At 72.0% G+C, this 56,417-nt stretch carries 50 protein-coding genes (1 of these 50 running past the window's edge); 24 read left to right on the plus strand and 26 right to left on the minus strand.

The window, feature by feature from the left end:
* The first annotated feature begins 107 nt into the window (after positions 1-107).
* From AC5L38_RS40320 to yjfF, 3 genes are read left to right on the plus strand one after another with little or no spacing between them, the layout of a single operon-like run.
* Positions 108-1,619 (plus strand): sugar ABC transporter ATP-binding protein, encoded by a 1,512-nt coding sequence (locus AC5L38_RS40320; RefSeq protein ID WP_495248081.1) that lies wholly within the window; start codon positions 108-110, stop codon positions 1,617-1,619.
* A complete protein-coding gene (locus tag AC5L38_RS40325; RefSeq protein ID WP_495248082.1) occupies positions 1,616-2,716 on the plus strand; it encodes an ABC transporter permease in 1,101 nt (366 codons plus the stop codon). Before AC5L38_RS40320 ends, AC5L38_RS40325 begins: the two co-directional genes overlap by 4 nt.
* Positions 2,713-3,702: a galactofuranose ABC transporter, permease protein YjfF gene (yjfF, locus tag AC5L38_RS40330; RefSeq protein ID WP_495248083.1), complete on the plus strand. Its 990-nt coding sequence runs from the start codon at positions 2,713-2,715 to the stop codon at positions 3,700-3,702. The genes AC5L38_RS40325 and yjfF overlap by 4 nt, the downstream gene beginning before the upstream one ends.
* Before the next feature lie 196 nt (positions 3,703-3,898).
* On the opposite strand, the gene AC5L38_RS40335 is transcribed toward yjfF, so the two are convergent.
* A complete protein-coding gene (locus AC5L38_RS40335; RefSeq protein ID WP_495248084.1) occupies positions 3,899-4,525 on the minus strand; it encodes a TetR/AcrR family transcriptional regulator in 627 nt (208 codons plus the stop codon).
* 40 nt (positions 4,526-4,565) lie between these two features.
* Here AC5L38_RS40335 and AC5L38_RS40340 point away from each other — a divergent pair, with 40 nt between their 5' ends.
* Positions 4,566-5,336 carry a hypothetical protein gene (locus AC5L38_RS40340; protein WP_495248085.1) on the plus strand — a complete coding sequence of 257 codons (771 nt, stop codon included), beginning with the start codon at positions 4,566-4,568 and terminating at the stop codon, positions 5,334-5,336.
* A 198-nt stretch (positions 5,337-5,534) separates the two neighbouring features.
* On the opposite strand, the gene AC5L38_RS40345 is transcribed toward AC5L38_RS40340, so the two are convergent.
* Positions 5,535-6,134, minus strand: a complete 600-nt coding sequence (locus AC5L38_RS40345) for a TetR/AcrR family transcriptional regulator (RefSeq protein ID WP_495248086.1) — start codon at positions 6,132-6,134, stop codon at positions 5,535-5,537.
* A 70-nt stretch (positions 6,135-6,204) separates the two neighbouring features.
* On the opposite strand from AC5L38_RS40345, the gene AC5L38_RS40350 reads away from it, so the two are divergent.
* The 6 genes from AC5L38_RS40350 to pcaG all read left to right on the plus strand — a co-directional run bounded on the left by AC5L38_RS40350 (position 6,205) and on the right by pcaG (position 10,294).
* Entirely contained in the window at positions 6,205-7,044 is an 840-nt protein-coding gene (locus tag AC5L38_RS40350; RefSeq protein WP_495248087.1) for a class I SAM-dependent methyltransferase, read from the plus strand.
* Between the two features lie 233 nt (positions 7,045-7,277).
* Complete coding sequence (locus AC5L38_RS40355) at positions 7,278-8,057, plus strand: CoA transferase subunit A (RefSeq protein ID WP_495248088.1); 780 nt, start codon at positions 7,278-7,280, stop codon at positions 8,055-8,057.
* 34 nt (positions 8,058-8,091) lie between these two features.
* A complete protein-coding gene (locus AC5L38_RS40360; RefSeq protein ID WP_495248089.1) occupies positions 8,092-8,721 on the plus strand; it encodes a CoA transferase subunit B in 630 nt (209 codons plus the stop codon).
* Entirely contained in the window at positions 8,718-9,005 is a 288-nt protein-coding gene (locus tag AC5L38_RS40365) for a hypothetical protein (protein ID WP_495248090.1), read from the plus strand. Before AC5L38_RS40360 ends, AC5L38_RS40365 begins: the two co-directional genes overlap by 4 nt.
* A gap of 6 nt (positions 9,006-9,011) precedes the next feature.
* A complete protein-coding gene (pcaH, locus tag AC5L38_RS40370) occupies positions 9,012-9,773 on the plus strand; it encodes a protocatechuate 3,4-dioxygenase subunit beta (RefSeq protein ID WP_495248091.1) in 762 nt (253 codons plus the stop codon).
* Positions 9,770-10,294, plus strand: coding sequence for a protocatechuate 3,4-dioxygenase subunit alpha (pcaG, locus tag AC5L38_RS40375; RefSeq protein WP_495248092.1), 525 nt, complete (start codon positions 9,770-9,772; stop codon positions 10,292-10,294). Before pcaH ends, pcaG begins: the two co-directional genes overlap by 4 nt.
* A 76-nt stretch (positions 10,295-10,370) precedes the next feature.
* Here pcaG and AC5L38_RS40380 read toward each other — a convergent pair whose 3' ends face one another.
* Entirely contained in the window at positions 10,371-11,204 is an 834-nt protein-coding gene (locus AC5L38_RS40380; RefSeq protein WP_495248093.1) for an NAD(P)H-binding protein, read from the minus strand.
* A gap of 372 nt (positions 11,205-11,576) precedes the next feature.
* Between AC5L38_RS40380 and aroQ the strand changes: the two genes are divergently transcribed.
* From aroQ to AC5L38_RS40410, 6 genes are all read left to right on the plus strand, one after another.
* The gene (gene aroQ / locus AC5L38_RS40385) at positions 11,577-12,014 is read left to right on the plus strand and encodes a type II 3-dehydroquinate dehydratase (RefSeq protein ID WP_495248094.1); all 438 of its coding nucleotides are present in this window, start codon (positions 11,577-11,579) and stop codon (positions 12,012-12,014) included.
* Positions 12,014-12,859 carry a shikimate dehydrogenase gene (locus AC5L38_RS40390; protein ID WP_495248095.1) on the plus strand — a complete coding sequence of 282 codons (846 nt, stop codon included), beginning with the start codon at positions 12,014-12,016 and terminating at the stop codon, positions 12,857-12,859. Before aroQ ends, AC5L38_RS40390 begins: the two co-directional genes overlap by 1 nt.
* A 170-nt stretch (positions 12,860-13,029) precedes the next feature.
* Positions 13,030-14,862 (plus strand): sugar phosphate isomerase/epimerase and 4-hydroxyphenylpyruvate domain-containing protein, encoded by a 1,833-nt coding sequence (locus tag AC5L38_RS40395; protein ID WP_495248096.1) that lies wholly within the window; start codon positions 13,030-13,032, stop codon positions 14,860-14,862.
* The gene (locus AC5L38_RS40400; protein ID WP_495248097.1) at positions 14,859-15,539 is read left to right on the plus strand and encodes a TetR family transcriptional regulator; all 681 of its coding nucleotides are present in this window, start codon (positions 14,859-14,861) and stop codon (positions 15,537-15,539) included. Before AC5L38_RS40395 ends, AC5L38_RS40400 begins: the two co-directional genes overlap by 4 nt.
* A 305-nt stretch (positions 15,540-15,844) precedes the next feature.
* Positions 15,845-17,152: an MFS transporter gene (locus tag AC5L38_RS40405; RefSeq protein ID WP_495248098.1), complete on the plus strand. Its 1,308-nt coding sequence runs from the start codon at positions 15,845-15,847 to the stop codon at positions 17,150-17,152.
* On the plus strand, positions 17,149-17,925 hold the full coding sequence (locus AC5L38_RS40410) for an N-acyl homoserine lactonase family protein (protein ID WP_495248099.1): 777 nt from the start codon (positions 17,149-17,151) through the stop codon (positions 17,923-17,925). Before AC5L38_RS40405 ends, AC5L38_RS40410 begins: the two co-directional genes overlap by 4 nt.
* 49 nt (positions 17,926-17,974) lie before the next feature.
* On the opposite strand, the gene AC5L38_RS40415 is transcribed toward AC5L38_RS40410, so the two are convergent.
* From AC5L38_RS40415 to AC5L38_RS40450, 8 genes are all read right to left on the minus strand, one after another.
* Positions 17,975-20,053: an outer membrane protein assembly factor BamB family protein gene (locus AC5L38_RS40415; RefSeq protein ID WP_495248100.1), complete on the minus strand. Its 2,079-nt coding sequence runs from the start codon at positions 20,051-20,053 to the stop codon at positions 17,975-17,977.
* A gap of 79 nt (positions 20,054-20,132) precedes the next feature.
* Positions 20,133-21,044 carry a DMT family transporter gene (locus AC5L38_RS40420; protein ID WP_495248101.1) on the minus strand — a complete coding sequence of 304 codons (912 nt, stop codon included), beginning with the start codon at positions 21,042-21,044 and terminating at the stop codon, positions 20,133-20,135.
* The gene (locus tag AC5L38_RS40425; RefSeq protein WP_495248102.1) at positions 21,041-21,742 is read right to left on the minus strand and encodes an ABC transporter ATP-binding protein; all 702 of its coding nucleotides are present in this window, start codon (positions 21,740-21,742) and stop codon (positions 21,041-21,043) included. Before AC5L38_RS40425 ends, AC5L38_RS40420 begins: the two co-directional genes overlap by 4 nt.
* Positions 21,739-23,535 carry a branched-chain amino acid ABC transporter ATP-binding protein/permease gene (locus tag AC5L38_RS40430; RefSeq protein WP_495248103.1) on the minus strand — a complete coding sequence of 599 codons (1,797 nt, stop codon included), beginning with the start codon at positions 23,533-23,535 and terminating at the stop codon, positions 21,739-21,741. Before AC5L38_RS40430 ends, AC5L38_RS40425 begins: the two co-directional genes overlap by 4 nt.
* Positions 23,532-24,401, minus strand: coding sequence for a branched-chain amino acid ABC transporter permease (locus AC5L38_RS40435; protein ID WP_495248104.1), 870 nt, complete (start codon positions 24,399-24,401; stop codon positions 23,532-23,534). The genes AC5L38_RS40430 and AC5L38_RS40435 overlap by 4 nt, the downstream gene beginning before the upstream one ends.
* Position 24,402: 1 nt before the next feature.
* Positions 24,403-25,563, minus strand: coding sequence for an ABC transporter substrate-binding protein (locus AC5L38_RS40440; RefSeq protein WP_495248105.1), 1,161 nt, complete (start codon positions 25,561-25,563; stop codon positions 24,403-24,405).
* A 123-nt stretch (positions 25,564-25,686) separates the two neighbouring features.
* Complete coding sequence (locus AC5L38_RS40445) at positions 25,687-27,447, minus strand: thiamine pyrophosphate-binding protein (RefSeq protein ID WP_495248106.1); 1,761 nt, start codon at positions 27,445-27,447, stop codon at positions 25,687-25,689.
* Positions 27,444-28,892: an aldehyde dehydrogenase family protein gene (locus AC5L38_RS40450; RefSeq protein ID WP_495248107.1), complete on the minus strand. Its 1,449-nt coding sequence runs from the start codon at positions 28,890-28,892 to the stop codon at positions 27,444-27,446. Before AC5L38_RS40450 ends, AC5L38_RS40445 begins: the two co-directional genes overlap by 4 nt.
* Positions 28,893-29,105: 213 nt before the next feature.
* Here AC5L38_RS40450 and AC5L38_RS40455 point away from each other — a divergent pair, with 213 nt between their 5' ends.
* The 4 genes from AC5L38_RS40455 (at position 29,106) to AC5L38_RS40470 (ending at position 32,942) form a co-directional block, all read left to right on the plus strand.
* Positions 29,106-29,876, plus strand: a complete 771-nt coding sequence (locus AC5L38_RS40455; protein ID WP_495248108.1) for an IclR family transcriptional regulator — start codon at positions 29,106-29,108, stop codon at positions 29,874-29,876.
* A 15-nt stretch (positions 29,877-29,891) separates the two neighbouring features.
* Positions 29,892-31,049, plus strand: coding sequence for a CaiB/BaiF CoA transferase family protein (locus AC5L38_RS40460; protein ID WP_495248109.1), 1,158 nt, complete (start codon positions 29,892-29,894; stop codon positions 31,047-31,049).
* Positions 31,046-31,810, plus strand: coding sequence for a citryl-CoA lyase (locus tag AC5L38_RS40465; protein WP_495248110.1), 765 nt, complete (start codon positions 31,046-31,048; stop codon positions 31,808-31,810). The genes AC5L38_RS40460 and AC5L38_RS40465 overlap by 4 nt, the downstream gene beginning before the upstream one ends.
* A gap of 175 nt (positions 31,811-31,985) precedes the next feature.
* The gene (locus AC5L38_RS40470) at positions 31,986-32,942 is read left to right on the plus strand and encodes a ThuA domain-containing protein (RefSeq protein WP_495248111.1); all 957 of its coding nucleotides are present in this window, start codon (positions 31,986-31,988) and stop codon (positions 32,940-32,942) included.
* Between the two features lie 133 nt (positions 32,943-33,075).
* Here the strand turns inward: AC5L38_RS40470 and AC5L38_RS40475 are convergent, their stop codons facing one another.
* Positions 33,076-33,711, minus strand: coding sequence for a TetR/AcrR family transcriptional regulator (locus AC5L38_RS40475; protein ID WP_495248112.1), 636 nt, complete (start codon positions 33,709-33,711; stop codon positions 33,076-33,078).
* A 193-nt stretch (positions 33,712-33,904) separates the two neighbouring features.
* Here AC5L38_RS40475 and AC5L38_RS40480 point away from each other — a divergent pair, with 193 nt between their 5' ends.
* The gene (locus tag AC5L38_RS40480; RefSeq protein WP_495248113.1) at positions 33,905-35,116 is read left to right on the plus strand and encodes a cytochrome P450; all 1,212 of its coding nucleotides are present in this window, start codon (positions 33,905-33,907) and stop codon (positions 35,114-35,116) included.
* Between the two features lie 40 nt (positions 35,117-35,156).
* Positions 35,157-35,351 carry a ferredoxin gene (locus AC5L38_RS40485; RefSeq protein ID WP_495248114.1) on the plus strand — a complete coding sequence of 65 codons (195 nt, stop codon included), beginning with the start codon at positions 35,157-35,159 and terminating at the stop codon, positions 35,349-35,351.
* A gap of 38 nt (positions 35,352-35,389) precedes the next feature.
* Here the strand turns inward: AC5L38_RS40485 and AC5L38_RS40490 are convergent, their stop codons facing one another.
* The 12 genes from AC5L38_RS40490 to AC5L38_RS40545 form a co-directional block, all read right to left on the minus strand.
* Positions 35,390-35,956, minus strand: a complete 567-nt coding sequence (locus tag AC5L38_RS40490; RefSeq protein ID WP_495248115.1) for an amidohydrolase family protein — start codon at positions 35,954-35,956, stop codon at positions 35,390-35,392.
* 451 nt (positions 35,957-36,407) lie between these two features.
* Entirely contained in the window at positions 36,408-36,890 is a 483-nt protein-coding gene (locus tag AC5L38_RS40495) for a (2Fe-2S)-binding protein (RefSeq protein WP_495248116.1), read from the minus strand.
* The gene (locus AC5L38_RS40500) at positions 36,887-37,813 is read right to left on the minus strand and encodes an FAD binding domain-containing protein (RefSeq protein WP_495248117.1); all 927 of its coding nucleotides are present in this window, start codon (positions 37,811-37,813) and stop codon (positions 36,887-36,889) included. Before AC5L38_RS40500 ends, AC5L38_RS40495 begins: the two co-directional genes overlap by 4 nt.
* Positions 37,810-40,152, minus strand: a complete 2,343-nt coding sequence (locus tag AC5L38_RS40505; RefSeq protein ID WP_495248118.1) for a xanthine dehydrogenase family protein molybdopterin-binding subunit — start codon at positions 40,150-40,152, stop codon at positions 37,810-37,812. The genes AC5L38_RS40500 and AC5L38_RS40505 overlap by 4 nt, the downstream gene beginning before the upstream one ends.
* Before the next feature lie 336 nt (positions 40,153-40,488).
* Positions 40,489-41,757, minus strand: coding sequence for a hypothetical protein (locus tag AC5L38_RS40510; protein ID WP_495248119.1), 1,269 nt, complete (start codon positions 41,755-41,757; stop codon positions 40,489-40,491).
* Positions 41,758-41,897: 140 nt separating this feature from the next.
* Positions 41,898-43,313, minus strand: a complete 1,416-nt coding sequence (locus AC5L38_RS40515; protein WP_495248120.1) for a glycoside hydrolase family 43 protein — start codon at positions 43,311-43,313, stop codon at positions 41,898-41,900.
* Between the two features lie 310 nt (positions 43,314-43,623).
* Positions 43,624-44,658, minus strand: coding sequence for a LacI family DNA-binding transcriptional regulator (locus tag AC5L38_RS40520; RefSeq protein WP_495248121.1), 1,035 nt, complete (start codon positions 44,656-44,658; stop codon positions 43,624-43,626).
* A 184-nt stretch (positions 44,659-44,842) separates the two neighbouring features.
* Positions 44,843-48,088 (minus strand): discoidin domain-containing protein, encoded by a 3,246-nt coding sequence (locus tag AC5L38_RS40525; RefSeq protein ID WP_495248122.1) that lies wholly within the window; start codon positions 48,086-48,088, stop codon positions 44,843-44,845.
* Between the two features lie 60 nt (positions 48,089-48,148).
* A complete protein-coding gene (locus tag AC5L38_RS40530; RefSeq protein ID WP_495248123.1) occupies positions 48,149-50,002 on the minus strand; it encodes a glycoside hydrolase family 127 protein in 1,854 nt (617 codons plus the stop codon).
* On the minus strand, positions 49,995-50,783 hold the full coding sequence (locus tag AC5L38_RS40535) for a carbohydrate ABC transporter permease (RefSeq protein ID WP_495248124.1): 789 nt from the start codon (positions 50,781-50,783) through the stop codon (positions 49,995-49,997). Before AC5L38_RS40535 ends, AC5L38_RS40530 begins: the two co-directional genes overlap by 8 nt.
* A complete protein-coding gene (locus tag AC5L38_RS40540; RefSeq protein WP_495248125.1) occupies positions 50,780-51,736 on the minus strand; it encodes a carbohydrate ABC transporter permease in 957 nt (318 codons plus the stop codon). The genes AC5L38_RS40535 and AC5L38_RS40540 overlap by 4 nt, the downstream gene beginning before the upstream one ends.
* Positions 51,737-51,960: 224 nt before the next feature.
* Positions 51,961-53,244: an ABC transporter substrate-binding protein gene (locus tag AC5L38_RS40545; RefSeq protein ID WP_495248126.1), complete on the minus strand. Its 1,284-nt coding sequence runs from the start codon at positions 53,242-53,244 to the stop codon at positions 51,961-51,963.
* A 204-nt stretch (positions 53,245-53,448) separates the two neighbouring features.
* Here AC5L38_RS40545 and AC5L38_RS40550 point away from each other — a divergent pair, with 204 nt between their 5' ends.
* On the plus strand, positions 53,449-54,471 hold the full coding sequence (locus AC5L38_RS40550) for a LacI family DNA-binding transcriptional regulator (protein ID WP_495248127.1): 1,023 nt from the start codon (positions 53,449-53,451) through the stop codon (positions 54,469-54,471).
* A 125-nt stretch (positions 54,472-54,596) separates the two neighbouring features.
* On the opposite strand, the gene AC5L38_RS40555 is transcribed toward AC5L38_RS40550, so the two are convergent.
* Positions 54,597-55,355 (minus strand): SDR family NAD(P)-dependent oxidoreductase, encoded by a 759-nt coding sequence (locus AC5L38_RS40555; RefSeq protein WP_495248128.1) that lies wholly within the window; start codon positions 55,353-55,355, stop codon positions 54,597-54,599.
* 74 nt (positions 55,356-55,429) lie between these two features.
* On the opposite strand from AC5L38_RS40555, the gene AC5L38_RS40560 reads away from it, so the two are divergent.
* Positions 55,430-55,987 carry a TetR family transcriptional regulator gene (locus AC5L38_RS40560; RefSeq protein WP_495248129.1) on the plus strand — a complete coding sequence of 186 codons (558 nt, stop codon included), beginning with the start codon at positions 55,430-55,432 and terminating at the stop codon, positions 55,985-55,987.
* Here AC5L38_RS40560 and AC5L38_RS40565 read toward each other — a convergent pair.
* Positions 55,969-56,417: the 3' portion of an FAD-binding protein gene (locus AC5L38_RS40565; RefSeq protein WP_495248130.1), read on the minus strand. It continues 370 nt past the right edge of the window; 449 of the gene's 819 nt are visible here — the last part of the coding sequence; its start codon lies off the right edge, out of view; the stop codon is at positions 55,969-55,971. The two genes, AC5L38_RS40560 and AC5L38_RS40565, sit on opposite strands and share 19 nt — an antisense overlap.

Raw genomic sequence — 56,417 nt, forward strand, 5'->3', positions numbered from 1 at the left:
CGAGCGTGTGGTGACCGAGGAGACCACCTTCACCCAGGAGCAGGCGAAGGAAGCCCTGCCCACCCGCCAGTACTGAGCCGCCCATTCCGAAAAGAGAGGAGCGCGGCATGGACGCACCGGCACCGATCGTACGGATGAGCGGGATCGGCAAACGATTCCCCGGCGTCAAGGCCCTGGACGACGTCGGCTTCCGGCTGCTGCCGGGCGAGGTGCACGCGCTGATGGGAGAGAACGGCGCGGGGAAGTCGACGCTGATCAAGGTTCTCACCGGCGTGTACGGCGTCGACGAGGGCGAGATCGAGCTGGCCGGAACGCCGGTCGCCTTCTCCAGCCCGTCCGCCGCCCAGCAGGCCGGTATCAGCACGGTCTACCAGGAGGTCAACCTCTGTCCCAACCTCTCGGTGGCGGAGAACATCTTCGTGGGCCGCGAACCGCGCCGGTTCGGCCGCATCCGGTGGAAGGAGATGCGCCAGCGGGCCACGGAGCTGATGGGCCGCCTGGACCTGCGCGTCGACGTGTCGGCGCCGCTGGCGTCGTGCTCGCTCGCCGTGCAGCAGATGGTCGCGATCGCCAGGGCGGTCGACATCGAGGCCAAGGTATTGATCCTCGACGAGCCGACCTCCAGCCTCGACGCCGGCGAGGTGGCCCAGCTGTTCCGGGTGATGCGCCGGCTGAAGGAGCAGGGCATCGCCATCCTGTTCGTCTCCCACTTCCTCGACCAGATCTACGAGGTGTCGGACCGCGTGACGGTCCTGCGCGACGGGAAGCTCGTGGGGGAGTACCTCACCCGCGAGCTCTCCCAGGTCGACCTGGTCGCCAAGATGATCGGGCGGGAGCTGGCAGCCCTGGAGAAACTCGACGAGAAACCCCCCGCCCGGGTCGCGGAGCCGCTGGTCGAGGCTCACGACCTCGGGCGGTCGGGCGCCATCGACCCCTTCACCCTGACCATCAGGGAGGGGGAGGTCGTCGGGCTGGCCGGGCTGCTCGGCTCCGGCCGTACCGAGCTGGCCCGGCTGCTGTTCGGCGCCGATCACGCCGACGGCGGCTCGCTGCGGATCGGCGGAAAGCAGGTCGCGCTGCGCACGCCGCGGGCGGCGATGAACCGGAAGATCGCCTTCTGCTCGGAGAACCGGCGGGCGGAGGGACTCGTCGACGAGCTCACGGTGCGCGAGAACATCGTCCTCGCGCTGCAGGCCGCGCGCGGCTGGAGCAGGCCGCTGTCCCGGCGCAGGCAGGACGAGCTGGTCGCCAAGTACATCACCGCGCTGAACATCCGGCCGGGCGATCCCGAGCAGCCGGTCCGCACGCTCAGCGGCGGCAACCAGCAGAAGGTGCTGCTGGCCCGCTGGCTGATCATGGAACCCCGGCTGCTCATCCTCGACGAGCCCACCCGGGGGATCGACGTCGGCGCCAAGGCGGAGATCCAGCGCCTGGTCGCCGAGCTGTCCGACGGGGGCATGGCCGTGCTGTTCATCTCCGCCGAGCTGGAGGAGGTCCTGCGGCTCAGCCACCGGGTCGGGGTGCTGCGCGACCGCACGCTGGTCGCCCAGCTCGACAACGACGACGCGCTCACCAGCGACGTCCTGATGCAGAAGATCGCGAGTGGAGCCGCGTCATGACAGCGTTCCTCAAACACCGGCTGCTGTGGCCCGCGGTGATCCTGGTCGCGCTGCTGGCGCTCAACGTGGTGTTCACCGACAACTTCCTGCACGTGCAGATGCGGGACGGGCACCTCTACGGCAGCCTCATCGACATCCTCCGCTTCGGGGCGCCGCTGATCCTGGTCGCGCTGGGCATGACGCTGGTCATCGCCACCGGCGGCATCGACCTGTCGGTCGGCTCGGTGGTGGCGATCGGCGGGGCGCTGGCCTGCATGCAGATCAGCGGCCTGGCCGACCAGAACTCCGTGAGCGGCGTGCTGGCGGCGATCGGCGTCACGCTGGCGGTGGCGCTCGCGCTCGGAGCCTGGAACGGGTTCCTGGTGGCCGCCGTCGGCATCCAGCCGATCATCGCGACGCTGATCCTCATGGTCGCGGGACGGGGCCTGGCCCAGCTGATCACCGACGGGCAGATCATCACGATCAACAGCGCCCCGTACAAGCTGGTCGGCGGCGGCTACTGGCTCACGCTGCCGTTCGGCATCCTCATCGTGATCGCGCTGACGGCGCTGACCGCCTTCCTCACCCGGAGGCTGGCGCTGGGCATGTTCATCGAGTCGGTCGGCGGCAACGCCGAGGCCAGCAGGCTGTCGGGGATCCGCTCCCGGGGCGTGCTGATCGTGGCCTACACCTTCTGCGGGCTGTGCGCGGGCATCGCGGGGCTGATGATCAGCTCCAACGTGTCCAGCGCGGACGGCAACAACGCCGGCCTGTGGATCGAGCTGGACGCCATCCTGGCCGTCGTCATCGGCGGCACCTCGCTGTCGGGCGGCCGCTTCTCCCTCGGCGGCACCGTGCTGGGGGCATTGATCATTCAGACCCTGACCACCACGATCTACTCGATCGGCGTGCCGCCGGAGACGACGCTGCTGTTCAAGGCACTCGTGGTGACGATCGTGTGCCTGCTGCAGTCACCGGCCTTCCGGCGGAGGATCTTCCAGTGGGAACGGGACGACCCCGCCCCGCCGCCGCCCGCTCCCGGGGGCGGTCCCGGCCGCCCCTTCACGGGCGCGGCCACCGGCGAGCAGGTACGGGAAGAGACGGTGAGGAACGGATGACGACCATCACGACCGGCCCGGCCGGGCGGCTCGCGCTCCCCCGCAGATACGTCCCGGTCGCGGTGACCGCGGGCCTGCTCATGGCGATGTTCGTGGCCGGCGGCATCCGGTACGAGGGGTTCGCCAGCGGCCAGGTGATCCTCAACGTCTTCGTCGACAACGCGTTCCTGCTCGTCGTCGGCGTCGGCATGACGTTCGTGATCCTCGCCGGCGGCATCGACCTGTCGGTGGGCGCGGTGGTGGCGCTGTCCACGATGGTCACGGCCAGCCTCGTCACGAACCAGGGCTGGCCGGCGCCGGTGGTGATCGTGCTGGTGCTGGCCATCGGCGCGGCGCTGGGGTTCGGGATGGGGGCGATCATCCACTACTTCGAGGTCCAGCCCTTCATCGCGACGCTCGCCGGGATGTTCCTGGCCCGGGGGCTGTGCTACACGATCGGTACCGACTCGATCCCGATCACCGACGGCATCTTCACCGCCTTCGCGCAGACAAGGATCGACCTGGGCCCCGAGCTGTGGATCTCGCCCAGCGTGGTGATCGCCGCGGTCGTGGTGCTGGTGGCGGCGTACGTGCTGCACCACACGCGGCTGGGCCGCACGGTCTACGCCGTCGGCGGCAGCGAGCAGTCCGCGCTGCTGATGGGTCTCCCGGTGGGACGGACGAAGATCGCCGTCTACACGATCAGCGGGCTGTGCTCCGCGCTCGGCGGGATCCTGCTGTCCTTCTACATGCTGTCGGGGTACGGCCTGCACGCCGTCGGCATGGAACTGGACGCCATCGCGGCCGTGGTCATCGGCGGCACGCTGCTCACCGGCGGCTCGGGCTATCTCTTCGGCACCGTGCTGGGCATCCTCGTGCTCGGCCTGACCCAGACGATCATCAGTTTCGAGGGGACCCTCAGCTCCTGGTGGACCAAGATCTTCATCGGCCTGCTGCTGTTCGCCTTCATCCTGCTGCAGCGGCTCATCGGCGTCCGCAGGAGATGAGGCGGGGACCGGACGCCCGGCGTCCGGTCCCTTCCAGCGGACGGTCGTGACGACGAGCCGGAGCTGCGCGTCGGTCCGCCGGACGGTCGCGGTGACGACGGGCCGGGAGCGTCGGTCCGGTGGACGGTCGCGGCGACAGGCCGGAGTGGCGCGTCGGTCCGGTGGACGGTCGCGGTGGCGGGCCGGGGGCGGGGCGTCAGTCCAGGAGTTCGCGGGCCAGCGCCTCGCCCCACCACCGCTCGACGCGCTCGGGTGACCAGCCGCGTTCGGCGGTGAGCGTGGTGTAGACGTCGATGTTGCACAGGGCCGCGTAGACGTCCACGGCGGAACGCACGTCCAGGCCGCGTCGCAGGACGCCCTCCGGCCAGGACGAGAACACCAGCTCGCGGGTCCTGTCGCCCTGCCCGCGGCCTTCGCGGTAGGCCGCCGCCAGCTCGGGCTCGGTCCTGGCCGCCTCGCGCACCAGCGTGATGATGTCGCCGGCGCGCTCGAACAGCCGCCGGTCGTAGGCGGCCATCGCGGCGAGCTGCCGCCCGGGATCGGCCGCCGAGGCCTCCAGCTCCTCCAGCATCCGCGGCACGTCGGCCGACAGGTCCGCCGCGTCCGCCAGAGCCCGGGTCAGCCCCGTCTTGTTCCCGTACGCCGCGTAGACCGTCGGCACGGAGACCCCCGCCTCACGGGCGACCTCCCGCACGGTCGTCGCCGCCCACCCCTGGGAGAGGAACAGCTCGCGGGCGGCGCGGGCGATCTCCACCCGGGTCTCCCGCGCCTGCGTCGCCCGGCGCAACGAGTCGTAGCGACGCCGGTCCGGTTCCGTGCTCACCGATCCCCCTCAATGGCTTTACGCTGTTTATAATGAATATATGTTACGTCAATCATCTGGAGGGGCCGTCCCGGGCTTCTCGCGGATCACCGGGCTGGCCGCCCTCGGTTTCGCCGCCACGATCGTCCTCGCCAACGCGATCATGGTGCCCGCCGGACTGCCGCTCACCGGTGCCGGGCTCGGCGAGGTCGGCGCGTTCTTCGGCACCGAGGGCGAGGTCGTCGCCGTCGCGTCCGCGCTCACTCCCGCCGCCTGGCTGCTGGCCACGCTGTTCGGCGCGGGCGCGGTCTCCGCGCTGCGGCGCTCCGAACGCGGCCGGGGCGAGGCGTGGTCGCTGATCGGGTTCACCGGCCTGGCCCTGCAGAACGCCACCTTCGCCGCGGTCATCGCGACCCGCCTCGCGCTCACGTCGACGGCCGCGGGCGGTGCCACGACCGGCGCCACGACCGGGGGCGTGGCAGGAGGCGCGACCGGGGGCGTGACAGGGGGCGTGACAGGGGGCGTGACAGGGGGCGTGACAGGGGGACTGTGGGCACTGCACGACGCGCTGTTCACCCTCAACGGCACCTTCCTGGCCCTCGCGCTGCTCGGCCTGTCCGTCGCCGGCCTGCGCGCCGGTCTCATCCGGCCCTGGCACGGCACCCTGGGGCTGGCGTCGGCCGCGCTGCTGTTCGGCTCGGCCACCCTCACCCCGCTGGTCATCGACCACGCCGGCCCGCTCGGTCTCCTGGGGCTCGCCGGCTGGCTGATGTGGGTCGTCTGGATCGTCGCGTACGGCGTCACCCTGATCCGCCTGAACCCGGCCCCGTGACATCGCGGCGAGCCGTGACGTCCTGGCTCCTTGCGTCGTGCGGTTCGTCGCCTCACGTGCCCCGGGCCGGTCCCGGAGGGTGGTCCGGGGTCGTGCCGCCGGGCCGGTGCGCGCACGGGCGGGGGCGGGCCGGAACCGGAGCGGTCCCGGCCGGGCGGATCCCGGGGCGGACGGCCGGATCCGGCGCGGACGGGCGGCTCACAGCAGCCGTCTCTGCACGACGTCGGCGACGACCGTGGTCACGATCCGGTGGACGGCTCCGGCCTCGGGCGGTGTGCCCCCGGTGCCCGCGTACAGCAGGTGCCCGGCCCCGACCAGCGTGAACGCGAGCGTGTCGACGTCGGCGTCCGCCGCGATGCGGCCCATCTCGCACTCGGCGGTGAGGTAGGAGGCGAGCATGGCCCCGGCCTCCGCCAGGACCGGGAGGCCGGGCGACCCGGCCCGGCGCAGCCGGACGCGCAGGTCGTCGCGGGAGATGACGAGGCCGACGATCGCCACGGCGACCGTCTCGAACAGCTCCGTCAGCGCGCCGGTGAGGTTGTCGGCGACGGTGCCGGTCCCGGCGGACGCGTGCAGGGTGGCGGCCTGGCCGCCGATCCGGGTGACGCGGTCCAGCACGAGCTCGGCGAGGAAGGCGTCGAAGTCGGCGAAGTGCCGGTGCAGGACCCCCTTGGCGCAGTCGGCCTCCGTGGTGACCGCCCGGCTGGTCAGCGCGTTCGGCCCGTCCCTGAGCAGGACGCGCTCGGCGGCGTCGAACAGCTGCTCGCGCGCGTCGCGCATGGCCACTCCCGTCGGCACCGTGCATCCCCGCCTTCGCTCGTGAGACCCGTCCGTTGACGAGTGGGCATGTGCCCACTACGGTGGGCGCATGCCCACTATACCGTCGGCCGAAGCGCCTCTCCCTGAAAACGATCTTCATCGACACCGGCAGGTGGCGGAGTCGTTCGGTACGGACGCCGAACGCTACGACCGCGCCCGCCCCCGCTATCCCGACGCCATGGTGGAGCGGATCGTCGCCGCCAGCCCCGGGCCCGGCTTCCTCGACGTCGGCTGCGGCACCGGCATAGAGGCCCGGCAGTTCCAGGCGGCCGGCTGCGAGGTGCTCGGCGTCGAGCCCGACGCGCGGATGGCCGGTTTCGCGCGGCGCACCGGGGTCGAGGTCGAGGTGGCGAGGTTCGAGGACTGGGACGCCGCCGGCCGGATGTTCGACGCGGTCGTCGCCGGGACGGCCTGGCACTGGGTGGACCCGGTGGCGGGGGCGGCCAAGGCGGCGCGGGTGCTGCGGCCCGGCGGCCGGCTGGCGGTGTTCTGGCACGTGTTCCAGCTCCCGTTCGACGTGGCGGAGGCCTTCGCCGAGGTCTACCGGCGGGTGGCGCCCGACTCGCCGTTCGTGTTCCAGGGGGCGGGGAACGCCCTGGAGGGGTACCAGGCGCTGTTCGCCAAGGCCGCCGACGGGGTCCGGGAGGCGGGCGGGTTCGGCGACCCCGAGCAGTGGCGGTTCGACTGGGAGCGTTCCTACACGCGGGACGAGTGGCTGGACCAGCTGCCCACCTCCGGCGCCCTCACCCGGCTCCCGTCGGACCGGCTGGCGGAGGTGCTGGAGGGCGCCGGGGCCGCCGTCGACGCGCTGGGGGGCGGCTTCGTGATGCCCTACAACACGGTGGTCGTCACCGCCGCGCGGACCGGTGCCGCGAGTGAGGCGCCTTGACGGAACCGGCACCGCGACGGGGCGCCTCGACGGGGCGGCCGCCGCGACCGGGACTCTTTGACAGGACGCGCGACCGGGGCTCTTTGACAGGAGGGCCGTCGAGACGGAGAGCCTTTGACGGGACGGCCGCCGCGACGGGGGGCGCTTTGACAGGACGGACGCCGGTACACATACTCAAGTGCGCGAGAGTGAACTAAAGTTCGCATAGCGAACACACGGCTGAACGGAGTGTCGTGCGCGGAGACAAGGTGGTCGCCACGGCCGCGGAGGCCCTGGCGGATGTGCGCGACGGCGCCTCGTTCGCGGTGGGCGGGTTCGGCCTGAGCGGCATCCCGAACGTGCTGATCCAGGCCCTGTACGACACGGGGGTGCGCGACATCGGCGTGGTGTCGAACAACTGCGGCGTGGACGGCGGCGGCCTGGGCGTCCTGCTGGAGGCCGGGCGGATCGGCCGGGTGACCGCCTCCTACATCGGCGACAACAAGGAGTTCGCCCGGCAGTACCTGACCGGGGAGCTGGAGGTCGAGCTGACGCCGCAGGGCAGCCTGGCCGAGCGGCTGCGCGCGGGGGGCTGCGGCATCCCCGCCTTCTACACCCCGGCCGGGGTCGGCACGCCGGTCGCCGACGGCGGGCTGCCGCTGCGGCACGGCCGGGACGGCTCGGTGGTGCTCGCCTCGCCGCCCAAGGAGGTGCGCGAGTTCGACGGCCGGGCGTACGTGCTGGAGCACGGCATCACCACCGACTTCGCGCTGGTGCGGGCGGCGAGGGGCGACCGGCACGGCAACCTCGTGTTCGGCAAGGCCGCCAGGAACTTCAACCCGCTGGCCGCGATGGCCGGGCGGGTCACCGTCGCCGAGGTCGAGGAGCTGACCGAGCTCGACCCCGACGAGATCCACCTGCCGGGGGTGTTCGTCCAGCGCGTCGTGCCGCTCACCCCGGAGCAGGCCGCCGACAAGGCCGTCGAACGCCGTACCACCTCCGCGCCCGCGGAGCGAGGGGAGAGCACCGCATGAGCCGCAGCCGCGACCGGATGGGGGAGAGCGCCTCATGAGCTGGAGCCGCGACCAGATGGTCGCGCGCGCGGCGGCCGAGCTGCGCGACGGCGACTACGTCAACCTCGGCATCGGCCTGCCCACCCGGATCCCCTCCTTCCTCCCGGCCGGCACGAACGTGATCCTGCACTCGGAGAACGGCATCCTCGGCGTCGGCCCCTACCCGGCGCCGGACGCGGTCGACCCCGACCTGATCAACGCGGGCAAGGAGACCGTGACCGTGCTCCCCGGCGCGTCGTTCTTCGACTCCTCGCTGTCGTTCGGCATGATCCGGGGTGGTCACATCGACGTGGCGGTGCTGGGCGCGATGCAGGTCTCGGCCCGTGGCGACCTGGCCAACTGGATGGTCCCCGGCAGGCTCGTCAAGGGCATGGGTGGCGCGATGGACCTGGTCCACGGTGCCCGCAGGGTCATCGTGATCATGGATCACGTCGCCAAGGACGGCTCGCCGAAGATCGTCGAGGAGTGCTCGCTGCCCCTCACGGGGAAGGGGTGCGTCCACCGGATCATCACCGACCTCGGCGTCCTCGACGTCACGGGGGAGGGGCTGGCGCTGGTGGAGACCGCGCCCGGGGTGAGCCCGGCGGAGCTGCGCGATCGTACGGACGCGGAGGTGAGGGCATGAGAGGCGCCTTCGCCGTCTCCACGGTGAGCACCGTGGATGCCGTGGATGCGGTGGATACCGTGTGCGCCATGGACGCCGTGGACGCCGTGGATGTCCTGGACGTCGTGCGCCCGTCCTCCGGTCGACGCGGCGGGGCGCCGCGGGGCGTCCGCCCGGACGGTCCGGACGGTCCGCACGGACCGGCCGCCCACGTCGTCAGAGCCGTGGCCGGGATGTCCGGCCCCGGTCCCGCCTTCCCGCGCACCGGCGCCGGTCAGGGCCTGGCCGTCGTTCCCGAAAGGTAGGAGCTCATGCCAACCCCTCTCACGCAGGCCGACATCGACCTCGAGATCGCGGCGCTCCGCGAGCCGGGGACCACGGGCGACGGCCGGGAGAGACACCACCCGTCCCGCGACTACGGCCCCTACCGCAGCACCGTGCTCCGTCACCCCCGGCAGCCGTTGATCTCGATCAAGGACCCGGAGGCGGCCGAGCTGACCGGGCCGGTCTTCGGCGTCACCGACGTCACCGCGCTCGACGCCGACCTGACCAGGCAGCACCTCGCCGAGCCGCTGGGCGAGCGCATCACCGTGCACGGCCGCGTCCTCGACAGGAACGGCCGCCCGGTGCGCGGCCAGCTCGTGGAGGTGTGGCAGGCCAACGCCTCGGGCCGCTACCCGCACCAGCGCGACGACCACCCGGCCCCGCTCGATCCCAACTTCACCGGCGTCGGCCGCTGCCTCACCGGTGACGACGGCGGCTACACCTTCACCACGATCAAGCCCGGCGCCTACCCGTGGCGCAACCACACCAACGCCTGGCGTCCCGCGCACATCCACTTCTCGGTCTTCGGCACCGCCTTCACCCAGCGCCTGGTCACCCAGATGTACTTCCCGAACGACCCGCTGTTCCCCTACGATCCGATCTTCAACTCCGTCACCGACGAGCGGGCCCGGCAGCGCATGGTCGCCGCCTACGAGCACGACCTGTCGGTCCCCGAGTGGTCCCTCGGCTACCGTTGGGACATCGTCCTCGACGGCCCCGCCGCGACCTGGACGGAGGAGGGCCGGTGAACCCCACTCCCTCGCAGACCGTCGGCCCCTTCTACGGCTACGCGCTCCCGTTCCCCGGCGGCGGTGACATCGCGACCGGCGGGATCACCGTGCACGGGTACGTCTACGACGGCGCGGGCGCCCCGGTGCCGGACGCGCTGCTGGAGTTCTGGCAGGCCGCCCCGTCCGGCGACCTCACCGGCGCGCCCGGCACGCTGCGCCGCGACCCGGTGAACGGCGCGGTCATCGGCAGGCACGGGGTCGACTTCACCGGGTTCGGCCGGGTGCCCACCGACGCCGACGGCCGCTGGACGCTGCGCACGCTCGTGCCCGGCAACGGCTACATCAGCGTGTGCGTGTTCGCGCGCGGCCTGTTGCACCACCTCTACACCCGCGTCTACCTCGCCCACGACGCCTTCCTCGACTCGCTGCCGCCCGAGCGCGCGCACACGCTGCTGGCCGCGCGGGAGCGGGAGGACCTCTACCGCTTCGACATCCACCTGCAGGGCGAGAAGGAGACGATCTTCTTCGACTTCGGCTGACCCGGTTCGGCTGACCCGGGACCGCCACCCCGTGGCGGCGGGCGGCGTTCACGGGGCGCCCGCCCCCGGGGGCGTTTCACGAGGCTCGGAACCGGTCCGCGTGGTCGGTCACCCAGGTGCGGAACGTGCGGGCCGGGGCCCCGGTGACCGCCTCCACCGTGGTGGTGGCCGCTCTCGGATCGGTCACCATCCCGGCCTGGGCCCGCAGGACGCCGTCCACGGCCTCGGGCGGCCAGCCTCCGGTGAGCATCCGCCGCCGCGCGGCCTCCGGCGAGGTCTCCTCCCAGCGCACCGGGCGGCCGATCACCTCGCCGATGACGCCCGCCTGCTCGGCCTGGGTCAGCGTCTTCGGCCCGGTCAGCTCGTAGGTGGCGCCGTCGTAGCCGTCGCCGAGGAGCGCGCGCACCGCGACCGCCGCGAGGTCCCGCTCGTGCAGCGGGGGCATGGCGGCCGCGCCGTACGGCTCGCGCACGACGGCCTCGGCCCGGATCTGTTCGGCCCACCGCAGGGTGTTGGCCGCGAAGGCGTGCGGTCGCAGGAACGTCCACTCCAGCCCGGACCGCTCGATCATCCGCTCGATCCGCCGCTCGTGGTCGCGTACGGCCGCGGAGGACAGGTAGACGACGCGGCGGGCATGTGCGGCGATCGCCTCCAGGACCGCGGGCATCCCCTCGGCCGTGGCGAACGGCCAGAGCAGGAACACGGCCTCGACCCCGTCCAGGGGCGCGCGCAGGCTGTCCGGGTCGGCCAGGTCGCCGCGCGCGACCTCGACGCCGCCGGGAAGACCGGCCGCCTCGGGGTCGCGGGCCGTCGCGCGCACCTCGGCGCCCGCCTCCAGTAACTGGGCCACCACCTGACGGCCGGTCGTGCCGGTCGCCCCGGTCACCAGAATCCCGCGCTGCCTCGCCATGAAGGGCCCCCAACGGCTGATCGTCTCGTGTGCGCCAACCGTAGGGTGGGGAGGAGGGACTTCCAATGAGTGACTGTCTCGCTTTCATACGTGAACGTCTTCGTGGATCCGCCTGGACGGACTCATGCGACGGACTCATGCGACGGACTCATGCGACGGGCTCACGCGACGGACGCGCCCGGCGCCGCGATCAGCATGATGCCCGCTCGGCTGGAAAGGCGGGGCGTCATGCGCTATAACGAACTCACTAGTTCGTACATGAGGTGAGACGGGAACGGGAAGGGCGTCCCCACCGCCTGTCGCGTGGTCGCCCCGGCCCGGTCCGCGCCCCTGTCTAGCCAGCTAACGTACTAGTACGTACATTGGAGAACGATGCCTAGCGTCCTGGTCCTCAACGGGCCCAACCTCAACCTCCTCGGCCGCCGAGAGCCGCACCTGTACGGTGGCGCGACGCTCGCCGACGTCCGAGCGCAGTGCCACCGCACCGGCGCCACGCTCGGGTTAGAGGTGGACTTCCGGCAGAGCAACCACGAGGGCGCGCTGATCGACGCCGTCCACGAACCGGGCCCGGCCGCGATCGTGATCAACGCGGGCGGCTACACGCACACCTCCGTCGCCCTGCGCGACGCGCTGGCGGCCGTCGCCCTGCCCACCGTCGAGGTCCACCTCACCAACATCCACCGGCGTGAGCCGTACCGGCACACGTCGTTCGTCTCCGAGGTCGCCGACGCCGTGATCTGCGGCGCCGGGGCGCACGGGTACGTCCTCGCGCTGACACACCTGGCGCACCTGCTGAAGAGGGAGAACTGATGGCCTCGTACCTGACCGGGTTGATCGGCTCGGGCATCGGCCCCTCGCTCAGCCCTCCGCTGCACGAGCGCGAGGCGACCCACCACGGGCTGCGCTATGTCTACCGGCTGCTCGACACCGACAGCCTGGGGCACGACGTGGGGGAGCTGGTCCGTACGGCCCGCCGGTTCGGCTACGACGGGCTCAACATCACCCACCCGTGCAAGCAGGACGTCATCCCGCACCTGGACGAGCTGTCGGCGGACGCCCGCATGCTGGGCGCCGTCAACACGGTCGTCTTCGACGGCAAGCGGGCCGTCGGCTACAACACCGACTGGACGGGCTTCGCCGAGTCGTTCGAGCGCGGCCTGCCGGACGCGCCCACCCGGCGCATCGTCCAGCTCGGCGCGGGAGGCGCGGGAGCGGCGATCGCGCACGCGCTGCTGACCATGGGCGCCGGCCACGTCACGATCGTGGACGCGGACCCCGCGCGGGCGACGGCGCTGGCCGGCCGGCTGGGCGACCGCTTCGGGCCCGAACGCGCCCGCCCCGCCACCCGGGACGAGCTGCCCGAGCTGCTCGCCCACGCCGACGGCCTGGCACACGCCACCCCCACCGGCATGGCGCTCCATCCCGGGCTGCCGCTGCCGGCCGAGCTGCTCCACCCCGGCCTGTGGGTGGCCGACATCGTCTACCGGCCGCTGGAGACCGAGCTGCTCAAGCAGGCCCGCGCGCTGGGCTGCCGGACGCTCGACGGCGGGGGCATGGTCGTCTTCCAGGCCGCCCACGCCTTCCGCCTCTTCACCGGCCGCACCCCGGACAGCGAACGGATGCTCGCCCACCTGACCGACCTGGTCGCCACGTGAGAACCCGCCCACCCGACATCGGCGCGACTTGAGCATTCGCCTACCTGACCTGGCGCGACCCGATAACCCGCCTACCTGACCTGGCACGACCCGACAGCCCGCCCACCTGACCTGGCACGACCCGAGACCCCGCCCACCCCATCGACCCGGTCACCACCCGAGAGGGAGCCATGCGCACGTCCATCGCCACCGTCTCCGTCAGCGGCACCCTCACCGAGAAGCTCATCGCGATCGCCACCGCCGGGTTCGACGGTGTGGAGATCTTCGAGAACGACCTGCTCGTCTGCCCGCACTCACCCGAGGAGATTCGCGCCCGCGCCGCCGACCTGGGCCTCGGCATCGACCTCTACCAGCCGTTCCGCGACTTCGAGGCCGTGCCCGCCCCCATGCTCGCGGCCAACCTGGAGCGGGCCGAGCGCAAGTTCCGGGTGATGGAGCGCCTCGGCGCGGACACGCTGCTGGTCTGCTCGAACGTCTCGCCCGCCTCGATCGGCGACGACGCCCTCGCCGCGGAGCAGCTGCGGCGGCTCGCCGAGCGGGCCGCCGAACACGGCATCCGGATCGCCTACGAGGCGCTGGCCTGGGGCCGGCACGTCAACGAGTACCTGCACGCCTGGCGGATCGTCCGGATGGCCGACCACCCCAACCTGGGCACCTGCCTGGACAGCTTCCACATCCTGTCGCGAGGCTCCGACCCGATCGGCATCGAGGCCATCCCGGGTGAGAAGATCTTCTTCCTGCAGCTCGCCGACGCGCCGATGCTGGCCATGGACGTGCTGCAGTGGAGCCGCCACTACCGCTGCTTTCCCGGCCAGGGCACCATGAACGTCGCCGGCCTGGTCCAGCACGTGCTGAACACCGGATACGCCGGGCCGCTGTCGCTGGAGGTGTTCAACGACCACTTCCGCCAGGCCGACACCGGCCGTACCGCCCGGGACGGCATGCGCTCGCTCATCGCCCTGGAACAGACCCTGCACGGCGCCGCGCACCCCGCCGTGCCCACCGGCTTCGCCTTCGCCGAGCTCGCCGACGCGGGTTCCCTGAGCGGCGTGCTGGACGCGCTCGGTTTCACCCGTACCGGCTCCCACACCAGCAAACCGGTCGAGCTGTGGAGCCAGGGCGGGGCCCGGATGCTGCTCAACGCCACCGGAGCCGACCCCGCCCTGGTCGCCATCGGGCTGGACAGTCCCGACCCCGAGCGGGCCGTCAAACACGCAGAGACACTGCTGGCGCCGGTGCTCCCGCGCGAGCGCGCCCCGCAGGACGCCTCGCTGGACGCGATCGCCGCCCCGGACGGCACCGCGCTCTTCTTCTGCGACACCGCCTGGCTCGGCGACTTCGGCGACTTCGGCGCTGTCGAAACGGTCGAGCCCGTCCCCGGGCAGATCACCCACATCGACCACGTGGCACTCACCCAGCCCTGGCACCACTTCGACGAGGCCGCGCTGTTCTACGGCAGCGTGCTGGGTCTGCACCCGCAGGAGAGCCTGGAGCTGCCCGACCCCTACGGCCTGCTGCGCAGCAGGGCGATGTCCACGACACCGGTGCCCGGCGCGGGCGAGACGGGCGCGACGGCCGGGGAAGCGGAGGCCAAGGAGGGCGAGGAGGGCGAGGAGGCCGCCGAACAGGTGCGGATGGTGCTCAACATCGCCCAGGTCGGTGCGGGCGACACCCCGTGGCAGCACGTCGCCCTGGCCAGCGACGACCTGCTGGCCGTCGCCCGCAGGCTGCGCGCCGAGCATCCGGAACTGCTGCTGCCCATCCCGGACAACTACTACGACGACCTGGAGGACCGCCATGAGGTCGATCCCGAGCTGCGACGGCTGGGCGTGCTGTACGACAGGGACGAGCACGGCGAGTTCCTGCACATGTACACGGTCACCGTGGGACGCGTCTTCTTCGAGATCGTCCAGCGCGTCGGCGGCTACCGGGGCTACGGCGCCGTCAACGCCCCGATCCGGCTCGCCGTACAGCACGCGGGCCATCCTAAGATGGGCCAATGACCTCGCAGCCCGCCACCACCGAACGCCAGCGGGACGCTGACCGCACCAGGGCGGAGATCCTCAAGGTCGCCCAGCACGAGTTCGCGCGCCACGGCTACGCCGGTGCGCGGGTCGACGAGATCGCCGCCCGGATGCGCACCACCAAGCGCATGATCTACTACTACTACGGCAGCAAGGAGCGGCTCTACATCGCGGTGCTGGAGAAGGCGTACGCGGAGGTCCGCGCGGCGGAGCGCACGGTCGACGTCGAGCACCTGGCCCCGGTCGAGGCGATCCGCACGCTGGCCGAGCTGACCTTCGACCACCACGACGCGCACCGCGACTTCATCCAGCTCGTCGCCATCGAGAACATCCACCAGGCCGAGCACATCCGCAAGTCGCAGGCGCTGGCCGGCCTCGCCACCCCGGTGCTCGACCTCATCGAGCGCATCCTCGACGCGGGCCAGGAGTCCGGTGACTTCGTCACCGAGGCCGACGCCATCGACGTGCACATGATGATCAGCTCGTTCTGCTTCTTCCGGGTGGCCAACCAGCACACGTTCGGCGCGCTGTTCGGCCGCGACATGACCGCGCCCGAGCACCGGGCCAGGCTGCGCCGGATGGTCGGCGAGATGGTCGTCGGCTACCTGCGCGGAGAGGGCGGGGAGGGGCGCTCGGCTCCGGCTCCCTCCGCGTGACGGCATAGCGGCGTGACGGCATGACAGCGTGACGACGTGACGGTGTGCCGACATGACAGCGTGCCGATGTGACGGCGTGAAGGCGTGATCCCGTGCGGTTCGGCCGTCGCGCCGCCCGGACGGGGCGTTCGGCGCGCGATCCACGGCGCGCGTGCGGGCGTCCGTGCCCGGATGCCGCCGACGTGGGCGAGGGCGGGCGCGGATCGAAGCGGGTAACCGATTGGCAACACCCTTGTAATGTACGAACCAGTGAGTTAGTTTCCTGCCATTGCGCATCCCCCTATCTCCCAGCATGAGGAGCACCCGTGACAGTGCAGGGTAAACCCCGCAAGGCGGCCGCGGCGGCCTGGATCGGCAGTGCCTTGGAGTACTACGACTTCTTCATCTACGGCACCGCGGCCGCGCTGGTGTTCAGCAAGATCTTCTTCCCGTCCTCCTCGCCCGCGACGGGCACGCTCCTGGCGCTGGCGACCTTCGGCGTCGGCTACCTGGCCAGGCCGGTGGGCGCCTTCGTCCTCGGGCACGTGGGTGACAAGTTCGGCCGCAAGAAGGTGCTGGTCATCACCCTGGTGATGATGGGCGTGTCGACGTTCCTGGTCGGCTGCCTGCCCACCTACGACGAGGTCGGCGTGCTCGCGCCGATCCTGCTCGTGCTGCTGCGCCTGCTGCAGGGCTTCTCCGTCTCCGGCGAGCAGGCGGGCGCCAACTCCATGACGCTCGAACACGCCCCCGAGGGACGGCGCGCCTTCTACACCAGCTTCACCCTCAACGGCACCCAGGCCGGGCAGATCATCGCCACCGCCGTCTTCCTGCCGATCGCCGCGCTGCCCGAGGAGCAGCTGCTGAGCTGGGGCTGGCGGGTGCCGTTCTGGCTGAGCATCGTGGTGGCCGTGGTCGGGCTGATCATCCGCCGCACCCTGGAGGAGACGCCCGCGTTCGAGCAGCAGGTCGCCGGCAACACCGTCGCCAAGCTCCCGCTGGCCGTGCTCTTCCGCGATCACTGGAAGGACGTGCTGCGGGTGGTCGTGGCCGCGGTCATCGCCTCGGTGAGCACGATCTTCACCGTCCACGCCCTGTCCTACGCGGTCAACACCATGGGGCTGGAGCGGGGGCCGATGCTGTGGGTGGGCGTCCTGGCCAACGTCGCCGCGGTGATCACCATCCCGCTGTGGGGCATCCTGTCGGACAGGATCGGCCGCAAGCCGGTCTTCATCGGCGGGTCGCTGGGCTGCGCGGTGCTGATGTTCGCCTACCTGTGGTCGATCTCCACCGGCAGCTACGCCCTCATCTTCGTGCTGGGCATCGCGATGTTCGGTGTCGTGCACAGCGCCACCAGCGCGGTCTGGCCCTCCTTCTACGGCGAGATGTTCACCACCAAGGTGCGGCTGTCCGGCATGGCGGTCGGCACCCAGATCGGCTTCGCGATCGCCGGCTTCGCGCCGACGGTGGCCACCGCGCTGGCGGGCACGGGCAAGGAGAGCTGGTTCGGCGTGTCGGTCATCGTGGCGGTGCTGTGCCTGGTGAACGTGGCCGCGGTGGCGACCGGCCGGGAGACCTACCGGGTCCCCACCGAGCAGCTCGGTCTCAAGCGCACGGAGCCGATGAAGGTATGAGCGAGTTTCGCGTGTACGCCCTCCGCTACGCCGTGCGCGACGCCCGGCGCGGGGAGCACTTCCACGGCTACGACGCCGGTGCCGATCAGCCGCATCCCACCTCGTACTACGTGTGGCTCGCGGTCTCCGAGCGGCACACCGTCGTCGTCGACACCGGCATCGGCCGCTCGCGCGCCCAGGGCGTCGAGGGGCTGGACTACCGCACCTCGCCGGTGGAGGCCGTGGCCGCGCTGGGCGTACCCGCGGACTCCGTCGGCCACGTGGTGCTGACCCACCTGCACTACGACCACACCGGCACCGCCCGCGAGTTCACCTCCGCCCGCTACGTGCTGCAGCGGGCGGAGCTCGACTACTGGACCGGTCCCTGGGCGGACCGCCTCACCAGGGAACGCTGGCTGCTGAACGACGACGACCTGGCCCACCTGCGGGCCGCCCGCGAGGACGGGCGGGTGACGCTGGTGGACGGCGACGCCGAGGTCGTGCCCGGCCTGAGCGTCCACCTGGTCGGCGGGCACACCGCGGGCATGCAGGTGGTGCGGGTCAACACCGCGCGCGGCGACGTCGTCCTGGCCTCCGACGCCGCCCACTTCTACGAGAACCTGGAGGACGACCGCCCCTTCCCGATCCTGCACAGCATGACCGGCATGTACGGCGCCTTCGACAGGATCGGGCAGCTGGCCGGCGGGCCGCACCTCGTGGTCGCCGGCCACGACCCGGAGGTGCTGGAGCGCTTCCCGCTCCTGGGGCCCGACGTCGCGGTCATCTCCGGCTGAGCGGGCGGTACCCCGGGCCGACGGCCCGGGAGCGCGCGACACCGCCCGGCTAGCCGGGCAGGACCTCGATCTTGCCGGTGGGGCGGGCGCTGAAGGGGTCGTTGAAGAAGAACTCGCCCGGCCGGGTGAAGGTGTACCGGAACGACTCGCCCGGGTTGAGCCTGACGTCGAACAGTCCCTCGAAGAACTGGGTGGCGCCGTGGACGTCGACGTTGTCCGCGGGGTTGACGAAGGTGACCGTGGTGCCGACCGGCACCCGCAGGTGGGTGGGGGCCATCGCGTTCACCGCGGTGGACTCGACGGTGCCGACCTGGCCGGTGGCGGCGTTGTAGGTGCGGGCGAGCACGACGGTGTCGTTCACGGCGCTCCCGTCGACCGGGCCGCCGGAGACCGGCCGCCGGATCACCGGCGCGGGCGGGGTGGCCGCGGGAGGCGCGGTGCCGCCCAGCCTGAAGGCCCACAGGTGGTCGCCCCGGGTGGCCGAGTCGCCGTAGGGGATGCTGGTGCCGCCCGCGTAGACGGCGATGTACTGCTCCCCGTCGATCTCGTAGGAGATGGGGCTGCTGCTGACGGCGGCGCCGGTCTGCCAGCGCCACAGCTCGCGGCCGTCGCGGGCGTCCAGGCAGAGCAGGTTGCCGTCGGGCTGTCCGATGAACAGCAGGTCGGAGGCCGTGGTGAGGATGCCGTTGCCGTGCGCCAGCGAGTACGGCATGTTCCGCTTCCAACGGACCCGGTTGGTGCCCGGGTCCACGGCCACCACCCCGCCGGTCATGTACTCGCCCGGTGGCCGCAGCCCGTTGGACGGCTCGGTCAGCGAGTGCGCCGCCGCGACGTAGCCGAAGCCGGTGTACACCAGCCGGGTGCTGTGGCTGTAGGACTGGTGGTTCCAGTCGGCGCCGCCCCCGTGCCCGGGGATGGTGAGGATCGGCACGTCCCAGTGCGGGGTGTACAGGGAGCCGATCCGATAGTTCGGGACGGCGCGGTGCGGGAGGCCGGGGACCTCGGTGCCCAGCGGCTGCCGTACGGGGGTGAGCTCGGTCCAGCCGCCCTGGCGGGGGAAGGGCTGGGTCGGCCAGGTCTTCTGCCGGGGCTCCTGGGGGACGGGCACCTCGTCGATGCCCAGCGGGGCCGAGCCGTCGGCCCGGTCGAGGATGTAGTACATGCCGGTCTTGCTGCCGTAGACGGCGAGCTTGCGGGTCCGGCCGTGGACGCGCGCGTCGACCAGGACGGGCGCCATGACGTTGTCCATGTCCCAGATGTCGTGGTGGATGGACTGGAAGTGCCAGCGGTAGGCGCCGGTCTTCAGGTCCATCGCCACGATCGAGTTGGCGAACAGGTTCTGGCCGCCGCGCTCGGAGCCGTCCTGGGAGGAGCGGGCGCCCCTGGCGTTGCCGAACGTCCAGTAGACCAGGCGGAGATCGGGGTCGATGGCGCAGTGCATCCACGGGGTGGCGCCGCCGGTCTGCCAGGAGTCGCCCTCCCAGGTGTCGTTGCCGAACTCGCCGGGGCCCGGGGTGCCCCAGAAGTGCCAGGCCAGGTCGCCGGTCGCGGCGTCGAAGGCGAGCGCGGCACCGCGCGGGCCGTCGTTGGTGCCGCAGTACAGCATGCCGTCGTGGTAGGTGACCGCGACCTTCTCCAGGTTGCCGTAACCGTTGTGCTGCCGCTCCCAGAGCACCTGGCCGGTGCGCTGGTCGAGGGCGATGAGCCAGTTGTCGTTGGCGCAGGTGTAGACCCTGCCCGCGCCGACCGCGACGCCGCGCCGGGTGACCGCCCCGCGGGTCTGCAGGTACTTCCACCTGACGGCGCCGGTGCGGCCGTCCACCGCGGTGACGTTGCCCAGGGCCGACTCGATGTAGAGCATGCCGTCCACGGCCACGGGGGTGCTCTGGCTGTTGCCGGCCATGAGGCCGCCCTCGATGTTGTTGACCCAGGCGGCCCGTAACCGTTTGACGTTGCCCCGGTGCAGGTCGCGCAGCCCGCTGTAGTTCTGGTTCGCCAGGTTCCCGCCGATCTTCGGGAAGTCGGTGTCGCGCCGGTGGGTCGCCGCGGCGGCCGGGGCCGCGGCCCCGGCCGGGGCGAGCACGGTCGCGGCGGCGGCGGCCATGAGCAGCTCTCTGCGACGGATCATGATCATCCTCTCACTAGTCCACTAGGTGGATTGATAGTTCCGAGTGATGGACGCACGATAGATCCCGCCCATGGCGGGGTCAATAACCTTTCGGGCCGATGTGCGGAGTCCGCGTTCCACCAGGTGGACCAGGGGGGTCGGGCCTCATCAGCACCCAGCGCAGGCCCACCAGGATCGCCGCCATGCCGAGCACGCTCGGCGCAGAGATCGGCTCGCCGAGCAGCACCAGCCCCCACAGCACGCCCGAGATCGGCACGAGCAGGTTCACCGTGGCGGTCCTGGCCGGGCCCAGCCGGTCGATCAACCGGTAGAACAGCAGGTACGCCACCCCGCTGCCCAGGATGCCCAGCCCGGCCACCCCGGCGGCCACCGGCACCGTGACCGGGCCCGGCGGCGGGAAGAGGGCCACCAGCGGGAGCAGCAGGACGGCGGCGCCGAGCTGCTGGCCGGTGGCCACCACGAGAGGCGGCGTGTCCCGGAAGTGCCGGGAGGCGTAGCTCGCGCCGTAGGCGAACACCGCCGCGCCCGCCAGCCCCGCCAGCACGCCGATCCAGCCGCCGGGACCGACGTCCAGGCCGCGCTCGGCCATCACCAGCGTCACCCCGCCCGCCCCGGTGGCGAGCCCGGCCAGCTTCAGCGCGGTGAACCGGTCACGGCCCGCCGCCACCTCGATGGCGAGGGCGAACAGCGGGCTCACCGAGTTGAGCACCGCGGCGGTGCCCGCGTTCATGGTCGTCATGGCCAGCGACAGCAGCAGGAACGGCAGCGCGGCAGACAACGCGCCCAGCACCAGGAACCGGCCCGCGGGCGGCCCGCGCAGCCGCTCGCCCCGCGCGAGCAGCACCGTCAGCAGCAGGCAGCCGCCCAGCGTGGCCCGGGCCGCGCTGACGCCGACCGGGCCGAGCGCGCCGACCGCCGAACGGGTGAAGACGAACGACAGCCCGAACAGGGCCGCGCACATGGCCAGCAGCGCCCCCGATCGGGCCGTCACAGGCCCAGGTAGATACGCCGCACCTGGGGATCGTCACGAAGCTCGGCCGAGGTGCCGGTGGCGGCGATCTCCCCGTTCTCCATCACCAGGCAGGTGGTGGTGACGTCGAAGGTGAGCTTGGCGTTCTGCTCGACCAGCAGGATGGCGAGCCCGTCGGCGTTGAGCCGTTTGAGGACACCGGCGATCTCCGCCACCAGGATCGGCGACAGGCCCATCGAGGGCTCGTCGAGCAGCATCATCTTGGGCCGGCACATGAGCGCCCGGCCGACGGCCAGCATCTGCTGCTGCCCGCCGGACAGCGCGCCGGCCGGCCGGTGGCGCATCTCGGCGAGGACCGGGAACAGCTCGAACACCTCGTCGATGGGCGTGCTCCTCCAGCTGCTGGTGTAGGCGCCCAGCAGCAGGTTCTTCTCCACGGTGAGCCCGGGGAAGACGTGCCTGCCCTCGGGGACGTAGCCGAGCCCGTGCCGTACCAGGGTGTGCGGCGCGGCGCGCAGCAGGTCGTGCTCGCCGAAGCGGATCGCCGTGGCCTGACGGGGCGCAAGGCCCATCACGGCCTTGAGGGTGGAGGACTTGCCGGCGCCGTTGGCGCCGATGATGCCCAGCGCCTGCCCCGGCTCGACGGTGAAGCTCACGCCGTGGGCGGCGCGGACGCCGCCGTAGTGGACCGACAGGTTCTCGACCGTGAGTGTCGTCATCGGGTCGCCTCCTCGACGGCGGACTCGGTGGGGGCGGCCATGGAGTCGCCGAGGTAGGCCTGCACGACGGCCGGGGCGACCGCGACCTCGGCCGGAGGGCCGTCGGCGATCACCTTGCCGCCGGACAGCACGGTGACGTGGTCGCACAACGACATGACCAGTCCCATGTTGTGCTCGATCACCACCACGGTGACGCCGGAGTCCCTGATGGAGCGGACGATGTCGCCGAGCTGGCGCACCTCCTCGCCGTTCAGCCCGGCGGCTGGCTCGTCGAGCAGCAGCAGCGACGGCGACATCGCCATCGCGCGGGCCATCTCGATGCGGCGCTGGATCCCGTACGGCAGCGAGCGCGGGACGGCCGCGGTGTAGTCCGTCAGCCCGAACCTGGCGATGATCTCGTCGGCGCGTGCCCCGAGCGCCCGCTCGTAGCCGAACACCTTCCAGGGCAGCGCCAGGTAGCGCCAGATCCAGGAGGTCCTGGTGCGGTCGAGGCTGAGCAGCACGTTCTCCCGGACGTCGAGGTCCTCGAACAGCCGCAGGTTCTGGAAGGTGCGGGCGACCCCGCGCTGGGAGAGCCGGTAGGGCCTGGCCCCGGTCACGTCGTCGCCGTGCAGGCGTACCGAGCCCGCGCTGGGCGTGTAGAAGCCGCTGACGATGTTGAACAGGGTCGTCTTGCCCGAGCCGTTGGGGCCGACGACGCCGCGGATCTCGCCGCCGGGGACCGCGAGGGAGACGTCGTCGAGGGCGGTCAGCCCCTTGAAGCGCATCGTCACGCCCCGGACCTCCAGCACGGCGTCGCCGGGCGTCGCCCGCTCGGTTCGCTCGTACGGCTGGAAGGGATGCAGCCGCACCCGCGCACCCTGGTCGCGGCGCCGCAGCAGGGACCGGAGCCGTTGGGGCAGCCCGGCCAGTCCCGTGGGGGCGAAGACCACCACGAGGACCACCACGATGCCGTAACCGAGCTGGGCGTAGGCCGAGGCGTCCAGCAGCGCCTCGCGCACCATGGCCAGCGTGACGGCGCCGATGACGCAGCCGAGGATGCTGGCCCGCCCCCCGATGATCACCATCGCGAGCAGCAGGAACATGTTGGCGATGTTGAACGACTCCGGCGCCACGAAGCGGATGAGCCCGGCGTACAGGACACCGGCCAGGCCGCCGTACAGGCCGGAGAGCACGAAGGCGGTCATGCGCAGCAGCGGGATCTCCGCGCCGAGCGCGCCCGCCGCCAGGTCGTCGTCGCGCATCGCGCGCAGCCTGCGGCCGAGCGGCGAGTGCGTGACGAACAGCGCGAACGCCAGCGAGAGGACGAAGACCACCAGCTCGACGTAGTAGAACAGGTACGCGCTGGACAGGTCGAGCCCGAACAGCACCGGCGCCGGGATGTCGCTGATGCCCTCGGCGCGGCCGGCGATGTGGGCGTTGGTGACCCAGTTGGTGAAGGCCAGCGCCAGGCCGAGGGTGACGATGCCGAGATAGTGCGACTGCATCCGCAGCGCGGGGACGCCCACCAGCACGCCGAAGATCACGGACACGACCAGGGCCGGCACCGCCGCGCTCCAGAAGCCGAAGCCCGCCCGCGTGCACAGGATGGCGACGGTGTAGGCGCCGACCCCGAAGAAGGCGACCTGCGCCAGGTTGATCTGCCCGGCCACGCCCATGGTCAGGCCCAGGCCGATGGCGAGGATCGCGAAGATGATCGCGACGTTCACGACGTGCATGGAGTAGCCGCCCAGCCCGTACGGCAGCAGCCAGGCGGCCACCGCGAGGGGGACGAGGTATGCCAGACGTCTCATGCTCGGTTCACCGTCGTCTCTCCGAAGATGCCGGTCGGGCGGATCATCACGATGACCGCGAACACCAGGAACGTGACGAGCTCGGAGTACTCCTGGAAGTTGCCGGCCGCGAAGGCGTCCAGCAGCCCGAAGGTCATGCCGCCGACGATCGCGCCGGGCATGCTGCCGAACCCGCCGAGCATCGCCGCGGCGAACCCCTTGATGCCCAGCGTGCCGCCCATGGTCGGGTTGACGTACAGCATCGGCCCGATCAGGCTGCCCGCCAGCGCCGCCAGGCCCGCGCCGATCGCGAAGGCCATCGCGTTGCTGCGGCCGACGTGGATGCCGACCGCGGTGGCCGCCTGGTGGTCCATGGCGACGGCCTGCATGGCCGCGCCGCGCTTGGTGCGCTGCAGGAACAGCGCGAGCAGGCCGGTGGCGGTCGCCGCGACGGCGATCACCATCAGGCTGTAGGTGGGGATGCGGATCCCGCCCAGGTCCAGCGGCTCGGTCGGCATGGGGGAGGGGACCGCGTGCCCGGTCGCCCCCCAGATGAGCACCGCGCCCGCCTCCAGGACGGCGCCGAAGCCGATCGTGCCGATCAGCATCAGTGTGAAGTCCTTGTTCTCCAGCGGCCGCAGGAAGCGTTCGATGACCAGCCCGATGAGGCCGGTGACCACGATGGCCACCGTGATCGCGATCGCGAACGGCAGCTGGGTGGCCAGGTAGAACGTGGAGGCGGCGTACGCGCCGATCATCACGACGCTGCCGTGCGCGAAGTTGACCAGCCCCATGGTCTGGTAGACGATCGAGAAACCCATCGCCACCAGCGCGTACACCGCCCCGAACGTGATCCCGCCGATCAGGGTCTGAAGGAATACCTGCACGTCAGCTCGCGTCTTCGGGAACGACGGTGCCGCCCTTGACCAGGCCGATCTTGGTGGCGTGGATGCCGACCCCGGACGCGTCGTAGTTGTAGTCGCCCAGCAGCCCGGCGCGCTTCACGCCGCGGATGGCGTCGGCGAGCGGCTGGCCGCCGGCGCCCTTGGTCTGCTTGAGCGCCTCGATCAGGATCGACGCGCCGTCGTAGGCCTTGGCGACGTGCATGCGGGCGTCCTCGTTGTAGGTGGCCTTGTACTTGGCGGCGAACGCCTTGATGGGCTCGCTGGCCTCGTTGCTCAGGTACGGCGAGCTCACGACGGAGCCCTCGGCGTTGTCCAGGCCCGCGGTGGTGGCGTACACGTCGGTGCCCATCGGCGCGCCGCCCGCGAACAGCGCCTTCAGGCCCAGCTCGCGCGACTGCTTGGCGATCAGGCCCGACTGGACCTCCTCGGCGCCGATGAACAGTACGTCGGGCTCCTGCTCGCGGATCTTGGCGAGGTTGGCGTTGAAGTCCTTCTGGTCGGGGGTGACGACCTCGTCGGCGATCGCGGTGACGTTCCTGGACTTGAGCGCGGCCAGGAACGCGTCGTGCTCACCGGCGCCGTACGCGCCGTTGTTGCTGATCAGCGCGATCTTCTTGTAGCCCTTGTCGTCGATGAGGTACTTGGCGAGCGTCTCGTCGAAGGTGACGCTGGTCGGCGCGTTCAGGAACAGGAACGGGCTCTTGAGGTCGGCGAGCTTGGGCGACTGGCCCGAGGTGATGTTCGGGATCTTGGCGTCCTTGAGGATGGGGGCCATGGCCAGGGTGACCGCGCTCTCGGCGGTGCCGAGCATGGCGACGTAACCCTCGCTGGAGATCTTCCTGGCCAGGTTGGTGCCCACGGTGGGGTCGCCCTGGCTGTCGAAGAGGTCGAGCTTGATCTGCCGGCCGTCGACGCCGCCCGCCTTGTTGGCCTCGTCGATGGCGAGCTTGACGCCCTTGTGCTCCCACTGGCCGAGCGGGCTCAGCTGCCCGCTCTGCGCGTTGATATTGGCGATCTTGATGGGCCCGGTGGCGTCCGCCTCCTGGGCGGCCTGCTGGCCGGGGGCGGAACAGGCGGTGAGCGCGGCCAGCGCGGTCAGCGCCGCGGCGGAAACGGAGATCCTTGCGATTCTTGCGGAGAACAAGTGATTCACCTCATTGGGGGGTGGAGGAAAGTGCGGTGATCGACACGGCCCCGTAATGCACGGACTAGTACGTTAGTTATACGGCCTGGCGAAACCCGGGGAAATACCGAACGGGCAACGGTTTCAGTCGGTGAAAAGGCCCTGATAGATGTCCTTGATGTTCCAGTGCCCGGGGGTCGGGACGGGCTCGTTGACCATCGGCACGTCGATGAGCGCGGGCCGCCGGTTGGCCACCGCCGCCCGCAGGGCCGCCCCGAACTCCCCCGGCGTGGTGACGGCGTGGCCGTCGGCGCCGCACGCGGCGGCCAGCGCCGCGAAGTCGGGGCTGTAGGGGCGCCCGGCGGGGTCGGTGAAGTCGCAGCCGTGGCTGCGGCCGAAGTGCGCGGACTGCAGGTCGGAGATGGTGCCGTGCGCCCTGTTGTTCATCACCACGAAGATCACCGGCGCGCCCTGCTCGACGGCGAGCGGCAGGGCCGGCAGCTGGGCCCCCATGCCGCCGTCGCCGATGAGCGCGACCACGACGCCGTCGGGGCGGGCGAGCTGGACGCCGACGGCGGCGGCCGGGCCGAACCCCATGGTGGAGGCGCCGCCGGGGGCGATGAAGCGGCCCTCGGACGGCAGCTCGTAGCACTGCGCGACGCCGTTCTTGTTCCAGCCCACGTCGGTCACCAGGATCGCGCCGGAGGGCAGCGCGTCGCGCAGGTCGGCGAGGATGCGCTCGGGCCGCAGCGGGAAGGCGTCGCTGCGGCCCCGCTCGCGGCTCCCGGCGAACAGCTCCGTCCTGGCCTCGCGGATGCGCTCGCGCAGCTCGGGCCGCTCGACCGGCGGATGCGACGCGACGGCCTCGGCCAGCGCCCGCACCGCGAGCCCGGCGTCGGCGACGGCGCCGATCTCGACCGGGTAGTTGCGGCCGATCTCGGCCGGGTCGATGTCGATCTGGATCAGCCTGCCGCGCTCGCCGAGCGTCCAGGTGAAACGCGGGTCCCAGGAGCTGGCGTCGGTCTCGGCGAACCGGGTGGCCAGCGCCAGCACCACGTCGGCCTCCCTGGCGTAGGCGTTGGTCAGCTCCAGCCCCCAGAACCCCGGCATGCCCAGCACCAGCGGGTGCGCGTCGGGGACGGTGCCCTTGGCCATCAGCGAGTGCGCGATCGGGATGTCCAGGTGCTCGGCCAGCGCCAGCAGCGCCTCGGAGTCCTCGCGCAGGCCGCCGCCGACGTACAGCAGCGGCCGCTCGGCGCCCGCGAGGGCCTCGGCGATCCGCTCCGCCGTCGCGGCGGGCAGGCAGGGCGGCGCGGCGTGGCTGATCGGCGGGTACGGCGCCGCGGGCCGCGAGAAGACGTCCATCGGCACGTTGACCAGCACCGCCCCCGGCCTGCCCGCGGTCGCCGTCCAGAAGGCCCGCTCCACGGAGCGGCCCAGGTCCTGGGCCCGGTGCACGTTCCAGGCGCGCTTGACGAAGGGCCGGAAGACCGACGCCTGGTCGGCGTCGGCGTGCAGGTTGATCTCCTGGTGCGGGTGGCGGCCGTGGTAGTAGGACGGGATGTCGCCGGAGATCACCACCATCGGCACCGAGTCGAGCGCGGCGGTCATCACCCCCGTGGCCGCGTTGGTCAGGCCGGGCCCGACGTGCACAAGCAGGACGCCGGGCCTGCCGGAGGCGCGGGCGTAGCCGTCGGCCGCGTGCGCCGCCGCCTGCTCGTGGCGGGCGATGACGAAGCGGACGCGGCTGTCGGCCAGCGCGTCGAGCACGGCGATGTTGGTGTGCCCGCAGGTGCCGAAGACGTACTCGACACCGAGGTCCTCGAGCTGGGCGACGAGCGCGTGCGCGACGGTGGTCACCGGTCTTTCCGAACGGTCGGTGGTTTCCAGGTGGTCGGCGGTCACTGGTCTCCCCAGATGGTCAGCCCGCGAAGGAGCAGGGTCTTGGTCACGGTGAAGTCCTCGATCATCCAGCGGGGCGACTCGCGGCCGATGCCGGAGTCCTTCACGCCGCCGAACGGGAGGTGGTCCAGGCGGAAGTTCGACGAGCCGTTCACGACCAGGCCGCCCACCTCCAGCTCGCGCCAGGCGGTGACGATGCGGCGCACGTCGTGGGTGAACAGCCCGGCCTGCAGGCCGTAGCTGCTGCGGTTGCACTCCTGGACGACCTCGTCGAAGCCGTCGTAGGGGAGCACGGCGACGAGCGCGCCGAAGACCTCCTCGCGGACGACCCTCGCGTCGGCGGGCGGCGCGACGACCACGGTCGGCGCCATCACCGCGCCCGCGCGCGTACCGCCGGTCGTCACCGTCGCGCCGGCGCGCGCCGCCTCCCCGGCCCAGCGCTCCACGCGCTCGGCGGCCTCGTCGTCCACCATCGAGCCGACGTCGGTCGCCGGGTCGAGCGGGTCGCCCACCCTCAGCGCCCGCACCTCGCCGGTCAGGGCCTGGGCGAACTCCTCGAACCGGTCGCGCTGCACGTAGACGCGCTGGACGGAGATGCAGCTCTGGCCGGAGTTGCTGTATCCGGTACGCGCGCAGACGCGCGCCGCCTCCGCCACGTCGGCGTCCTCGCAGACGATGGTGGCGGCGTTGCCGCCCAGTTCCAGCAGCACCCGCTTGGGCCCGGCGGCGTGGGCGACGGCGGCGCCGGCCGTGACGCCGCCGGTGAAGCTGATCACGGCGATCTCCGGCGCGGCGCACAACCGCGCGCCCACGTCCCCGCCCCCGTGCAGGACCTGGACGGCCTCCTCCGGCATCCCGGCCTCCAGCAGCAGCCGGACCAGGGCGGTGGAGACGGCCGGGGCCTGCGGCGGCGGCTTGACGACCGTGGTGTTGCCGGCCGCGAAGGAGGCGGCCAGCTTGTGGGCGAGCAGGTTCGCCGGGGCGTTGAACGGCGTGATCGCCAGCACCGGGCCGGCCGGGGCGCGCTGGGTGATGGCGGTGTTGCCCACCCCGCGCGCCCAGCCCGCCACCGGCAGCACCTCGCCGCCGATCGCCCTGGCCTCGGCCGCCGCGACCGCGAACGTGTCGGCCACCCGCAGCATCTCCCCGCGGCCGTCCTTGAGCGGCTTGCCCAGCTCCAGGGCGAGCAGCCGGGCGAACTCCTCGGCGCGGGCGCCGACCGCGGCCGAGGCGCGCTCCAGGATCGTCGCGCGGGTCGCCGGGGCGAGCCGCGCGACCGTCGCGGCACCGCGGCGCGCGTAGTCGAGCGCCGCGGCGACGTCGTCGGGACCGGCGAGCCTGGCCCGGCTCACCACCCGCCGCACGTAGGGGCCGACGCGGTCGGAACGGGGGCCCTCACTCAGCCACTTCCCGGCGATCAGGCATTCGGCTTCCTGGACTGCGTCCATGTCATCTCCATAGAGATCCGCTTGGCGGTTCTCAAGAACCGCACTGTGGATTGCCTCACGGTATGAGGAGGGTAAAGGTTCTGGCAAGGGGGCAGTGGATCCGTATAGTGGAGCATATGGACCGCTGCGCGGACTGGTGTTAGCGTACGGACCGCATGCGAGAGTGAGCGGAAAGGTTCACCTTCGACTCACAAGTGAGGACTCGTGCCTTCGATGAACAACCCGGCGGTCTCCGGTGACGGCGGTGGCGGCGTGCGCAGCGTCCAGCGGGCGTTCGACATCCTGTCCCTGCTCACCGACGACCGCCGGACGCTGACGATCCGCGAGGTCGTCGACGAGACGGGGCTGGCCAAGACGACGGCGCTGCGCCTGCTGCAGACCCTGGAGCACATGGGGCTGCTGTGGGCCACGCGCAAGGGCTACGCGGCCGGGCCCGCCCTGTGGCGCTGGGCGCACCTCGCGCGTGACGCCTGGGAGCTGCCCCCGGAGACCGTCCAGCTCATGCGCGAGCTGGGGGAGCGGCACCGGGAGACCGTCAACCTCTACGTCCTGCGCGACGTCCACCGCATCTGCATCGCCCAGCAGGAGAGCCCGCAGCCGCTGCGCCACGTCGTGCGGGTCGGCGACGAGCTGCCCCTGTGGGCGGGCGCCGCCTCGAAGGTCCTGCTCAAGGACGCCCCGGCGAGGCTCCTGGCGCGCGTCTCCCAGTCCTCGCCGCACGGCGAGGGGCACCTGGCGACGCTGCGGGAGTGGATCGCCGGGGCCGCCAGGGACGGCTACGCGGCCAGCCACGGCGAGCGCGAGCCCGGCCTGTCGGCGGTGGCCGTCCCCGTGACGGGCGCGGCGGGCGCGACCGTGGCGGCGCTCTCGCTGAGCGGCCCGACGGTCCGCTTCGGCGAGGAGCGGGTCCAGGAGTTCGCCGCGGACCTGCGGGAGGCGGCCAAGCGCATGTCGGACCGCGGCTTCGACCATCCCCTGACCTGACCCTATGGAGCGTGCATGCAGCAGTTGCCACTGGACGGCATCAAGGTCGTGGACCTCACCAACGTCCTGTCCGGGCCGTACTGCAGCTACCAGCTGATGCTGTTCGGCGCGGAGGTGGTCAAGGTCGAGATGCCCGGCGGCGGGGATCTCGCCCGTAGCCTCGGCCCGGACCCCGAGCTCAACCGGGAGGGGCTCGGCGCCTCCTTCCTGGCGCAGAACGCCGGGAAGAAGTCGGTCGAGATCGACCTGAAGAGCCCGGCGGGCAGGCAGGCGTTCGAGGCCATGGTGGCCGGCGCCGACGTCCTGCTGGAGAACTTCAGGGCCGGGGTCCTGGAGCGGCTCGGCTACGGCTGGGAGCGGCTGCGGGAGCTCAACCCCCGCCTGGTCTACTGCGCGATCTCCGGGTTCGGCCAGAGCGGCCCGATGAGCGCGGCGCCCGCCTACGACCAGATCGTCCAGGGGCTGTCCGGCATGATGAGCGTCACCGGCACCCCGGAGACGGTGCCGCTGCGCGTCGGCTTCCCGATCTGCGACTCCATCGGGGGGCTGATGGCCGCGCTGTCCATCTGCGCCGCGCTGGCCGGGCGCGAGCGCGGCGGGAGCGGCTGCTTCCTGGACCTGTCGATGCTGGAGGCGTCCATCTCCGCGATGGGCTGGACGGCCTCCAACTACCTGGTCAGCGGCGTCGAGCCGGAGCCGATGGGCGACCAGAACGCCACCGCCGCGCCGTCGGGCACCTTCGAGACCGCCGACGGGCCGCTGAACATCGCGGCCAACCAGCAGGCCCAGTTCGAGACGCTGTGCCGCCTCGTCGGGCGGCCCGACCTGCCCGCCGATCCCCGGTTCGCCGCGAGAGAGTCACGCAAGACCCACCGCCGGGCCCTGAACCACGAGCTCAACCGGGCGCTGCGGACCAGGACGGCGCCGGAGTGGGAGGAGATCCTCTCGCGAGGGGGCGTCCCGGCCGCCCGCGTCCTCACCGTGGCCCAGGCGCTCGCGCTCGGCCAGCTCCGCGAGCGCGGCTTCCTGACGGAGCTGCCGTTCCCCGGCGGCGACGAGCGCCGGGTGACGGTCACGGGCAACGGCGTCCTCGTCGACGGCGTCGCGCTGCACCCGCGCGGCCCCGCTCCTCTTCTCGGCCAGCACAACGCGGAGTTCGGGGTGGCGTCATGAGCGACGTGAGCGACGTGAGCGACGCTGCCGACTGGTGGGGGACGGCGGTGTCCCGGATCGAGCCCGACGTCATCGAGCTGCAGGGCAGGCCGGTGCAGGAGCTGATCGGGCGGGCCGGCTTCGCCGAGGTCGTCTGGCTCATGCTCCGCGGGGGGCTGCCGGAGGAGCGGCAGGCCGCGCTGCTGGAGGCGGCGCTGGTCTCCTCGGTCGACCACGGCCCGCACGCCCCGTCGATCGCCGCCGCCCGGATGGCGATCACCTGCGGCGTCGGGCTGAACAACGCCGTCGCCACCGGCGTCAACATGCTGGGCGACGTGCACGGCGGCGCGGGGGAGCAGTGCGTGGAGATGCTGGAGGAGGTCGTGCGCTCCGGCGACGCGGCCGCCACGGTGGCCCGCCGCCGGGCCCGCGACAAGTATCTGCCCGGGTTCGGGCACCGCTTCCACACCCGCGACCCGCGCCGCGACCCGCTGCTCGCCCTGGTGGACGAGGCGGTGGCCGGCGGGGTGGTGGCCGGTGACCACCTGCGCGCGGCCCGGCAGGTGGAGGAGCTGATCAGCCCGGTGCCGATGAACATCGACGGCGCCACCGCGGTGATCTACGCCGAGCTGGGCTTCCCCGCGCCGCTGGCCCGCGGCCTGTTCGTGCTGAGCCGCAGCGTGGGCATCCTCGCGCACGCCTGGGAGGAGTCGGGCCAGGGCCGCCGCAACAAGGGGCCCATACCGCCCTCCATCCTGCCCACCGACCTCAGGGCCCGGTAGCGGCCACCCCTCGCTGGTCCACCAGATGGATCGCCGGATCCATGACTCGGTCGCACGATAGGCCGGACGCGGCGGTGAAGCAAGAGCTTGTTTTAAGGCGACGGCGCTGGATACGCTCAAGACCTCTCAATGGACCAAGTGGTCCATCTAGCGGACCGAAGCACGTGAGGTGCTCATGCGCGTCAGGCGTTCGTCCCTGTCCATCGCCGCCTTCGGCGCGGCGGCACTCCTTCTCACCCTCACCTCCCCCGGCTCCGCGGCCTCACCCGGCCACGGCAAGGGGGCCGAGAACCTCGGCGACCCCGACTACGGCGTCTGCCGGGGCACCGACCCCCGCTGCTACCACGACTGGGGCAACTTCGACCCCGCCGAGGGCTACCGCCTGCTCGTCTACAGCCGCACCGCCGGCCCCCGCCACGCCCACCTCGGAACCCCCCTCGGCCCCGGCCTGAACCCGCCGCTCAACGACGACAACGTCGCGGTCAAGGCCGTGATCAAGCTGGGGGAGGAGAACGGGTTCGCCGTCGACTACACCGAGGACGTCACCCAGCTGTCCTCGGCGGGCAGGCTGCTGTCGTACAACGCCGTGATGTTCCTCAGCACCACGCGCGACACCCTCGACGACGCCGCGCAGACCGCCCTGCGGCAGTACATCCGCGCCGGCGGCGGCTTCGCCGGCATCCACAACGCCTTCGGCACCGAGTACAACTGGCCCTGGTACGAGGGCCTGCTCGGCAACGCCAACTTCTACGACCACAGCGCCAACCAGCCGGGAGTCGTCGAGACCGTGGGCAGGAAGGACGTCTCCACCCAGGGGTTGCCGAGGCGCTGGGCCTTCTCCGACGAGTGGTACAACCTCGTGCCGTTCCCGACGAGGGTCAGGGTGCTGGCCAAGGTGGACGAGAGCACCCTCGCCCGGGGGGTGCGCGGCAACCTCGGCCATCCCGGCCACGGGGACGACCATCCCGTCAGCTGGTGCCAGTACTACGACGGCGGCAAGGCCTGGCTCACCACCCTCGGCCACGACGTCAAGGCATGGACCGACGAGCCCATGGAGGGCGACCGGTACTTCGTCCAGCACCTGCTCGGCGGGGTCAGGTCGGTGCTGGGCATGGCGCCGTTCTGCCGCTAGACCCGCGGAACCCGGCCGCCTCGGGGCGCGGCCGGGCCACCGGCCGACGCCGGGCGTGCCGGGGGTCCGGACGGGCTCGACGCCCCGCCCGGGATGACCTTCGAGGCGGTCTCCGGGGTGCGGCCGTACGGCCTCAGGCGGGGGTGGCGGCCTCGGCGCGGTGGAGCGCGCTGAAGAGCGGCCAGGTCAGGGCGGCCATCTCGGCCGGGGAGCGCGGGCATCCGCGCTGGAGCCAGTCGGCGGCCACGCCGATGAGCGCCCCGGCGGTGAACGCGGCCGGGACGTCGTGCGGGATGTCCGAGGCCGGGCTCGGGTATCCCGTCAGGTCGCCGGCGGCGATCTGGCGGAGGCGGTCGTGGACGGTCGCGGCGATGCGGCGGCGGATGTGGTCGACGACGCGCGCGCTGCCCTGCGGTCCCAGCAGGGTGCGGTAGAGCCCGGCGTGCTCGGCGAGGCTGGCGAAGAACGCCTCCAGCGACTGGGTCGCCTCGGGCGCGGGATCCGCCGTCTCCGGGCCGGGGCCGGGCAGCGACTCGATCAGCCCGTCGATCATCGCGGTGCAGGCCACCTCGGCGAGCTCGTGCACGTCGCGGTAGTGGTCGTAGAAGGTCGAGCGGCTCACCCCGGCGCATCCGGCGACGTCGGCGACGGTGATCCGGGACAGGTCGCGTTCCTCGACGAGCTGGATCAGCGCGCGTGCCAGGGCCGTGTGGGTACGGCGCACGCGCCGGTCACCGGAGGGGGTGTCACTGCTCTTGGTCGTGGCCACATTCTTCACTTTACCGGCAAACTACACATGTAGGTTTCCCGACATGTGTAGGGTAACGTGACGATGCAGGACGGCGGACACGTGCGGGCCGGGCCGACGCGGCAAAGGCGGAGGCGGAGGCGCGGGAACGAGAACAGGCCCAGGCGCGCACGGGACAGCCCGCCCGATCCATCCGTTCGCGAGGAGATGACGCATGAGTGCCAACGAGCAGGTCCTGCGCTACCCGATCCCCAACGACAAGGCGCTGGAGCCGCCCGCCGAATGGGCCGAGCTGCGTGGCACGTGCCCGGTGGCGCACGTGGAGCTGCCCAGCGGCGACCGGGCGAGGCTGCTGACCCGCTACGCGGACGTCAAGCAGGTGCTCGCCGACCCGCGCTTCACCCGCCAGCTCACCGCCCCCGACGCCGCGCGGCTGTCGGCGGAGGGAGACGGGGTCTTCAGCAGCGAGATGGCGCAGATCATCCCTGACAGGGGCGAGGAGCACCAGCACTGGCGGCGCCTGGTCGGCAAGTGGTTCACCGCCAAGCGGATGTCGGCCCTGCGGCCCTCCATGACCCGGATGGCCGAAGAGCTCATCGACGACATGGTCAAGCGCGGCGCACCGGGTGACCTCAAGGCGAGCCTGGGCTTCCCGCTGCCGGTGTACGTCATCTGCGACATGCTCGGCGTGCCGGCCGCCGACCGTGACCGCTTCTCGTACTGGTCCGACGCCCTGCTCAACCTCACCCGCTACGGCAAGGCCGAGACCGAGGCCGCCCAGGCGGAGTTCTTCCAGTACATGTCAGAGCACGTCACCGCCAAGCGCGCCCGGCCGGGCGAGGACCTGCTGAGCGAGCTGATCGCGGTCGGCGGTCCCGAGGACGGCGGGCTGTCCGACATCCAGATCCTGGTCACCGGCATGGGCCTGCTGGTCGCCGGGCACGAGACCACCGCCAACATGATCGGCAAGATGGTCTCCATGCTGCTGGCCGACCGCGGCAGGTGGGAGCGGCTGCTCGCCGACCCGTCGCTGGTGCGCACGGCGGTGGAGGAGACGCTGCGGCTCGACGCCAACGCGGGCTTCGGCCTGCCGCGCTACATGCCCGAGGAGACCGAGGTGAGCGGCACCGTCCTGCCCCGCGGTACGACCGTGGTGTGCAGCATGGCCGCGGCCAACCGGGACGAGAGCGCCTTCGAGGCCGCCGCCGAGATGGACCTGAGCCGCAGCCCGAACCCGCACCTGGCGTTCGGCTCGGGCGCCCACTCCTGCCTGGGCCAGTCACTGGCCCGCACCGAGCTGCAGGTCGTGCTCGAGGTGCTGCTGCGCAAGCTCCCGACCCTGGATCTGGCCGTCCCCGAGGAGGAGCTGGAGCGGGTGGAGGGGCTGGCCGTCGGCGGCCTGCGCACGGTCCCGGTCCGCTGGTGACCCGGCACCGCCGCTCCCGGACGACAGAGAGGAAACCGGTATGAGGGTCACCGTGGACGAGGACAGGTGCTGCGGCGCCGGCCAGTGCGTGCTGATCGCGCCGGAGGTGTTCGACCAGCGTGACGACGACGGCATCGTCGTCCTGCTCGACCCCGAGCCCGGCGCGGACCGGCACACCCCGGTCCGCGAGGCCGCCGCCGTCTGCCCCGCCGGTGCCATCGCGCTGAGCGAGTAGGCCCGGCCTCGCGTGCCGCGCGGCACGGGCTCGCGCGGTCAGGAGCGGGGCCCCAGCCCCAGGAAGGCGCGCCCGTTCGCCTCCAGGGTCGCGGCGTCGATCCCGTTGTCCTGCGGGAAGCGGGCGGGGTCCGGCTGCGCCATGTCGAACGGGTAGTCGCTGCCGCAGAGGATCCGGTCCCCGGAGGCACGCGCCCTCAGCAGTGCCAGCGCCTCCGGGGCGTAGGTGACCGTGTCGAAGTACAGCAGGGCGAACGAGTCGGCGGGCGGGCGGGTGTTCCCCCGCCGCACCTCCGCCCGCACCCGCCGGCCGTGTTCCCAGCGCCCGAGCAGGTACGGCGCGCAGCCCCCGCCGTGGACGAAGCAGATCCGCAGGCCGGGCAGCGTCTCCATGACACCGTTCAGGAGCACCGACGCCACGGCGGTGGTGGTCTCCACCGGGTTGCCGATCAGGTTGGCCAGGTAGTGCTCCTCCCATTCGGGCCGCGGCGACTGCGTCGGGTGCACCAGGACCGCGAGGTCCAGCTCCGCGGCGACGCCGAGCACCTCGCGCATGACGCCCTCGCCGTAGGAGCGTCCCCCCCACCAGCGGCGGGACGGCGACACCGGCGACGCGCTCGGCCGCCGCCAGCCGGGTCATCTCCCGCCGGGCGGCCCCCACGTCGTCCAGCCGCACCAGCCCGAGCCCCACGAGCGCCCCGCCGGCGGACGACACGGCCTCGGCGAGCCGCTCGTTGTAGGAGGCGACGTAGTCGTCCGCCTCGGCCGGCGCGTGGACGGGGAAGGCGAAGGGCGGCGGCGAGATGACGCGGACACCGAGACCGGCTCTGTCGGTGTCGGCGACGAGCGTGTCGACGTCGCTCATCATCGCCGCCGGGAACGACAGCGGGAGGTCGCCCAGGAACAGCTCGCCGTCGCGCTCGTTCATGCTCGCCGGGGTGCCGGGCGGGAGGGCGAACAGCTCTCGCGGCAGCCAGTGCGCGTGGACGTCGACGATCCCCGCGCGGATGCCGCCTGTCACGGCCATCGCCGCCTCCTCACTCCCACAGGGGTCACGTCAGGACGGGGGCCGCGGCCACTCGCTCGCGGCGCGCGCGATCGCGCGCCGGATGGGCTCGTAGCCGGTGCACCGGCAGATGTTGGACTCGGCCAGGGCGGCGACGCGCTCCGGGTCGCCTCCGGCGGCGGGGTCGGCCTCCAGCGCCCCCGCGGCCACCATCAGGAAGCCCGGCGTGCAGAAACCGCACTGCAGGGCGTGCTCGGCGGAGAAGGCCCGCTGCAGCGGATGGGGCTCGCCGCCGGGCCCTGACAGCCCTTCGACGGTGCGCACCGAGCAGCCGTCGCACTGCACGGCCAGCATCAGGCACGACCGGACGGCCTCGCCGTCGACCAGCACCGTGCAGGCCCCGCAGACGCCGTGCTCGCAGCCCAGGTGCGTGCCCGTGAGGCGGCAGTCCTCGCGCAGCACGTCGGCCAGGACGCGCCGGGGCTCCACGTCGAGCGCGCGCTCCTCGCCGTTCACCGTGACGGTGATCCTCATGGACGGCCTCCCTCCCCCGTACCGGCCCGCGAGCGCCGGTCCCTCGCCGCCTCGCACAGGGTCCTGGCGACCAGGACGGCGACGGCCTGGCGCCGGTACTCCACGTCGGCGTACGGCTCGGGCAGCGGCGCGGCGTCCCGCTCGGCGGCGACGCGGCCCGCGCGGGCGAACGGGTGGTCGCCGGGCACCCGGCGTCCGGCCGGGGGCGTGATCTCGGCGCCGATCAGCTCCCGCTCGGCGGCGCGGGCCCGCACCGGCCGGTCGGCGCAGTTGACGAGCCCGATCCTCGCCTCGGTGACCACCCCGCCGGGCGCGGTGAGCGTCACCGCCACGGCCACCTGGGCGAAGCAGAAGTGCGTGCGCCGGTGCTCGATGAAACCGACGCCGGTGTCGTCGGCGAGCAGCGGGAACCGTACGGCGGTGATGAGCTCGTCCGGTGTGCGCGCGGTCAGGAACGGCCCGAGGAAGTAGTCGCGAGCCGCGATCTCGCGCGGGCCGCCGGAGCCGTGCACCTCGACGACGGCGTCGAGGGCCAGGGCGAGGGCGCACCACTCCGCGGCCGGGTGCGCCCAGGCGAGGCTGCCCACCAGGGTGCCGCGGGAGCGGATGGGCGGGTGGGCGACGTTGACCACGGCGCGGGAGAACAGCGTGCCGAGCGGGCCCGGTACGGCCCCCTCCGGCTCGAAGGCGGCGTGGCGGACCAGCGCGCCGACCCGCAACGTGCCGTCGCCGGCGCTCATCCCGTCGAGCCCGGCGACACGGTTGATGTCGACCACCAGCTCGGGGCGGACGCGCTGCAGGCGCATCTCCAGGACGAGGCTCTGCCCGCCGGCGAGAACCTGGGTACCCGGCCCGGAGCCGAGCGCGTCGACGGTCTCGCGCACCGTGCGCGGCACGACGTAGTCGAAGGCGGCGGGCTTCACCGGACCTCCTCCGGCCCCGGCTCCGGCTCCGGGAACTTCGGGGCGCGGGCCGCCCGCCACACCACGTCCGGGGTGAGCGGCATCTGCAACAGGTCGAGGTCGTCCACCCGCAGCGCGTCGGCCACCGCGTTGACGATCGCGGCCGGGGTGCCGATGCAGCCCGACTCTCCCGCCCCCTTGGCGCCCAGCGGCGTGCCGGGGCTCGGCGTGCGGGTGTCCCTGATCTCGATGGGCGGGACCTCGGCGAACGTCGGCAGCAGGTAGTCCAGCAGCGCGCCGGCCAGCAGGGGAACGCCGTCCTCGCCGAAGGGGATGCCCTCGTACAGCGCCTGGCCGATGCCCTGCACGGCCGACCCGAAGGCCTGCCCGCGCACCAGGGCCGGGTCGAGCACCACCCCGCAGTCGTCCACCGCCACCACCCGCAGCACGCGCACGACGCCCAGCTCCGGATCGACCTCCACCACCGCCGCGTGGGTGCCGAACGGGAACGCCATGCCCGCCTCGAACCGGTCGTCCACCCGCATCGGCCCGGTGGCCTTCACCAGCTCGGCCAGGTCCATGGCCGCCGGGCCGCCGGGGACGCCGCGCACGGCCTGCACTGTGCCGCCGGACCAGGTCACCTCCTCCTCCGGCACCTCCCACAGCGCCGCGGCCCGCGCCCGCGCCTCCTCGACGAGCAGCGCGGCGGCGTGCCGCAGTGCCGAGCCGGCCACCTGCGCCGACCGGCTGGCGAAGGAGCCCACCCCTTCGGGCTGCTCGTCGGTGTCGCCCTCGACCAGCCGGACCCGCGCCTCGTCCACGCCGAGGACCTCGGCGACCAGCCTGGGGAAGACCGTCTCGTGGCCCTGGCCGCTGGAGGCCGTGCCGCAGCGGGCGGTGACCGTACCGTCCTCGTGCGCCTCGACGCCGCCGAACTCGTGCAGCCCTCCCGGCTCGCCGCCGGAGCGTTCCACGTAGCAGGACAGGCCGATCCCCAGGGGGAGGGCGTCCGGGTCCGCCCGGCGCCGGTCCCGCTCGGCCCGCCACCCGTCGTAGCCGAGGGTCTCCAGCGCCAGGTCGAGCGCGGCGGCGTAGTTCCCGCTGTCGTAGCGCCGCCCGGTGGGCGTCTCGTACGGGAAGTCCTCGGGCGGGATGAAGTTGCGCCGCCGCAGCTCGGCCGGGTCCATGCCCAGCCGGCGGGCCAGCGCGTCCATCGACCGCTCCAGCGCGATCGCCGCCTCGGGGCGCCCCGCGCCCCGGTAGGGATAGGTCACCATGGTGTTGGTGAGCACCGAGCGGACGGTGGCGTGCACCCGCGGGGTGGCGTACGGCCCGGTCGCCATCCAGGCGGTCTGCATGGGCAGCCCGACCCCGAGGTGGGGGTAGGCGCCGACGTCGGCGTCGATGTTCAGCTCGTACGCCAGCAGGCGCCCGTCGGCGTCGGCGGCGAGCCGGACCCGCTGGTCCTGGCCCCGGCCCCGGGTGGCGACCAGCATGGACTCCAGCCTGTCCTCGATCCACCGGACGGGACGTCCGAGCTTCACCGCCAGGAAGGCGACCGCGACGAACTCCGGGAACGTCGCGCTCTTGGACCCGAAGGCGCCCCCGGTGTCGGGTACCACCACTCGCACCCGCCCGACCCGGCCGCCCAGCAGTGCGACCAGCTCCCGGCGCAACCGGTGCGGCATCTGGTGGCCCGACCACACCGTCAGCGAGTCCCCCTCGGGCACGGCGAGGATCGTCCTGCACTCCATCGGGGTGGGCATCAGCAGCTGCTGGCGGTAGTGGCCCTCCACCACGACCGCGGCCTCCCGCCACACCGACTCCTCGATCGGTTCCCCGGCCTCTCCCCGCAGGGCGACGTTGCTCAGGCCGTCGAACAGGCGGACGGAGTCGTCCGCGGCGGCGGAGGGCGTCACCACCGCGGGCAGCGGGTCGATCCGGAAGGTGACCTCGGCGGCCCCGTCCTCGGCCCGGTAGCGGTCCTCGCCCAGCACCACCGCCAGCGCCTCGCCCGGGTAGCGCACCCGGTCCCTCACCAGCACCGGCCACTCCCGGCCGGCCACGGCCTCCTCCGAGGACAGCTGGGCGAGCAATACGTAAGGGACCGGGGGCAGGTCCTGCAACGTGACGGCCGACTGCGCGCACGGCGGCATCTCCGAGAGGTGCTCGGCGGACCAGACCCCCACCACGCCGGGGACCTCGTACGCGGCGGAGCAGTCCACCTCGCGCAGCGTGCCGTGGGCGACGTCGCTCCGCACGAAGACGGCGTCCAGGCAGCCGGGCACGTCCATGTCGGCGACGTAGCGGCCCCTGCCGGTGAGCAGCCGCTCGTCCTCACGCCTTGACCATTGCTCCACGACCAAAACCTCCGCGCCGCGCATGTCATCGCATGGTCCGGTCAATTCTCAGTGGTATGCGTAGGGCGACGGACATTTGCCGGTCGACCGCCGTGTGGCGGGTGATGAATGAGACGTACTGAATCAACGGTACATGTGGATCTGATGGGATCTTGGGGGCCTTGAAGGGGATTTTGAGATGATTTTTCCAAGGTCTCGACGGCCAGGATTTCGCCGATCGCTTTCGCGGGGGAGGGGGAGCCGGGTGCCGCGGCTCCCCCTCGGATCACCGGCCGGAAAAGGCTCGTGTCCCGCCGCCGACCCGGCCCGGTTCGGCGTGCGTGCCGGCCGGGAGGGTCAGTAGCCGTAGCGGCTCTTGAGGTGGCGCCACCAGTCCCGGAACATCCAGGCGTCGAAGTCGGTGATCTGGCTCGCGCTGCCGGCCTTCATGAGGAACCCGCCGACCCCGGAGGGCGTCCAGTCGTAGAAGTCGTCCAGCCCGAAGCTGTGCCCGATCTCGTGCAGCAGGATGTGGATGTTCTCGGCGTCGAGCGCGCCGACGAAGTACTCGCTGCCGATGCGCTGGCCCCAGTCGCCGCCCGCGCCGCCGCCCATCCCGGCGGTGAGCCACAGGGACATGTCGTAGTGGCGCGCCGCGCCACCCGGGCAGTTCGGGTACTGGCCGTTCTGGTTGAAGAAGCGCCCGCACGGCTCGGCGCACTGCGGGGCGCCCTCTCGGATGTTGTTGACGTAGACGTCGACGGAGTTGTCGCTCCACTGCAGCGTGGCGCGGTCGCGCACGGCCCACCCGACGACCTTGACGGGGACGGTGGTGTACGGCCAGCCGTTGTGGCCGGCCATCAGGTCGGTCCACTTCTTGACCTGGCGGGCCAGGGAGGCGTGGATCCGGTCGCGCAGCGCGGCGGAGACCGGCGCGCTCGACTCCCAGCGCACGCAGTAGTTGAGGCTGCCGCCGTTGGCCATCACCTGGTCCCAGCCGTAGTTCCTGAAGGTGTTCAGCTGCGGGTAGGTGCTCTCGTAGTGCTGCCACACCTGGTTGAGCGGGGCGACCAGGTTCGACGGCGGGTTCCACCCCGTGCCGCCGCCGGGCACGGTGCCGTTGGCCCTGACCTCCAGCAGGCCGACCGAGGAGGTGCCGGTGAGCAGCACCCGCAGCCTGGTGGTGGTGACGGTGGTGAAGGTGACGTGGTTGTACTGGTTGAGCGCCCGGTTGTAGGCGCTCGCCCCGGCCAGGTCGACGTAGGCGCTGCCGTTCCAGGACTGCAGCCTCCACGAGGCCGGGAGGCGCACGCCGCCGTTGTCATCGAAGAAGTAGACGTCGGCCGAGGTCAGCGTCCGCGCGGAGGGCCAGGTGAGCAGTGCCCACTGCTCGCCGGTGTTGGGCCAGGTGCCCCAGCGCCGGTTGACGGTGTCGTTGGACGACGGCGGGTCGATCCCGTCGTTGACCGCCGCGACGCTCTCCCAGGGGGAGGTGTAGGACGCCGACGCGGTCGCCGAGGGCGCCAGGTTGGGGTCCGCGGCCGCCGCCGCGGGCACCGTGCCGCCGGGGGACAGGATCAGGCCGAGCACCAGGGCGGGAACCGCTGCCGCCCACCATCGTTTCATCGGGAACCTCCGTGTGTCGTCGTGGTCGCGTCGCCGGGGCGCCCGGGGCCGCCGCGCGGCGGCCCCGGGGCCCAGGTCATCCGCCGGTCAGGTCGGCGGATGTCGACGTGGTGCTGTCAGGGGCGGTGGCGGGGGCGGCGCTAGAGCGCCATCCACTCCAGGACGCCGGTGGAGTGGCCCGTCCTGGAGGTGATGTTCAGCCGCAGCCGCGTCGTGGAGATCTGGTTGAAGGTGGTGACGTTGTAGGTGTTCGCCCCGACGCCGCAGGCGGACTGGCCGGGCACGTTCACGTAGGCGCTGCCGTTCCAGTACTGGACCTGGCAGGACGCGGGCAGGTCGATGCCCTGGTCGTCGTCGAACCAGTAGGTCGCGACCTCGCCGAGGGTGCGCGCGCTCGGCCACTGGTACTCGATCCACTCGGTGCCCTGGCGGTTCCAGTTGCCGTAGGCGCCGTGGCTGTGGTCGGCCGAGCCGGAGGGGACGAACCCGTCCTTGATCGCGCCGAGTGTCTCCCACGGGGAGACGTAGGAGGTGGAGGCGGTCGCCGTCAGCGCGTGGTTGGTGCCGGCCGGGGGCTGGCCGCCGCCCCCGCCGCCGATCGGGGTCGTGGTCTGCACGACCTTCCGCATGGTGCCGTCGGCGTTCCAGTACAGCTTGTCCAGGGTGACCGAGCGGCGGAAGTTACCGCCGCCCGGGGCTCCGGCGTTGTGGTAGACCATGTACCACTGGCCGTTGAACTCGATGATCGCCGGGTGGTTGGTGGTCGAGGTGACCTGGTCGAGCACGACGCCGCGCTGCGTCCACGGCCCCAGCGGGTTGCTCGCCGTGGCGTAGCGGACGCAGGCGTAGCCGGGCTGGGAGCACCCGGAGTCGTTGGCGGCGTAGGCGAGATAGTAGGTGCCGTTGCGCTTGAACATCCAGGGGGCCTCCCAGAAGTTGCTCACCCCCGAGGGGGTGACGACCGGGCCGTCCAGGTTGATCATGTCGGGCTTGAGCTTGGCCGCGCGGACGCCGTAGTAGGAGCCCCAGTAGATGTACGCCTGGCCGTCGTCGTCGGTGAAGACGGTCGGGTCGATGTTGAGCGGCGAGGAGTTGGCGGTGCTGTCGCTGATCAGCGGCCCGCCCTTGGCGTCGGTGAACGGGCCGAGCGGGGAGTCGCCGACCGCGACGCCGATGTTCATCCACCCGGGGCCGTTGCCGTTGATCGAGGTGTACCAGTAGTACTTGCCGTTGCGCGGCTCGACCTCGCTGGCCCAGGCGTCGCCGCCGGCCCACGGGAAGCTGGAGATCGACAGCTTCGCCCCCTGGTCGGTGAAGGTGGAGGCGTCGGTGGAGGTGTAGACGTGCCAGTCGCGCATGACGAAGTTGGTGCCTCCGGAGGGGGCCTCGTCATGGCCGGTGTAGAGGTAGAGGGTGTTCCCCACGACCAGCGCGGCGGGGTCGGCCGTGTAGATCGCGGTGGTGATCGGGGTCGCGGCCCTGGCGGGCACGGTGGTGGAGGGGACGAGTGCGATCGTGACGATCGCGGCGAGGATGGCGGTCCATCGTCGTCTCATGCGGCGCTCCTGGGGGGTCGGGAGAGTTTCGCGCTACATTTTGTTTGCGCTAACATAATTTCTGTGAACGCGCTTCCGAATTCTCCCCGGTGAGTGGTCGGCGCGTTTCCACCGAGGTTTTCCGAGTGTTTTCCACAACGCAAAGGCTGTCAAGTCCCCGCTTGACTCGTTCTGCGCTTTTCTGTGAGCTCCGTGAGTCCTTCACGAGCCGTGGGAACGCCGGAAAAAGGCGCGTCGAAGACGGCGGCGCACCGGCTGAAAAATACATTGTCGAAAATGCCGGACGGACCGTTGTACCCTCACCTCACAATCATCCGAGAACCCGGGGCGCCCTCCCGGTGCTCTCCCTGACGACCAGCTCCGTCCCGATGACCTCGACGGTCCTCGCGGCCTCCCCCTCCATCCGCCGGAGCAGCAGGCGGAAGGCGCGGTCGCCGAGAGCGCGGAAGTCCTGGCGGACCGTGGTCAGCGACGGCCGCAGGTAGCCGATCTCGGGGACGTCGTCGAAACCGGCCACGCTCACGTCCTCAGGGACGCGCCGCCCCGCCTCACGCAGCGCGCGCAGCACCCCCAGGGCCATCTGGTCGTTGGCCACGAAGATCGCCGTGACGTCCGGGCACTCGGCCAGGCGCCTGCCCAGCCGGTGGCCCGACCGCGCGCCCCAGTCGCCGGACAGCACGCCGGGCACCGGCCGTCCCGCGGCCTCCAGCGCCGAACGCCACCCCCGGACGCGCTCCCGCGCCGCCGTCCAGCCGGCCGGTCCCGAGATGTGCCACACCGTCTCGTGGCCCAGGTCCAGCAGATGCCCGGTGGCCGTGGCCGCGCCGCCGGCGTGGTCGGTCACGACCACCGGGACGGACATGCCCGTCCCCGCGTCCACCGCGACCAGAGGGAGGCCGGGCGGCAGGTCGCGCACGCCGCCGGCGGACGCCTCGTGCGGCACCACGACGATGACGCCGTCGACCTCCTGGGCGCGCAGCCTGCGCACCCCCTCGCCGATCGAGCCGAGATCGGCCGAGTCGAGGCAGGCGATGCTGATCGCGTAGCCGTGCCGCCTGGCGGCCCGCTCGATGGCGTACAGCGTGGCGGCCGGGCCGTGCAGGGTGATGTCGAAGCCCACCACCCCCAGCACGCCCGAGCGGCCGGTGGCCAGCCGGCGGGCGGCCTGGTTGGGCCGGTAGCCGAGCCACTCCACCGCCGCCAGGACCCGCGCCCGGGTGTCCGGGCGCACCCGCTCGGGGGCGTTGAGCGTACGCGACACCGTCATGGCCGACACCCCGGCCAGCGCCGCCACGTCGCGCAGCACCGCCGACCGGGCCCGTGTCCGGCCCTGGTACGGCGCCATGCGGTCCCTCCCGTCGTGTCGTCGGCCGCGCCGGCGCCCGGAGCGGGAAACCGGCGCGGCCGGGGGAGGGGCCGGTCGTGCGGCCCCTCCCCGTCGCGTGACCGGGGAAGGGGCGTGCCGTGCCGGCCTCCCCCTCGTCGTGGCCCGTGGGGGCGCGCCCTGCCGGCGGCCCCCACGGGATGGATCAGGTTCCGTAGGCCTTCACTTCGAGGAGGCCGACGGAGCTGGTTCCGGTGGCGGTGAGCTGGAGGCGCAGGCGGGTGGTGGACAGGTTGGGGAAGGTGACGGTGTTGTACTGGTTCTTGGCCAGGGGGTAGGAGGTCGCTCCGGGGACGTCGGTGTAGGTGGTGCCGTTCCAGTACTGGAGTTTCCAGGAGGCGGGCATGTCGATGCCGTCCTCGTCGTCGAAGAAGTAGACGTCGGCGCGGTTGAGGGTTCTGGCCGAGGTCCAGGTGAGGTCGGCCCATTGCTGGCCGGTCTGTGGCCAGGTGCCCCAGCGGGGGTTGACGGTGTCGTTGGAGGAGGGCGGGTCGATGCCGTCGTTGAGGGCGGCGACGCTCTCCCAGGCGGAGGTGTAGGACGCCGACGCGGTCGCCGAGGTCGCGAGGTTGGCCGGCGGCTGCACGCCGCCCCGGTTGTAGATCTTGATCTCGGTGAGCCCCGTCTTGGCGCCGGAGGCGTTGGTGGCCAGGACCCGCACCCGCTGCGCGCTGATCGCCGGGAACCGCACCACGTTGTAGTTGGCCCGCGGCGCCGACGGGCTCTTGGACTGGCCGGGCACGCTGACCCAGGTGCTGCCGTTGTGGTACTGGACGTCGTAGGCCGACGGCGCCCGGTAGGTGCCGCTGGCCGGGCGGCTGTCCTTGAAGTGCAGCCGGACCTCGCTGAGCGTTTTGGCGGAGCCGAGGTTCAGCTCGAACCAGTCCTGGGCGTTGGGGGAGCCTCCCGCCCCCCAGAACGGCTCGTTGGTGGGGAAGCCGTCGATCGCGCCGGCCAGGTTGCCGCCGGAGCCGGTGTGCGAGGCGGAGGCGGTCGCCCCGGCGGCGAGGTTGGTCAGGTTGGCCGTGAGGTCGACGCCCGCCTTGGCGAGCATGTCCACCATCCGCGCGCTGTTCTGCACCACCTGGCCGGGAGCCTGCAGACCGGAGGCGGCGGCGCTGTGGGTGACCGTGCCGCTGGTGGTGACGGCGCCGGTGGCCGGGTCCCAGGTGAAGGGCACCAGCGAGCTCACGGTGGCGGTCCGGGTGCCGTTGACGTAGATGGAGTAGCCCTCGGGCACGCCCGGGTAGCGCACGACGCCGTCGGCGGGGTCGTCCCAGACGATGGTGAGGTCGGCGTTGCGGTAGCGCAGGTTGTTCACGGTGAAGTGGGTCCAGCCGATGTTGATCGGCGACAGCTCCACCTTCGCGTCGTTGCGCGGGCGCAGGCCGGCGACGTCCTCGATCACCGTCCAGTTGCCGCTGCCCAGGATGTTGTGGTGGATCCAGGAGCGGTAGTTGACCGAGGAGCCGTTCCAGTCGGCCCAGAACTCGTTGGCGTCGGGCCAGGAGGTGTTGCCGTTGACGTACTGGGCCCAGGTGTTCCAGTACAGCAGCTTCTTGTAGTCGGTCGCGTTCATCCACGCGTTGGGGTAGTTGCGCAGCACCGAGGAATACAGCCGGAACTGCACGGTGGAGTTGATGGTGGAGAAGTTGTTCGAGCCCGGGTTGCCCGCCGCGGCCGCGGCCGCCTTGTCCACCTGGTTGGCCGTGTAGAAGGGGAAGATCGGATACTGGGCGGGGTCGTCGTACAGGCGCAGGGCCTGCCGGTAGGTGGCGGTGTTGGGGATGGCGCCGACCGCGAACGGGTAGTAGTTGTTGATCTCCTTCCAGGGCACCCACTCGTTCGTCGACTTCAGCCGGTGCTCGAAGAGCTGGCGGTTCGGGTTCCACAGCACGTTGACGATGGCGTTCTGGATCTGCGTGGCCAGCGTGCGCATCTCGGTGGCCTTGGCCGTGTTGCCGATCGCCTCGTAGGCCTGGGCCGCGGCGAGCGCGCCGCTGTACTGGTATGCCGACTCGGCGCGGTCCATGTTCCCGTTCTTCCAGTGGAAGGAGACGGCGTCGGCGTCGTTGCCGGTCAGGGCGCCCCAGTCGTACTCGATGAGCTTGTTGTCGTCATGGTCGTAGTAGGCGAGCTGGCCCTTGACGTCCTGCTCGGCGTAGCGGGCGAGGTTGGCCGCGATGCCCGGCTGGCCGCCGTGGATCTGGTAGCTGCGCCAGGCCGCCTCGGAGATGTACTGCGTGTAGCTGTTGGACCAGTTCTCCGGGTCGCCGGGGTTGTCGAGGAAGCGGCCGTTCTTGGAGGTCTGGCCGACGCTGAGCCAGTCGCCGTAGGAGTAGATCGGGTTGCGCAGGTACTTCAGGTCGTCGATGTGCATCGGCTGGGTGAGCGCGATGGCGTTGTTGTAGCCCAGCACGCCCTCGGTCGAGGTCGGGAACTGGAACGTCTGGCCGGGCATGTCGGCGTCGAGGTGGTTGAAGCGCATCAGCCACCAGCGGTAGTAGACGTTCTTCTTGATCGCCGGCTCGGCCACGTCGATGTAGGGCACGTTCTGCGCCCACCACAGGTTGTAGGCGCGCACATGGGTCGCGAACGCGGTGGCGTTGGAGTAGCCCTTGTAGGCGTTGTACTCCGTCAGCGACTCGGGGATTTCATTGACGACGAAACCCATCACGACCTTGGCGGTCACGGTTGCCCCAGCGGCGACGGTGACGGACCTGTTGAGCCCGCCGCTCGACGCGGTGAAGCCGTCGCCGCTGAGCCTCGGGTAGAGCGTGGTGAGGTTGTTGCGGGCGTTGACCTGCCCGGTCAGCTCGTTCCCCGAGCCGGAGGTGGCGTAGGGCGAGGTCGCCCGCAGCTGCAGGGTGGCAGAGCCGCTGCCGCCGTTGGTGATCGACAGGTTCGTCACCGCGACGTTGTTGTCGGTGACGAACTTCGTCTGGGTCACCGTGACCGAGCCGCTGGTGTGCACGCTCCGCCAGTGGCTGGGCACCTGCCGCCGCTGGCTCACCTGCTCGGTGAAGGTGCCGGGGGTGACGGCGACGGTGTAGGCGTTGTTGTCGCTGATGCTCTCCCAGTACGCCACCTGGCCGCCGAAGCCGAGCGTCGCGGGGTTGTGGGTCTTCATGAAGACCGCGCGGCCCCTGCTCATCAGCCAGGTGCCCGCCGGGTCGTTGCCGGTGCGGGCCAGCAGCCGGTCCACCCAGAAGTCGGTGCCCGAGCTCTCGGCGTCGTAGATGGACCGCATCATGTTGCCGGGGGTGTACGAGACCGGCGGGGCCGGGATCGCCGGGCCGCTGAAGGTGGGGAATCCGATGGTCTGGTCGGCGTGCGCGGGTGAGGCCGGTGAGGTGGCGGCGAGTGAGCCCGCTAGGAGAAGCAGGGCCATGACGATTCTTCTCATCGCAAGGGGGATCCGATCGGTTGGGGGGTGGGATCGGGAACGCGCTCAGCCGGTGGGAAGCCAGACGCGCATGGTGGCGGGGCCGTGGTTGCCCCATCGGTGGTAGGGCACGAGCCGTAGCGCCGGTTCCTCCTCTCCTGGTGCGTTTCTTGGTGCGTCACCGGCCTCGCCGTACGGCCGGTCGCCGTCGTGTCCGGGACCTCCGGGATCTTCGGGTCGCCGCGACGCGCGGACCTCCACCTCGACGGCGCCGTCGTGAGGCGCGCCGCCGGTGGTGCGTTCGACGGGGGGCCGCGAGGCGTCCACGACGACCTCGGCCAGCCTCACTTCGTCCCCGGGCGACTCGGCGCAGTAGACGAGGGGGCCGCGCTCGACGGCGGCGCAGCCGCGCACCGCGTCCACCCGCGGGTCGGGGCGCACCCAGCGCGCCCGCATGGGCAGCTCGGCCGCGACCACCTCGCCGGGCGTCCAGACCCGCTCGCCGAACACGAGCGCCGACCCTCGCCGTACGGGAGTCAGCTCGCCCGCCCCCGCCTGAAGGGCGCCGGCGGCCCACGGGGGAAGGCGCAGGGAGATGTGGCGGGGTTCGGCCGTGGCCTCCAGCACGCGGACGGCGACGGAGCCCGACCAGGGGTAGCGGGTCTCCACGCGCACGGTGAGGCCGTCATGGCTGATCTCGCAGGCCGTGGGGTGCTGAATCTGGATCCCGCCGGGGGTGGCGGTGGCGACGTAGGCGGGCAGGGAGGCGAACGTGCGGGCCAGGTTGGTCGGGCAGCAGGAGACCTGGAACCAGGGGGCGCGCGACGCGCTCTCCGAGCGGGGGCTGACGTCCTCGGTGACCCGGCCCGGGGTGCGGACGTGCAGCGGGTTGGCGTAGAAGAAGGAGCGGCCGTCCAGGGCGGGGGAGGCGGCCACGAGGTTGTAGAGGGTGCGCTCGGCCTGGTCGGCGTAGCGGGAGCGGCCGGTGGCCAGCAGCAGCCGGTGCGCCAGCATGACCGAGCCGACCCCCGCGCACGTCTCGGCGTAGGCCCGGTCGGGCGGCAGCTCGAAGTCCTCGCCGAAGGACTCGCCGGTGTGCCGGGAGCCCATGCCGCCGGTCAGGTGGGTACGCCGGGCGACGGTGTGCTCCCACTGCGCCTCGATCGCGGCCAGCAGCTCCGCGTCCCCCGTCTCCACGGCCACGTCGACCGCGCCGCAGGCCAGGTACATCGCCCGGACGGCGTGCCCGCCGAATGAGGGGGCCCGCCGCACCGGGACGTCGTCCTGGAAGTAGGCGCGGCCGAGCTCGATGTCGGCCAGGGCGGGCCGGCCGCGCCGCTCGACGAAGCGGCGGGCCATCTCCAGGTAGCGCTCGGCGCCGGTGAGCCGGTACAGCTCGACCAGCGCCATCTCGATCTCCGGATGGCCGCACACCTCGTGGCCCTCCATGAAACGGCGGCAGACGTGGTCGGCGGCCAGCCGGACGGCGTCGGTCAGCGGGTGCTCTCCCGCCGTCCGCCAGCGGGCCACGCCCGCCTGGATGAGGTGGCCCGCGCAGTACAGCTCGTGGCCCCACTCGAAGTCGCGGTAGCGGTCGCCGCTCCAGCGGGTGTTGAGGTAGCCGTCGGGCTCCTGGGCCGCGACCACGGTCGCGGCCAGCTCGTCGAAGCGCGGGTCGCCGGTCCAGGCCATCGCCTCCAGCAGCTTGTACGCCTCGGAGTCGGAGAACTCCCTGCCCCGGCGCGGTTCGCCGCGGAAGTTGCCGATCCAGCCGAGCTTGTCCATCCACTCCAGGCAGTGGCCGATGATCACGTCCTGGTCGAGGGCCCGGCGATCCCCCCAGAAGCCGGGTTCCAGCCGTACGGCATCGAGCCCGAGCGGGGTGAGCACGCCGGAGGACGGGACGACGGGGTTAGCCACGCAGTGCTCCTGACATGAATCCGCGCACGTAGTAACGCTGGAGAAGGAGGAAGAGGGCGAGGCAGGGCAGGGCCATGAACACCACGCCCGCCTGCATGGTCGGGTAGTCGACCGCGCCGAAGTCGTGCAGCCGCATGTTGACCACCGCGACCGGCAGCGTGAACCTGTCGTTGGAGCTGATCAGGATCAGCGGGGCCACGTAGTCGTTCCAGGAGGCCAGGAAGGCGAACAGGCCGACCGTGACGAGCCCGGGGACGACCGCGGGCAGCAGCACCCGGACCAGCGCCCCGAAGCTGCCGCAGCCGTCGATCATCGCGGCCTCGTCCAGCGTGCGGGGCACCGACTCGAACGCGTTGCGCATCATGAACACCGCGAACGGCAGCTGGAACATGATCATCACCAGGGCGAGGCCGGCCAGCGAGTCCTGCAGCCCCAGCCAGCCGAGCAGCACGTACAGCGGGATGAGGATGGTGGGGTAGGGCACCATGAGGATGGCCAGGATGAGCACGAACAGCACGCCCCTGCCGGGGAAGCGGTGGCGCGCGAAGGCGTAGCCGGCGAGGGTGGCGACCACCAGCGTCCCGGCCACGGTGAGCGTGACGAGGACGACGGTGTTGAACAGGTAGGTGCCCAGGCCCTCCCCGTAGGTGGCCAGCCGCCGGTAGTTGTCGAAGGCGAAGGCGTCGCCCAGGCGGATCGAGGACCAGCCGCTCCACACGAGCGGGTAGACGAAGAACAGGGCGAGGATCCCCGCGGTGAAGTGGTGGGCGGCTCGTCTCACGGGTTCCTCTTTCTGATGAAGGCGAGCTGGAGGCCGTTGAGCAGGACGAGCGCGAGCAGGATCAGGACGGACATGGCCGCCGCCGAGCCCAGGTCGAAGCGGATGAACGCCTCGCGGACGATGACCATGACGACCGAGGTCGTGCTGTTGCCGGGACCGCCCCTGGTGAGGATGTAGAACTGCTCGAAGCCGAGCATCGAGCCGGTGACCATCAGGCAGAGCACCAGCGCGACGGTCGGCCGCATGAGCGGCAGCGTGATGCGGCGGAAGGCCTGCCACGCCGTGGCGCCGTCCACCCTGGCGGCCTCGTAGAGCTCGGTGGGGATGGCCTGCAGGCCGGTGAGCAGGATGAGCATGTTGAACCCGGCCCAGCGCCAGATGACCAGCGTGACCGTGGAGCCGAAGGCGACGGAGGGGTCCCCGGCCGTCCACGACACGGGCTCGTCGATGAGGCCGACGGTCGTCAGGATGTCGTTCAGCGGGCCGATCTGGTCGCTGAGCAGGCCGAAGAACAGCAGGGTCGCGGTGGCCCAGCCGACGGCGGCCGGCAGGAAGAAGGCGCCCCTGTAAAGGCCCGAGCCCCTGCGCCGGTTCTGGACCAGCAGGGCCAGGCCGAAGGAGATCGCGAACAGCAGGACCGTGACGACGGCGGTGTACCTGAGGGTGAACACCACCGCGTCGGCGACCAGCGCGTTGTCGGCGACCCGCGTGTAGTTGGCGGGCGCGTTGAACGTCGGAGGGGCCAGCAGCGGCCACTTGTTCAGCGACATCCAGACCACGAGGCCGAGCGGGAGCAGGAAGAACAGCCCGACGACGACGGCGGCCGGGGCCGCGTAGGCGAGCCCGACCAGGCCGGGCGAGCGTCCTCGGGGACGGCGCCGGGGGCGGCGGGGGAGGCGGGCTAGGGAGAGGCGCTCGCGCGGGGCGGCGCGGGTTTCGAGGAGATCTGGCATGTTCTCTCCAGCCGGTGTCCCGGCCGCCGATCCGGCCGGGACACCGTGCTTGCTCGTACCGGACCGGCGGTCGGTGCCCGGCTCGTCGTGTCAGGACCGGCGTGTCGCTGCCGGCACGGATCGGGACCGGCGTGTTCCTGCCGGCACGGGTCGGTACCGGTGTGTCACTGCCGGTACGGATCAGAACTGGTGTGTTCCTGCCGGTACGGATCGGGACCGGTGTGTCACTGCTGGTTCAGCGAGGCGGTGATGGCGGTGGCGCCCTCCTTGAGCGCCCCGGCCGGGTCGGTCCCGAACAGCGCGGCGCGGAGCGTCTTGAGCCAGGGACTCTGCAGGTCGTTGTAGGACTCGTTGAACTTCAGCGCGTAGGGCGTCCGGCCGTCGGCCATGATCTCGTTCATCGCCTGGACCCTGGGGTCGGTGGCCGTGAGGTCGGTGCGGGCGACGGTCGACTTGCTCTTGGCCTGCAGGTCGGCCTGGACCTTGTCCGACAGGGTGAAGGCCAGGAAGTCCCAGGCCGCCTCCGCCCGCTCGCTGGTCGCGCTGACCCCGATGACGTCGCCGCCCACGAAGGTGGACGTGCCGCCGTCGACGCCGGGGATGGGCGCGACGCCGACGTCGATGCCCTTCTCCTCCAGCAGCCCGAGCCACACCGAGGGGCCGGGGGCGATGCCGATGGTGCCGGCCTGCAGCGCGCCGAGCCAGGTGGTGCCGTTCTCCTCCTTGGAACCGGGGGCGGCCACGCCGTCGGCGTAGAGCTTGGCGTAGACGTCGAAGACCGCCGCCATCTGCGGGTCGTCGACGGTGCTCCGCGTACCTTCGGCGTTCATCACCTCGCCGCCGCCCGCCCAGACCGACGGCCAGAGGGTGAACACGTCGCAGCCGCCGCAGTTGCCGCCGAAGTAGGTGCCGTAGGTCTTGCCCCCGAGCTTGGTGCGGATCGTGGTGGCCTGCTCGGCGAACTCCTTGAGCGTCGCCGGGGCCTTCTCCGGGTCGAGCCCCGCCTTCTTGTACAGCTCCTTGTTGACGAACAGCACGGAGATGTCCACGGTGTGCGGCACCGCGTGGAGCTTGCCCTCCTGGGTGGCGGCCTTGATGTGCGCGGGTGCCACCTTGTCCTTGAACGGCAGGGCGCCGAACCTGTCGGTCACGTCCTGCCACAGTCCCTGCGAGATGTAGTTGGGCGCGAACACCACGTCGGAGGCGAACAGGTCGGGCAGGTTCCTGCCGCCCGCGGCGGTGGCGATCTTGGCCGGGTACTCCTCGTTGGGGTAGGCGGTCACCTTGACCTGGTTGGTGTGGGAGGCGTTGTAGGCGTCGGCCAGGGCCTTGGTGTGGGACTCGGTCGCGGCCCTGGTCCACACGGTGATGGTGGCGGCGGCCTGCTGCGACGGGCCGGCCGCCGGCGCCGTCTGGCCGCACGCGGCCGACAGGACGGCGGCGCACAGTACGGCCGACACGGCGAACGCGGCTCTGCCTCCACGGCGCCGGGGTATCCCGCTTTCCATGATTTTCTCCTCTGCATCCCCCGAGACGCACCGAAACCGACCTAAAAGGTTTTCGGAAACGTAAGCGCAACATGAGAGGCTGTCAATAGTCACGATGAGCTCGACGGCTTGCTCTGAAGCGGCTGTCGGGGCTATTTTCTGCAGAAACCAACTACCATGTGCTCACGTAACAATTTCATCTCGAACGAAAAGGTTTTCGTAGTGATGAGTTCTCAGCAGCCGCGCGCGGCCACGATCACCGATGTGGCCGCGCTGGCCGGGGTGTCGATCGCGACCGTCTCCAAGGCGCTCAACGGGCGCGCCCAGGTCCGCGAGGAGACCCGGCAGCGGGTGCTGCGAGCGGCCGAGAAGCTGGCCTTCCAGCCGAACGCGCTGGCCCGCGGCCTGATATCCGGACAGACCCGCACCGTGGGCCTGCTCACCAGCGACAGCGTCGGCCGTTTCGGCATCCCGGTGCTCCTGGGCGCCGAGGACGCCTTCGGCGCGGGCGAGATGTCGGTCCTGCTCTGCGACGCCCGCGGCGACGCCATCCGCGAACAGCACCACCTGCGCACCCTGCTCGCCCGCCGGGTCGACGGCCTCATCGTGGTGGGGCAGAGCACCGACCCGCGCCCGTCGATCAGCCGCGACCTGCCGCTGCCCGTCGTCTACGCCTACGCGCCGTCCGAGGACCCGAGGGACGTCTCGTTCGTCCCCGACGACGTGGAGGGGGCCAGGATCGCCGTGCGGCACATGCTGACGATCGGCCGCCGGCGCATCGCGCACATCACCGGCCCCACCCACTACCAGGCCGCCCGCGACCGGGCCGAGGGCGTCCTGTCGGCCCTGGAGGAGGCCGGGCTGTCCCTGTCCTGCGGGCAGGTGCTCAGCGGGGAGTGGTCGCAGCGCTGGGGGCGGCAGGCCGCCGAGATCGCGCTGCGCACCGATCCGGAGCTGGACGCCGTGGTGTGCGGCAGCGACCAGATCGCCGCCGGGTTCGTCGAGGCGGCCCGCGAGCGCGGGCGCCGCGTCCCGGACGACGTGGCGGTCGTCGGCTACGACAACTGGGAGGTCCTGGCCACCGAGACCAGGCCCCCGCTGACCACGATCGACATGAACCTGGAGAGCCTGGGCCGCACCGCCGCCCAGCACCTGTTCGCCGCCATCGACGGCCGGGCCACCCCCGGCGTGCACCGCATGCCCTGCCGCCTGATCATCCGCGGCTCCACCGCGCTCTCGGGCGACTGAGCGGAGGCCGTTCCGCGCCGCGCCGGGCGCCGGGGCGTCGCCTCGGAACCCGGCCGCGCGGGTGGGCGCCCCGACGGCCGTGACGCGGCGGCTCCCGGACCCCGGCGCGCTCCCGCGCGGGGGTCTCAGGCCGCCGACCAGCCGCCGTCCACCGGCACGATCGCGCCGTTGACGAACGAGGCGGCGTCGGAGGCCAGGAAGAGGGCGACCTCGGCCATCTGCTCCGGCTGGGCGATGCGCTCTCCGAGCGCGAGCACGGGGGAGAGGCGGGCCGCGCCGATCGGGTCGAAGGAGGCGCCGTCGGCGATGCCGGTCATGGTGGGGCCGGGCAGGATGGCGTTGCAGCGGATGCCCTCCTTGGCGTAGGCCCAGGCGACGTTGCGGGTCAGGCCGACGACACCGTGCTTGGAAGCGGTGTAGGCGGCCCCCGCCGCGCCGCCGCGGATCCCGGCCTCGGAGGCGGTGTTGACGATGACGCCGCCGCCCTGGCGCAGCAGGTGCGGCACCACGGCGCGGGTGACCAGGAACGCCCCCGTCAGGTTGACGCCCATCACCCGGTCCCACTGCTCCAGTGTGATGTCGGCGGGCAGCGCCATGGTGTCCATGATCCCGGCGTTGTTGCACAGGACGTCGACGCGGCCGTACGCGCCGATCGCGGTCTCCACCAGCGCGGCCACCGACGTCTCGGAGGAGACGTCGGCGGTGACGGCGAGGGCCGCGTCCCCGATGCCGGAGGCGGTGCGCCCGGCGGCGTCGGGGTCGATGTCGCAGACCACCACGCGGGCGCCGGCCCTGGCGAAGGCGGTCGCCATCGCCCTGCCGATCCCGGAACCCGCGCCGGTGATCAGGGCGACCTTGCCGTCGAAGTCGTCGGAGGTGCTCAAGAGGTGGTCCTTTCGATGGGAGGGGTGTCCCGGCGCCGACCGGACGATGTCATCCGGTTGGTAACGTGACCGCCGTGACTGCCACGCGTCGACCCAACAGAGGGCCTCGTGCCGCGGCCGCGAACCGGGCGGCGCTGATCACCGCGGCGCGCGAGGCCTTCTCCGCCGCCGGGTACGACGCGCCGCTCACCGAGGTCGCGCGGGCGGCAGGGGTCGGGCAGGGCAGCCTCTACCGGCACTTCCCCGACCGCATCAGCCTGGCGCTGGCCGTGTTCAAGGACAGCGTCGCCGACCTGGAGGCGCTGGCCGCCAGGCCCGGCACCACCCTCGACGACGTGCTGGACCTGCTCACCGAGCAGACCATCGCCTCGACCGCGTTCGTCGACATGGTGACCCTGGCCTCGGCCGGCGACCCGCGCATCATCGAGGTGCGCGACCGGGTGGCCGACCTGCTGGAGGACACGCTCCCCGAGGCCCGGCGCGCCGGCAGACTCGGCGAGGACGTCACCGCGGACGACCTGCTCCTGGCCATCGGCATGCTCGCCGGGCTCCTCACCAGGCTTCCGGCGGCCGATCGGCGCGCGACCGCCGAGCGGATGTGGACGCTGCTCCGTCACGGGATCGAGCCCTGAGCGCGCCGCCGCGGGGGTGCCGCCCGCTCCGCGCCTCCCCGTCGCGCGTCCCGCGGGGTCACCGGGACGCGGCGGCGTGCCGCGCGGCGAGGTAGCCGAAGACGACGGCGGGGGCGATGGTCGAGGCCGGGGCCGGGATAGGTGCGGCCCATCACCGAGGCGGTGGTGTTGCCCGCGGCGTACGGGCCGGGGACGGTCGTGCCGTCCTCGCGCAGGACGCGGGCGTGCTCGTCGGTGAGCAGGCCGCCCTTGGTGCCCAGGTCGCCGGGATGGACGCGCACCGCCCGGAAGGGCCCCCTCTCCAGCGGGCCCAGGTCGGGGTTGGGCTTGACCCGCGGGTCGCCGTAGTAGTTGTCGTAGACGGTCCGGCCGCGGTCGAAGCGGGCGCCGCGCACGAAACCGCCGGGGGTGGACCAGGCGCGGGAGAGCA

This window comes from Streptosporangium nanhuense (genome assembly GCF_059358815.1).

Bases quoted from the DNA above. Each gene is read 5' to 3' on its own strand.
- AC5L38_RS40380 (WP_495248093.1), bottom strand. From the start codon at position 11,204: ATGGCGAGGCAGCGCGGGATTCTGGTGACCGGGGCGACCGGCACGACC.
- AC5L38_RS40340 (WP_495248085.1), top strand. From the start codon at position 4,566: ATGTTACGTCAATCATCTGGAGGGGCCGTCCCGGGCTTCTCGCGGATC.
- AC5L38_RS40360 (WP_495248089.1), top strand. From the start codon at position 8,092: ATGAGCTGGAGCCGCGACCAGATGGTCGCGCGCGCGGCGGCCGAGCTG.
- AC5L38_RS40425 (WP_495248102.1), bottom strand. From the start codon at position 21,742: ATGACGACACTCACGGTCGAGAACCTGTCGGTCCACTACGGCGGCGTC.
- AC5L38_RS40465 (WP_495248110.1), top strand. From the start codon at position 31,046: ATGAGCGACGTGAGCGACGTGAGCGACGCTGCCGACTGGTGGGGGACG.
- aroQ (WP_495248094.1), top strand. From the start codon at position 11,577: ATGCCTAGCGTCCTGGTCCTCAACGGGCCCAACCTCAACCTCCTCGGC.
- AC5L38_RS40460 (WP_495248109.1), top strand. From the start codon at position 29,892: ATGCAGCAGTTGCCACTGGACGGCATCAAGGTCGTGGACCTCACCAAC.
- AC5L38_RS40540 (WP_495248125.1), bottom strand. From the start codon at position 51,736: ATGCCAGATCTCCTCGAAACCCGCGCCGCCCCGCGCGAGCGCCTCTCC.
- AC5L38_RS40550 (WP_495248127.1), top strand. From the start codon at position 53,449: ATGAGTTCTCAGCAGCCGCGCGCGGCCACGATCACCGATGTGGCCGCG.
- AC5L38_RS40525 (WP_495248122.1), bottom strand. From the start codon at position 48,088: ATGGCCCTGCTTCTCCTAGCGGGCTCACTCGCCGCCACCTCACCGGCC.
- AC5L38_RS40365 (WP_495248090.1), top strand. From the start codon at position 8,718: ATGAGAGGCGCCTTCGCCGTCTCCACGGTGAGCACCGTGGATGCCGTG.
- AC5L38_RS40510 (WP_495248119.1), bottom strand. From the start codon at position 41,757: ATGAAACGATGGTGGGCGGCAGCGGTTCCCGCCCTGGTGCTCGGCCTG.
- yjfF (WP_495248083.1), top strand. From the start codon at position 2,713: ATGACGACCATCACGACCGGCCCGGCCGGGCGGCTCGCGCTCCCCCGC.
- AC5L38_RS40480 (WP_495248113.1), top strand. From the start codon at position 33,905: ATGAGTGCCAACGAGCAGGTCCTGCGCTACCCGATCCCCAACGACAAG.
- AC5L38_RS40515 (WP_495248120.1), bottom strand. From the start codon at position 43,313: ATGAGACGACGATGGACCGCCATCCTCGCCGCGATCGTCACGATCGCA.
- AC5L38_RS40495 (WP_495248116.1), bottom strand. From the start codon at position 36,890: ATGAGGATCACCGTCACGGTGAACGGCGAGGAGCGCGCGCTCGACGTG.
- AC5L38_RS40400 (WP_495248097.1), top strand. From the start codon at position 14,859: ATGACCTCGCAGCCCGCCACCACCGAACGCCAGCGGGACGCTGACCGC.
- AC5L38_RS40395 (WP_495248096.1), top strand. From the start codon at position 13,030: ATGCGCACGTCCATCGCCACCGTCTCCGTCAGCGGCACCCTCACCGAG.
- AC5L38_RS40545 (WP_495248126.1), bottom strand. From the start codon at position 53,244: ATGGAAAGCGGGATACCCCGGCGCCGTGGAGGCAGAGCCGCGTTCGCC.
- AC5L38_RS40350 (WP_495248087.1), top strand. From the start codon at position 6,205: ATGCCCACTATACCGTCGGCCGAAGCGCCTCTCCCTGAAAACGATCTT.
- AC5L38_RS40320 (WP_495248081.1), top strand. From the start codon at position 108: ATGGACGCACCGGCACCGATCGTACGGATGAGCGGGATCGGCAAACGA.
- AC5L38_RS40485 (WP_495248114.1), top strand. From the start codon at position 35,157: ATGAGGGTCACCGTGGACGAGGACAGGTGCTGCGGCGCCGGCCAGTGC.
- AC5L38_RS40470 (WP_495248111.1), top strand. From the start codon at position 31,986: ATGCGCGTCAGGCGTTCGTCCCTGTCCATCGCCGCCTTCGGCGCGGCG.
- AC5L38_RS40520 (WP_495248121.1), bottom strand. From the start codon at position 44,658: ATGGCGCCGTACCAGGGCCGGACACGGGCCCGGTCGGCGGTGCTGCGC.
- AC5L38_RS40450 (WP_495248107.1), bottom strand. From the start codon at position 28,892: ATGGACGCAGTCCAGGAAGCCGAATGCCTGATCGCCGGGAAGTGGCTG.
- AC5L38_RS40455 (WP_495248108.1), top strand. From the start codon at position 29,106: ATGAACAACCCGGCGGTCTCCGGTGACGGCGGTGGCGGCGTGCGCAGC.
- AC5L38_RS40410 (WP_495248099.1), top strand. From the start codon at position 17,149: ATGAGCGAGTTTCGCGTGTACGCCCTCCGCTACGCCGTGCGCGACGCC.
- AC5L38_RS40390 (WP_495248095.1), top strand. From the start codon at position 12,014: ATGGCCTCGTACCTGACCGGGTTGATCGGCTCGGGCATCGGCCCCTCG.
- AC5L38_RS40430 (WP_495248103.1), bottom strand. From the start codon at position 23,535: ATGAGACGTCTGGCATACCTCGTCCCCCTCGCGGTGGCCGCCTGGCTG.
- AC5L38_RS40415 (WP_495248100.1), bottom strand. From the start codon at position 20,053: ATGATCCGTCGCAGAGAGCTGCTCATGGCCGCCGCCGCCGCGACCGTG.
- pcaH (WP_495248091.1), top strand. From the start codon at position 9,012: ATGCCAACCCCTCTCACGCAGGCCGACATCGACCTCGAGATCGCGGCG.
- AC5L38_RS40325 (WP_495248082.1), top strand. From the start codon at position 1,616: ATGACAGCGTTCCTCAAACACCGGCTGCTGTGGCCCGCGGTGATCCTG.